Here is a 54,638-nt window from a genome sequence, read left to right on the forward strand (position 1 = left end):
GCCCCGCTGCGCAGCGCGGGCTCGACTGCCGCGTCGTAGATCTCGCCGAGCAGAGAAGAGAACCGATTTGCCTGGAGGATCGTCATCGGCCGGACGACGCAATCTGCGTGTTGCCTGCGCGCGCGCGAGAGAGCGAGAACCGGGAACTGGCGGAGGAGACGGGCCGGTCAATCGCCGCCTTCGACGATGGGAAAACATTGCAACAAAATGCTGGAATATCGAACATCGTCCTTGCGTAACGTCAACCGCAGGATGCGGCTTGGACGTTTTCGCCAAAGACTAGGATAAATGCGAACAGCGGGCGAACTGTGTGCGATGAGTCACGCGCCGGCGCGCACCGCAAGATTTTGTCGCGGCCGATCCTGCCGGCTCCGGCAATTACTTCCGATTCTCCTCGCAGAATTTCAGCGCCGCCAGCGCTTCGCCGGCCCGCGGGATCTGCATCTCGATGCTGTCGTCGTCATCGTCCTCAAAATCGACCGAGAGGCGCTTTGCCTTCGAGAGCCGGTCCATCATCGACTGATCGTATTCGAAGATGCCGCGCACGGTGGTCTTGTCCATGACCTCCCACTTCGCCTTCTTCATGATATCGGCGTCATCGGTGCCGACGTCGGCCCGGAGTATCTCGCCGACCTTGTCCCACTCCCAGCCGTCGTAAATCATCACCATCACGATGGCCTTCTCGGAATAGGTGATCACGATGACGTAGTCGCGATTCTCGTCTTCCTTGTCCTTGTAGCCGCGGCTCGCATTGCAATGCGCGTCCTGCGTACGCTTTTCGATGTTCCAGTCGCCGACCTTGGATTGTTGCGCCTGCACCGGCCTTGCGGTCAAAGCGACCGCGCTCAAGGCGCCGGCCAGCACCCCGGCGGCGAGAAGGAATCGTTTCATGTCAGCCTCCAGCCTGTTCCCGGGCCAAGATGACCACCTCTGCCGACGGCTCGCAAGGGGTTCAGGCGCCTGTGTAGAGTGCGGCCCGTGCCCTACTCCCGACGCGGCACGATCGCGATCGGGGTAAAGGTGTAAACTTCCTCGCCGTTCTGGTTGAACATCGTCCATTTCACCAGCGCGATGCCCTGCGGCTTGGATTTCGACGGCGTCAGGCTCATGACCTCGCCGACCAGATGCAGGCGGTCATCGGGGCGCACCGGGATGGTCCAGCGCAGCCCGTCGACGCCCGCTCCGATCAGCGGATGCAGGCCGAAGGGGCGGGTCTGGATCGCGAGGTTCATGGCAATCGCGGCGGTGTGCCATCCCGAGGCGGCGAGGCCCTTGAACAGGGTCTCCTTGGCGGCCTCGTGGTCGAGGTGCATCGGCTGCGGATCGAACTCAGCCGCGAAACGCTTGATGTCGGCCTCGGTGACGTGAAATTCAGGGGATTTGAACTGCATTCCGATGGTGAGATCGTCGAACCACTCGACCCGCGCCATGATTTCGCCTCGCAATGTGATGCGCCGCTTCCGCGGCTAACAGGATTGAGGAAGAGCGGGATGTAGCGGCTCCGAAACGCACAAACCAGCCAAGGGGGGCCCACGAAACCCGTTTCCCGATACGACGAAACACGCCTGAAACAGATAGTCGGTTATTTAATGGTCAAAATCATACAGGGACGGCCGCCATGCAATTCTTACTCGACCTGATCTGGGATTATTCCTGCTGTCAGCACCTCGTCGCCCTGCCGCCGCAGGAGGACGAGCTATGATCGAGCTGATCTCGGCCCTGCTCGCCCTTTGCAGCGCCGGCGTTTTTGCCGCGCACGCGCTGGATGCCTATCGCACGACGCATTACTGAGCGGTTCGCCTTCCCGGCGCTAGAACGGCCGGCGGTAAAAGTGCTCCGAATGCGTTGCCGGCGGAAACCTGTTGGCGAGCGCCAATGCGCCCCTCTCGTCCGTCTCGAGCGCGATCTTCTGTGCGAGCATCACGTCCCCGGGGACGAGGAAGCCCGACGGGATGAAGCACCACCCCATCGTCGCAATTCCGGCCTCGTCGATCTCATGGACATTGGCGGCCGTGCCATAATGGATGCGATAGGTCTTACCGGTATCGCAGCCGACGACATCGAAATACCGGTATTGCTCGAACTGAGCGCGCTGCGCCGGTGACAGCCATTCGGCCATAAGCCGGCGGCCGCGGGCATCCGGCGTGTTCTCGCCGAAGAAACGCCGATAGAGTTCGCGTAGGGCATGCAGACGCGCACGCGCCGGCCCGCGGAGCCAGACTGCCGCGATCATGAGCAGCTCAAATCAACCGCCGACCAGGCGGGGATAGAACAGCGTCTCCTGCACGGCCGGGTCGAACGATCGGATCCGGGTGACTTCGCCGGGTCCGGTTCGCAGCGCGGCCGTGAAGCCTGCTCCGGTCAGCTCCCGAAAGCGCCGTTCGGCTCGCGCCAACGCTTCGGCATTGCCAGGATCAAACTCGTGGCGCGTGTCGCCAGTCTGGTCCATCACGATCTGGGTCGCCATGTTGAGTCTCCTCATGCCCAGCCCCGAACTGATCAAAGCAAACGTCGTGCTGTCGGTTCCTGATGGCAACAACTTTCTCGTGCTGGCGCATCACGGCTTGCTGAGCTGCTCAACGCGCGGCGGCTGCTCCTCCTCCCTCGTCGATCTGCCGTCCCATCAGGGCGATCGCCTTCTGATAGACGCCGGCAGCATTCCAGGCCTCGATGGCGCCGAAATTCGCCTCACCCGGCTGGTAACCGGCTCCTGCGCGCCAGCCGTGCGCCTTGAGAAAATTTGCCGTCGAGTTCAGCGCATTGGCGGCAACTTCGAGATTGCCGGTGCCATAGGCCAGGATATTCTTGGGCATGAACTGGGTCTGGCCGACTTCGCCGTGCATCGAGCCGCGGGTTGCCCCGGACAGCGTGCCGCGATCGATCAGCTTCAGCGCCGAATAGAGCTGGTCGGTGAAGAATTCGGGACGGCGGCAGTCATAGGCGAGCGTCGCGATCGAGGAGAGCATGTTCTGGTTGCCGCGCTGGCTGCCGAAGCCGGTCTCCATGCCCCAAATCGCGATCAGCGGGCCCGGCGGGACGCCATAGCGCTGCTGGATCGAGGCGAACAAGGCGGCTTGCGATTGCTTGAGCTGGCGCCCCTTGGCAACGATGGTGGTGGCGCCGCGCTTGGCGAGGAACTGGTCGAGCGTCAGCGAGAAACTGCGCTGGCCGCGGTCGGCCGCGATGGTGGCACTGGCGTAATTGGTCTGCATCAAGGCCGAGAGCGCGGTCTGGCCGACACCCTTGCCTTGCGCCTCCGCGCTGAACTCGCGCTTCCAGGCCTCAAAACCCGCCGACGAACTGCCGCATTGCGCGGCCTCGGCCACAGGCGCCAGCGAGAGAAGCAGCGCGGTAGCACCGATCACCGCCTTTGCAACGGTCCTGCCCTTGATCATTCCTCGTTCCTCTCACTTACGCTGCGCGACCCGGCTCGCGCGGACGCATGATCCTACGTCGGCCCTGATCGTCAAGCCCTAGAAGGGGCAACCGGTGCCGGCAAGGCCCTTTGACACCCGGGTGACCGCCTACCCCTGGCCGTTGTGACCGAGCAGGAAATCCACGATGATGCTCTGGTGCTGCTCGTACATGTCCGTGCCGGTTCCTGTCACGCCGCCAAGCTCTCGGGCCGCCGCGATGAAGGGCGAAACTTCCGGCTTGGTGATCACGCAGCCGCAATAGGCCGACGGCGCAAGCCGCGTGACATCGACCGGCAGCGGGTCGCCGTCCGTCATCCCGGCCGGTGTCGCATTGGCGATGAAGTCGAAGCCCGCGGGATCCGCGGTGCCGACCCGCACAGACGCCTTGCCGAGCCCGTTGAGCCGGCCGATCAACGCGTCGCGGCGCTCAGTTGCGCTGTCATGAATTGCGAGTTCGCTCACGCCGGACTCGACCAGCGCAAGTGCAATCGCCGACCCCGCGCCGCCGGCACCGACGAGAAGTGCCCGCATCCCCTTCGGATCGATCCCCTTCGCCCGCGCCGCTCCGACGAAGCCGAGACCGTCCACCATGTCGCCGTGCCAAGAACCGTCGGCGCGCCGCCGCATCAGGTTTACGGTGTGCAGGAAATGTGCGCGCTCCGTCGCACTCGCGCAGGCCTGGTAGCAGGAAAATTTGTGCGGGATGGTCACGACGATGCCGTCGAGATTTTTCAGCCGCGTTGCCACGGAGAGGAAATCGGACAAATCCGCTGGTGCGACCTGAACCGGCACGAGAATGCCGTCGTGCTCCCCTGCGGCGAAGGCGGCGCTGACGCCTGCGGGCGAGCGCACCTGCGCAATGGGATCGCCGACAATGACATAGAGCCGCGTCGCGCCAGATGGTGCCGGGATCATGCCGTTCGAGCCGGAACCGTGGAGCGGTCCGCCTCTCCGGCAATTCCTTGGGTCAATTCCAACCCTGCCAAACTGCCCTCCTTGCGCCACTTGTCGAGTAGCCGCAAGAACGCCACCGGCCCGCGCCAATACTGGCTGTTTCTCGCGGCGATCGGATCGAACACGCCTTCATTGTTGTAATAACCGGGCGTGCACTCCGCGAGATAGGCCTGGCGGCCGAGCGCAGCTTTGACGACCTCGTCGACCCAGGCATTCTCGGCGTCCAGCGTCGGCTCCAGCGTCCGGGCTTTGCGCTTGCGCGCCTCGGCGATCACATAGGCGATGTGCTGCGACTGCTCGTCGATGATGTGCGGGAAGTTGGCGCTCTGGCCGGCCTGCACCGTGACGATCTGGAAGCAGTTCGGGAAGCCGCGGCTGTAGAAGCCGTGCAGCGTCTTGACGCCGTCGCGCCAGCGCGCGGACAGGCTCACACCGTCGCGTCCATACACTTCAAAGCCCATGCGGCGGGCGTAGTCGGTGCCGACCTCGAAGCCGCTGGCATAGACCAGGCAGTCGAGCTCATAGGCCTTGCCGTCGACCACGACGCCATTCTCGGTGATGCGCTCGACGCCCTGCCCCCTGGTGTCGACGAGATGCACGTTGGGACGATTGAAGGTGTCGAGATATTCGTCGTGGAAGCACGGCCGCTTGCAGAACGCCTTGTACCAGGGCTTTAACGCCGAAGCAGTCGCCTCGTCCTTGACGATCGCATCGACGCGTGCCCGGATCTCTTCCATCTTGCGATAGTCGGCCTGCTCGATGACCTTGAGCGCCTCCTCGATCGAGGTCACCGGCTGCTTCTGCCGGCGCGGCGCCAGCAATATCTCGCCGAGCAGGCCGGTCCAGCCGTCCTGCACCAGATCCTGTTCGAACGGCTCGCCGGAGATCACCGCGGTGAAATTGTCCATGCGCTCGCGCTGCCAGCCAGGCTTGAGCCCCTGCGCCCAGCTCTGCTCCGTCGGACGGTCGTCGCGCACCCCGATCGCAGACGGCGTACGCTGGAAGACGTAGAGCTCTTTGGCGGAGCGGCCGAGATGCGGCACGCATTGCACGGCGGTGGCGCCGGTGCCGATGATGCCGACGCGTCTGTCGCCAAGACCGGTCAGACCACCTTCGGCCGTGCCTCCGGTGTAGCCATAGTCCCAGCGGCTGGTGTGGAAGCTGTGTCCCCTGAAGCTTTCTATACCCGGAATGCCAGGCAGCTTCGGACGGCTCAGGGGGCCACCGGCAAGGATGACGAAGCGCGCGCGGATGCGATCACCGCGATCGGTCTCGACCAGCCAGCGCCCCTCCTGCTCCTGCCATTCCATGCGCGCGATGACAGTCTGAAACACCGCCCGCCCATAGAGACCGAAGTGACGGCCGATGCGGCGCGAATGTTCGTAGATCTCGGGAGCCCGCGCGTATTTGCGCACAGGCATGTAGCCGGTCTCTTCCAGCAGCGGCAGGTAGATGTAGCTCTCGGTATCGCAGGCCGCACCGGGGTAACGATTCCAGTACCAGGTGCCGCCGAAATCGGCGGCCTTTTCAACGATCCGGAAATCATCGATGCCGGCCGCGCGCAGTCGCGCGCCGCAAAGCAGGCCGCCGAAGCCACCGCCGACGATGAGCACCTCGGTCTCTTCGCTGACAGCCTCGCGCGCAAATCCGGAATCGGCCCAGGGATCGTCGAGATAGCGCCCGAACTCGCGGGTCACCTCGACATATTGCGCTTTGCCCTCGGTGCGCAGGCGGCGATCGCGCTCGTCGCGATAGCGCGCACGGAGTGCGGCAATGTCGATTGTAGATTCGCCGGCTGCACCGGTCTTGTGTCTTTCCGCTGACATCCATTTCCTCCCCGGCGGACACTGCTTCGCCGGCAGCTCGCATCACTTAGCCCTGAAAAAGTGACGCATGCAATCACGTCCCTCGCTTTTTGCGTGAACGTCGCGTGGCGTTCCGCTAACCTCGAGCGCACATCACACGTACGCCATGCAACGACATGGCGGTCCGGAGGAACGATGCAGGGATTGATGATGGACATGCCGCTTCTGATCAGCGGCCTGATCCAGTATGCCGCGGATTATCACGGCGAGGCCGAGGTCGTCGCGCGCGAGATCGAGGGCGACATCCATCGCTACACCTATGCGGACGCCCATCCGCGCATCAAGCGCATGGCGCTGGCCTTGAAGCGGCTCGGCATGAAGGCCGGCGACCGCGTCGGTACACTGGCGTGGAATACGCACCGTCACTTCGAGATGTTCTATGCCGCGCCGGGCATGGGCTACGTGCTGCACACCGTCAACCCGCGGCTGTTTCCCGAACAGCTCGTCTACATCGTCAACCACGCCGAGGACCGGGTTCTGTTCATCGACCGCGCCACGCTGCCGATCGTGGAAGCGATCGCGCCGCAGCTCAAATCGATCGAAGCCTATGTCGTGATGTCCTCGCGCGAGCGAATGCCGGAAACCAAGCTTGCCAACGTCCATTGCTACGAGGAGCTTCTGGGACGAGAGAACGACGCCGGCTTCGCCTGGCCGGAGTTCGACGAAAAATCGGCATCCACGATCTGTTACACCTCGGGCACGACGGGCAATCCGAAGGGCGTGATCTATTCGCACCGCGCCGCGATCCTGCAGACCATGACCTGCTCCAGTTTCGACTTCCTGCCGGGCCATGTCGAAGGCGTGCGCGAGGTGATGATGCCGATGGCGCCGCTGTTCCACGGCAACGGCTGGAACATGCCGTTCACCGCGCCCTATACCGGCTCGAAGCTGGTGCTGCCTGGTCGCAATTACGAGCCGGACAAGCTCTACGAGCTGCTCGAAGGCGAGAAGGTGACGCTGTCGGCGGGCGTGCCGAGCTTCTGGCTGATCCTGCTCGACTGGCTCGGACGCACCGGCAACAGATTCTCGACATTGCGCGCAACGCTGTCGTCAGGCTCGGCACCGCCGCGCGCCATGGTCGAGAAGCTCAAGCGCGACTACGACATCGACTACATTCAGGCCTGGGGGATGACCGAGGCCCTGGGCTGCTCGATGCCGGGCTTGCGGCCGGGCTCCGAGCATCTCGACGACAAGGAGAAGTTCGACCGCCGCCAGGTGTCCGGTCGCGCCTGCTTCGGCACCGCGCTGCGCATCGTCGATGACGGCGGTGTCGAGTTGCCGCGCGACGGCAAGAGCGTCGGCCATCTGCGCGCGCGGGGACCGTGGGTTGCCTCCGGCTACATGAAGCTCGACGAAGGCCTCGACCGCGACGGCTGGCTGATCACCGGCGACATGGCCGTGATCGATCCACAGGGCCACGTCACGCTGACCGACCGCTCCAAGGACGTGATCAAGTCCGGCGGCGAATGGATCTCATCGATCCAGCTCGAGGATGTCGCCTTGTCTCACCCCGATGTGTTGCAAGCCGCCGTGGTCGCGATCAACCACGAGAAATGGCAGGAGCGGCCTCTGCTCCTCGTCGTCCGCAAGAAGGGCGCGACCGTCGACGGCAAGGCTTTGCTCGATCACATGCGTCCGAAGATCGCGAGCTGGTGGATGCCTGACGCCGTCGAGTTCATGGACGAATTCCCGATGACCGGGACCGGCAAGGTCCTCAAATCGGCGCTGCGCGAAAAATTCAGGGAATACCGCGTCGCATGACCTGACGCGCGATCGTGCGCGGACCCTTTCCGTGCGTGATCGTCTTCATCTTTTGGTGAATTCGGGGGCGATATATCGAGATGTCGCTAGCCCCTTATCGAGGACACCATGGCGTTTACCGGATCGCCTACTTCCATGCGCAGTTCCGGCGCACCAATCCGCTGCCCTACAAGGAGGTCTACACCATCCTCGAAGGCATCAGCGGCCGCGGCCACTATGTTCGGACCTACATGGCCTGGGGCGTCAACAACAACGGCTGGTGGGGCGAAGGCGAGATCAAATTCTTCGTCGACGGCGACGGCGAATTCCCGACCATCTGCGGCACCGGCACCGAGGACTATTTTTGCGGCGCCTATAATTTCGATCGCTATGTCGCGCATTCCGGCCAGGGGCCCGCGCAGCAATCGCACTACCAGGAATTCACCACGCCCTATGCCGGCCTGCCGCAGGTGATCCGCCCCGACGGTGTCTACAAATCGCAGCAGCGGTTCGGTATGTACCGCTGGCACATCCCCGATCCCGTGCGCTTCCGCTCAGATCTGCGCGTGACGATCCAGACGCTGGGCTGGCTGCCCGGCATCAAGGAGGCAAAGTATCTTCCGTTGCAGGACGACATCGCCTCCGTCGCGTTCTGGTATCAGATGCTTCCGACCGCGCCGTTCCCGGAGCTGCCCGATCCGGACTATCTCGAAATCGGCTAGCCGCCCTTCCCTGCGCTCGCAGGAGCAGCGCCACCCGGACGTCATGTCAATCGTCCGGGTGGCGTTCGCGTTACGGCTCTTCAGCGCCGGCCTACCAGGAATACTGGAGACCGACTCGCCCAAGTGTCCGCACGTCGCTCCACGACTGCGCCGGGAGCGCCACGCCACTCTCCGTCGCCGTCCGGTTAGACGTCGACGTCAAGCTGCCGCGATCGAGACCGAACGCGATGCCCATGGTCAGTGACAGGTTTCCCTGGATCCTGATCATTCCAACGACACCGGCGGCATGCTGGCCGTCGAACACCGCCCAGTGCGTCGAGATCGCGTAGTTGGTCCCGGCGGGCAAGAACGGATTGACAAGCGAAGTTGCCATCGCCGTTCCCGTCGCTGCACGGGTTATCTGGCGTGCAAGATCGAACTGGCTCTGCACGGCCTGCTGCGCGTTCGTACAGGTGTCGGTCCCCGGTATGTAGAAAAAGCCGGCACCGTAGATTGAGCAGACCTTTTCGTACTCGACCGCAGCATGGCCCAGCGTCGGGATCGCCAGAACCAAGGCCGCGGCCGCGAGAATCGCGCGCAGGTGACGTCCGAAAGCGCATCGCGCCGCCTTCATTTGCTTCCACATGGTTGTCTCCCATCAATGACGGTGGCGCTGCTCAGTAACGAGCAACGATGGCATCGCCGTTGAAGCGGTAGTTCACGCCGAGCTTCAAAAGGTGAAGGTCGTGATCGACATTCTGGGTGCTGATCCGTGTCGTCAGTGCGATCGCAGCCGGACCGAAATACAGGTAGTTGTATTCCGCGCGCGCCGAGAGATTGTTCGTCAGCGCGTATTCAAGACCCATACCGCCGATCAAACCGGTTCGCTGGTGATTTATGTCGACCGGGAAAGGCGTGCCGGTAAAGGCCTGGTAGTCGACATTGGCCCACGCGACGCCGCCCTTGACGTAAGCCAGCAAGCCGTCGAATGCGTAGCCGACGCGGCCCGTGCCCGTCGCCAGCGCATGATACGCCACGGCAAGGCCGGAGGTGATGACCGCGGGATCGGCGGGGCGGCTACCCTTGATCGATGCCCAGGAGAGATCGAGCTCGGCGCCGACCACGAGGTTGTCGAACTGCCAGTTGGCGCCGACCTGCGCACCTGCGATCGCGCCGCGCGTGTCCATCGTGAAGCGGTCCTGCGCGAAAGCGAAGCTCGGATCGACAAGGCGGCTGCTACCCACGCCATAGCCGCCGTGAACACCAATGTAGAAGCCGTTCCAGAGCGGCACCGGAGCGACGACCGGAACCTTCACGGTCATATCGGCTGCCATTGCGGAGGTTGCGGTGAGCGAAATGGTTGCGAGAAGCGGCGTGACAGCAGCAGCGCAGGAGAGGAAACGGCGCGCCGATCGCAGGATGGAGATTGTCATGGGATGATCTTTCAAAATACTGGAATGAATTATCGGATGAGATTTCGGGTGCTTCACCAGGCGTACATGAAGCCCGCGCGGCCGAGGCCACGGACGTCACTCCACGATTGCGCGGGGATCGCCGTGCCGAATTCCGTCTGCGTCCGGTTCGAGCTGGACGTGAGGCTTCCCTTGTCCAGGCCAAGCGAGAAGCCGCCCGAGAACACGAAATTGCCCGAGACCCGCACCAGGCCGGAGAAGCCTGCGGCGTGCTGGCCGTCATAGGTCGCCCAGTGGGTCGAGACCGCGTAGTTCGTGCCGGTCGGAAGCCACGGCGCGACCAGCGATGCAGCCATCGCCGTGCCAGTCGACGCGCGGGTCTGCGCACGCGCGAGGTCGAACTGGTTCGTCACGGCCTGGTTGGCGTTCGTGCAGGTGTCGGTGCCCGGAATGTAGTAGAAGCCGGCGCCGTACAACGAGCAGATCTTGACGTACTCGACCGGAGCAGCGTGGCTCGGTGCGGCGACCATGGCGGTGAGGCCGGCGGCAGCGACGGCGGCAGTGATTGTCCGGGCGGCGCGGCGCACAACGAGCCGGCGGTTCATGGATATGGTTGACATGATGTTCTCCAAATTTCTGCTGAATGCTGTTTCGATGCGGGGGAATTAGCGCGTGAGGCCGCCGTCGCCGTTGAAGCGCACGTTGATGCCGGCCTTCACCACCTGGACGAAATGCTTGATTTCAGACGTCGTGTCCGGGCTCACCCAGTGGAGCGTTTCGGTCGGGAAAAAGATCGCGTTGTATTCGACCTTGGCGGAGACGTTGCGCAGGAAGGACACTTCCAGGCCGACGCCGCCGACCGCACCGAGCAGTTCCCGGTTGTAGTTGGTGAGCTCAGCCGTGAACCTCGACGAGAGCTCCATGCGGGCATAGGCGGCGCCGCCCTTCGCGTAGGCGAGCCATTGGCCCGATGCGTAGCCGACCCGCCCCGTCGCGGTCGCGAGCCCGGTGTAGCCGACGCCGTTGTTGGTGCTCGCCGTGATGAGGGGCGAGGTGCTGGTGTTGCCCTTCACGAAAGACCAGGAGCCGTCGATCTCGGCGCCGAGGACGTAGTTGCCCTGCTGCCAGTTGTAGCCGAACTGTCCGCCAGCGAGCGGCCCGTTGTAATAGGCAAAGAACGGATTGTTGGCGGGGCTGTTGTTGGGATCGCGAAACTCCGACTTGCCCCATCCCCAGCCGCCGTGGACGCCGGCATAGAAGCCGGTCCAGGAGACAATTGGTGCAGGCAGCGGACCGCCGGCAAGAGCAGGTGAAGTGAATGCCGCGCTCGCCGCTGCAATTGCGGCTGCGAGTCCACGTCGGCGAGTTACGAAACGTCCTGAATGTGGGGGCATGTCGATGTCCATTTCCTTATCTAGAGTTTAAGTTGATCCGTTTATATATATCTATTTTAAGTTGTGTTCCAGGTTGCAGCTTTAGGGTTAAGCTCCTGCTCGTTTTTGAACGCACGGGACCGGCGATCACGCTCGCTGCGGATCGACGGACAGACGTTCCTGGTTGCGGGAAGAGCCCGGGCGCAGCCTAGGACAATGCGCTCCGCGGCCTGTCGATTAGCGAACTAAGGGCGAGCGATCCGCAACGATGCGCTTCCGAAGTCCCCTTGCATTGTCATGATTTCAGCCCCCCGTTTTAATTGAGGCCGATCTTAGGCACAGCGCTTTGAATTGCCAGTATCGTGTGAGCAACAGTTGCGGTTTGTTGCTTGTTATTGTCCTGCTCGCTTCTCAATCGCTGCACGACGCAAGACGGCCTGTGAACGGCCGTTAACATCGCAACGCACCATGTCGGCCCTGACCCAAGTTACGGCTGGCCAGCTGATGAAGATGCAGCGCCGTGCCGCGCGATCGTCGGCGCGATTCGAATCCAGCCTGCCCCCCGAACGCAGGCGCTGATCTATCCACAGGAGGCCCAGATGCTCTACCCGATGTCGCCCAAAGTCGTCGAGCTCAAGCGCAAGCTCGAAAGCTTCATGGACCGGCACATCTATCCGAACGAGGAGCGCTTCTATCGGGAGGCGGAAGAACTTGGGCCGTGGAAGGTTTATCCGGTTGTCGAGGAGCTGAAGCCGCTGGCGCGCGCCGAAGGTCTCTGGAACCTGTTCCTGCCGGAATCCAGTCACGGCGCGGGCCTGACCAATCTCGAATATGCCCCGCTCTGCGAGGTCATGGGCCGCTCGCATCTCGCACCGGAAGTGTTCAACTGTTCGGCGCCCGACACCGGCAACATGGAGGTGCTGGAGCGCTACGGCACGGAGAAGGACAAGGAGCGCTGGCTGAAGCCGCTGCTCGCAGGCGAAATCCGCTCCTGCTTCGCCATGACCGAGCCTGCGGTCGCCTCATCCGATGCGACCAACATCGAGAGTTCGATCGTCCGCGACGGCGACCATTACGTCATCAACGGCCGCAAATGGTACACGACCAACGCGACCGACCCGCGCTGCAAGATCTGCATCTTCATGGGCAAGACCGATCCTGACAATGCAGACCGCCACAAGCAGCAATCCATGATCCTGGTGCCGATGGAGACATCAGGCGTCGAGATCAAGCGTGCCCTGCCCGTGTTCGGCTTCTACGGCGTGCCCGACCGTGCCTCCGAGGTCGTCTTCACCAATGTGCGGGTCCCAAAGGAAAACATGCTGCTCGGCGAGGGCCGCGGTTTCGAGATCGCGCAGGGACGCCTCGGACCCGGCCGCATCCACCATTGCATGCGGCTGATCGGGCTCTCCGAACGCACGCTGGAAAAGATGTGCCGCCGGGTGCGCAGTCGCGTCGCCTTCGGCAAGCCGGTTTCCGAGCAGACAGTGACGCAGGAGCGCATCGCAGAAGCCCGCATCATGATCGAGCAGGCCCGGCTGCTAACGCTCAACGCCGCCTATGCGATGGACATCGTCGGCAACAAGGTGGCGAAAGCCGAGATCGCGATGATCAAGGTCGCCGTGCCGAACATGGCCTGCCAGATCATCGACTGGGCGATCCAGGCGCACGGCGGCGGCGGCACGTCGAACGATTTTGGATTGACGCAGGCCTATGCGACCGCGCGCTTGCTGCGCCTCGCCGACGGCCCCGACGAGGTCCATCGCAATCAGATCGCACGGTTCGAACTGAAGAAATATTCGAACGCTTGAATCGAGCGATGGCAATCGCGCCTAGTTCAGCACCTCCACCGTCGCCGAGCGTCCCGCGACCAGCGACATATTCTCAGGCACCGGATCCAGCGCGATGCGTACCGGCACGCGCTGGGCGAGGCGGACCCAGCTGAAGGTCGGGTTGACGTTCGCAAGCAGGCTTGCCCCCTCGGCGCGGTCGCGGTCCTCGATGCCGGCGGCGATGCTCTCGACACGGCCTGGCAGCATGATCTTCTCGCCCATCAGCCGGACCTGGACCTTGTCGCCGATACGAATGCGCGCAAGTTTTGTCTCCTCGAAGTAGCCTTCCACATGCAGCGTGTCGGTGTCGACGAGTGCCATCACGCCTTTCCCGGCCGTCACGTAAGCGCCGGGACGCAAATCCATGTTGGTGATCACGCCATTCACGGAGGCGTGGACTTCGCTGCGATCGAGGTTGAGCTGGGCGACCGCGCGGTCGGCGACGGCCGCATCGAACGCCGCCTTGGCCTGGAGCTGGGTGGCCAGCACCTGCTCCTGCTTCTGCTGCGACACGGCGTCGGTCGTCAGCGCGTTGTAGCGCTTCAGATCGGCATTGGCCTGGTCGAGCGTCGCCTGATGACCAGCCACCGACGCATCGGCTTGCCGCAACGCCAGCGCAAAACGTTCACGGTCGATCCGGAACAACACGTCGCCGCGATGAACCTTCTGGTTGTCCTTCACCAGCACTTCGGTCACGAAACCCGACACATCGGGCGCGACCTGCACCACATCAGCGCGCACGCGGCCGTCGCGGGTCCACGGCTGCTCCATATAATAGACCCAGAGCTCACGGCCGACAGCGAGCGCCGCGACGATGGCAAGCGCGGTGAGTGCAAGGCGACCGAGCCAGGCAAAATTCCCCTTCATGGCAAAAACTCCGAGAGATAGACGACGACGCCGAGAAGGCAGACGAAGATCGCGAAATCGAACAGCGCGCGGTGCCAGACCAGCCGATAAAGGTCGAAGCGCTGCATGAGCCGGCGAAGCACGGCGCTCAATGCATAGGCGACGATGATCCACAACAGCAGCGCCGGCACGAGCACGCCGTAAATGTCGATCTGATATCTCATGCCGCAACACTCTCGCCTGCGCGCGGCCGATAGGCCGGTGCGTCCGGAAACAGGCCGCGGCGGATGCCGACGAGGCCGATCAGGGCATCCTCGCGCGCTGTTTCGTTGGGATCCTTCAACGCCCGGGCCAGCGCCCGATCGACGCTGGTCAGGAGTTCGACCGGCATTCCATCGCCCGCATATTTGCGGCAGGCGATGGCGAGCTGGTCGAGCATGTCGTCGATGACGGAAATGGTCGATGCCGCGAGGCCATAGCGAGCGCGTCGCAGGTCGATGATGTTGATTCCGATGCGAAGCTGGACCAGGCTGTCGGCATCGCGGCGATCGCTCTCCGAGAGATAAGCGATGCGTTGCACCAACAACCCGAGCCGGTGCAGCATGAGGCCGGCAAACTCCGCCCGGTCGCGCTTGCCGCGGCGCTCGGCAGCGACCGCGAGCGTCGTCCAGTTCGAAAGCACCAGGCGATTGGCGATCCACTCGGCCCCCACCCCACGTGCGATGCGCGTCACGAGTTCGGCGATGGCTACGCCGACGAAGAAGGCGACCGCCGAATTGGCGTAAGACGCGAAATCCGCGCTGTAGGTCGATTGCAGCGCCAGCAGCGTCGCCGTGTTGGCCGCGAGCGCCATGCCTGTGCCGGCTGTCGCCGGCCGCGCAATCAGGAAGCCGTAGAGCAAGAAGGTCGGCGCGAGCGCGGCGACGAGCACCTCGATGTGCGAAATCGCAGGCACCAGCGCGAACAAATAGACCGCGACGACCACAATGGCGACCAGCGACCACAGGCCAAAGCTGCGAATGAAGCGTGCGGGTTCGTCCTGCGCGGCGAAGAAAGAACACGCGACCGCTGCCATCATCGGCGCGGACGCACCGTCGGGCCAGCCGGTCCCGATCCAGAACGCGCAGCAGATCAGGATGGCCGTGGCTGCACCGGCCGCCGACCACAAAGCAAGACCGCGGTCGCGATGGCGCACGGGTGCGGCGCCGGCCTCGGAATGAAAGGCCAGATCGAGGGTTGTAACATTACTGCCTACGGCAATCGCCTCCGTCAACGCACGGCAGTCGCGTGATAGGTCGACCAGGTCGCGCAGCCGCGACAGCAGGCTCGTGGTAATGATCCTCTCCCAGGACGCCCTGTCATCGAGCACCGCCTGCCGCTCCGCGATCAAGGCACGGATCCGCTCGGCGGGTTGCCGTGCGCTGACATCATTGACGATCCATTGCGCCAGATCCTCCAGCAGCCGCTTCAGCTCCGGCTGCCGGCGCAGTGCCTCCTCACCTAACGCGGCCACCCGATCCTCGAGCGAGGCGATCACCGGCAACAGCATCAGCATGCGCAAGCGGATTTCACCGAGGCCACTCACCGCATTGCGATCGGTCAGCCGGTCATAGGCAAGGTGGGTGGAGAGCGTGTCGATCTCGACGATGTCGGTTGCGAGCTTGAGGCGCCTGGGGCGGCGGGATTCGCTGGTGCCCTCGCGCAACAGCACGGTCTGGCTGAGACGGCGCGCATCAGACAGCCAGAGATCGACACGGCTCGCAACCGCAGGTGCAACGCTGCGGGGGAAGATGATGGTGGAGACGAGGCTGGCGCAGATGATGCCGAGCGAAATCTCTTCGACCCGAGATACCGCCGTGTCAAAGATGGCGCCGGGCTCGGACACAGCGGGAAAGCCGATCAGCGCGACAGTGTAGCCGGCCAGCATGAAGACATAGCTGCGCGGCGTGCCGTCGAGCAGCGAGAGATAAAGGCAGAGCCCGACCCAGAGCGCGATCGCAAGGCACAGGAGCTCGGGCGCATTGATCAGGTTCGGCACCAACGCCACCGTCATGATCGCGCCGACCAGCGTGCCCATCACCCGGAAGAATGCCTTCGAGCTGGTCGCCCCCGCCAGCGGCTGCGAGGTGATGTAGACGGTGGCCATCGCCCAATAGGGCCGCGGCAAGTCCATCGCCAGCGCGATGACGAGCGCCAGGATTGACGCGGCAAACGTCTTCAACGCGAAAATGAGATCCGCGTGGCGGACCAGGAACGGCTCGTCTGCGCGCATGACTATTTCGCCTCTGGAAACGTCTTTGGAAGTGCCTTGGCTTCCTGCAGGCGACTGGCCCGCTGCTCGATGCGCTGAAGAGTCTCGAAGGTTATCGCAAGTTCCTCGGGCCCGACATCCCTGAGGAGGCTGGCCCGAACGCGCCGCAGAATCCGGTTGGTCTCTTCGACCTTGGCATCGCCCGCCTTGGTCAGATGTAGCGTTTTGGCACGGCGGTCGGTCGGGTCTTCCCGTCGCTCAACCAGGCCCTCGGCCTGGAGCAGGTCGATCAGCCGGACCAGCGACGGCCCCTCGATACCGAGCTCGTCGGCGAGCACACCCTGCCGGACGTTCGCGCCCTGGCGCGACAACACCAGCAGCGGGATAGCCGTCGCATAGGACAGGCCGTGATCGGACAACGCCTGATCAGACTCGCGCCGCCAGATCCGGCCAAGGCGCGTGACGAGCCGGCCGATTTCGGCGTGGATATGAGCCTGCGAAGGAGCCATGCAAATTAGATAGGACACGAACTATTAGTCTGCAACTATATAGCCGCGCATGTTCCAACAGATCACGCAAAAGCGAACGAGGACAGCGCAGACGGGACCGGATTCCGCGACGGACGGAACTGCCGGCATTCGCTACGCCTGGCGCATGCTCGGCCTGCTCATCGTACGCTGACGGCGGAATTGTCGTGCAGCACGGCGATCAGCCGTCAGGGCATGATCATGGGCCTCAATCAGTCGCTGATGTCAGGCGCCAATATCAGCGCCCCACTAATTAGCGGCGCGCTGATCGGCCATCGGCTCTTCGTCTCGTGGGCGTTGGCAATGGCTGCGATCGCGGCAATCGGCGTGGCGCTGGCCGGCCAACTCCTCGACACGCCGCGGACGCGCTAGCGCCCTCGCCTCAGTTCACCGCATACACATCAGGATCAAAACTGGAGCTCGGTTTCTTGAAGGAGCTGCGCAGGGCCGGTGACATCGGGACGTTGTAGTTGAGGCCGCTCGGCGGCGTCGGCGATTGCAGCCACTTCTTGTAGAGGACCTCGATCTCCGGGCTCGCGTACAGCTCCGCAGTCGCGCGGTCGGCGAGCGCCTTGAACGGCGCGTCCTCCCGCCGCAGCATGATCCCGTAAGGCTCCGGCTTCGAGAACGTCTCCTCGCTGATCATGAACAGCTGCGGCTCCTTCGAGCGCGCGATCGCGACTGCGAGCTGCACGTCGTCGAGCGCGTAGGCCTGCGCGCGGTCGGTTTCCAGCAACAGGAAGGCCTCGGCCTGATCCTTGGCCGGCATCACGTTGATGCCGAGATTGCGCTCGGTGTTGACCTTGGCGAGCTGCGTCAAATTGACCGAGCCGGCCACTGCCGTTACCGCCTTGCCCTTGAGATCGTCGATGGTGTTGATCTTCGCGGCTTTCTTGGCCGCAAATCGCGTTGCGCTGAGGAAGTGCGTATTGGTGAAGGCGACCTGCTTCTGCCGATCGGCGTTGTTGGTGGTGGCCGAGCAATGCAGATCGAGCGTGCCGTTGACCATCAGCGGAATCCGGTTCGACGACGTCACGGCGAGAGTGTCGACCGCGATATCGGGCATGCCGAGCTGCTTCTTCACGGCGTCGACGATCTTCAGGCAGATGTCCATGGCGAAGCCGACCGGCTTCTGGTTTCCGTCCAGATAGCTGAACGGGACCGAGGCCTCCTGATAACCCAGCGTGATCTTCCTGGTCTCCTTGACCTTCTGGAGCGTACCCGTGAGGTCTTCGGCTGAGGCGGCAGTCGCAAGGCATGTGAGGGCCAGGACAACGGTGGGTAAACGCATCGGGGGCTCCTAAAGAAACTTGCGCGTCCATGCCGGGCGCAGCAATCGCAAGGTTGATAGCGCAGGCGCGCGCCAGCCGCCAGCGGCCGTTTGTCTCCGTGAAATCGGGTCGGCTCGAGCGCCGGGACGGCTCTTACGCGTCGATGCCGCGCTGGATCAGGATGCGCTCGGCGCTGTCGTTCCAGACGTCCATCTTGGTGATCTTGCCGTTCCGCACCACGAAGCGGTCGACGTAGCGGTTGCCCTCGAACGGGGTCCCATCTTTCCATTCGCCGTAGAGCGTTCCGATGCTGTAGACCACGGTCTCGCCGGCGCCGGGGCAGACGTCGAACCGGTCCATCTTCTTCTTGACCCACCGGTAGCGCTTGGCGTTGAAGGAGGTCGGGCCGCGCGGATGATCGAACTCGCGCCCGCCGGTAAAGGTGATCACCGTGCCCGGCGCCATGTAGGCCGCCGCGGCATCCGGATCGGGGATCATGGATGCGGTGAGATAGGCTTCCACGATCGCGGCATCGGACAACGGATCGGCTTCAGCTCTTGCGGCAACGGACATGGCTCATTCTCCGGGGTTTGCGCAATATTAACCCCGCTCCCGGGGAACACGTGCATATATTTTGAACATTTCCCTCGCTACACTGCCGACAATCTGGAGCCGCCGATCCTAGCCGATTGCTCTAAGTTCCTTCCGCAAGAGTCATGACCACGCAATCCGCCTTTGACCTGATTTTTCGCAACGCAGTGTTGCGCGGTGCCGCCAGCCCAATGGATATCGGCGTCACGCGCGGCCGCATCACCGCCATCGAACCGACACTCGCCTGCGAGGCCATCGAGGTCAATGTCGGCGGGCGCCTCGCCCTGCCCGGCTTCGTCGACAGCCACATCCATCTCGACAAGGCGTGCCTGCTCGGCCGCTGCGATCATAATCACGGCAGCGTCTCGGAAGCGATCCGCGCCGTTGCCGGGATGAAGAAGGACCTTACGGTCGAGGACGTTTATGCACGCGGCGCCAGGGTGCTGGAACGCGCCATCGTGCACGGCACGACGCGCATGCGAACCCATGTCGAGATCGATCCGCGCATCGGCTTGCGCGGCTTCGAGGCGGTCAAGTCGCTCAAGCGCGACTATGCCTGGGCAATCGACCTGTCGCTCTGTGTGTTTCCGCAGGAAGGCCTCACCAACGATCCCGGCAGCGAAGGGCTGCTGATCCAGGCGCTCCGCGACGGCGGTGAGGTGATCGGTGGCTGCCCCTACACGGACACCGACCCGAACGCGCATCTCGCACGCATCTTCGATCTTGCCGAAGAGTTCGACGTCGACGTCGATCTCCATCTCGATTTCGATCTCGATCCCTCCTGGTGGCATCTCGACGAGGTCTGCCGGCAGACCGAGCGGCGCAACTACAGGGGGCGCGTGGCGATCGGCCATGCGACGAAACTCTCCGCACTGCCACCGGAGCGGCTAAAGGCCGCCACAGCGAAACTGGCGCAAGCCGGCGTTGCCGTCACCGTGCTGCCGGCAACCGATCTCTATCTGATGGGGCGCGAAACGACCCACAACGCGCCGCGCGGGCTGACGCTCGCCCACAAGCTCGCCCGCGAAGGTGTGCTGTGCTCAGTCGCAACCAACAACGTGCTCAATCCCTTCACGCCGTTCGGCGACGCCTCACTGCTGCGAATGGCGAATTTCTACGCCAATGTCGCGCATGCCTCGGTCAACGACTTCGACACCTGCCTCGATCTCGTGACCGAGCTGCCGGCGCGGCTGATGAACCTTGGGGATTACGGCATCAAGGTCGGAAACCCCGCCGATCTTGTCGTGCTCGATACGCAAGACAGCCGCTTCGCCATCGCGGAGTTGCCGGATATCGTAATGGGCTTCAAGGACGGCCGGCAAACGTTTGCGCGGCAGCGGCCCACAGTGTTCCGCCCCGGTTCCTGATCCGCTCTCAATGCATATCTGCATTGAAGCGTGGCTAATCGACCACAACTTCCGTTCGATGTTACCGCCGATCGTTCCAAAATTCCGAATCCGGTAGATTCCCGGATAGCAGATTCTTGCTGATTCTCGATAGCTGCCCGCATTGCAAATCCCGCGGCGCCGGTCATTGCAGGACCTGCACTGATGTCTGCATTCAACGGGGAAGCATCGACATGTTCAGCGCATTCAGCAGTATCGACACTCACACCATTCGAACGAGAACGCCCAGCGAGGCTGCGGTGAAGCGGCTCGACGGCATCGGGCATGTCCTGTCGGACCTCGATCTGGCCGGCGTCCGGACCCAGGATGACCTGACGCGCACGCTCCTCACGCTCGATATCGCCGACAAGTGCATTCGGTCGATCCGCGCAGAATTCCGCACTGAAGTCGCGACCGATCGGCTGGCCCGCAAGGCCGAAGACCTGATGGCGCTGATCGAACGCGCCCGCGACGAGTTCACCGGCTGTCGCACGGCAAAATCCTGAGCAGCAACCGCTTTATTTTTCGCGATTGATCTTCGCCAGGATTTTGTCCGCTTCGGTGCGCCAGTCGGCGCTGCGGGCGAATTCCTTCGTTCCCTTAGGTCCGAACACCCCTTCGTCGACGAGATCGGCGACCCAGCCCTGACGCTCGGCGGTGCCCTGCGCGGACCACGGCGTCAGCCCCGCCTCGCGCACGGTCTCTGCGACCTCGCGCACTTCCTCGGCGCGGCGGCGGCCATGCTCGATCACGCGCTGGAAGAAATAAGCACCCTGCTTTTCCCAATTGATCGTGGGGAAGGTTTCCGCCAGTGAAGCCAGCACCGCATCCTCGACGCCATAGGCGCGTGCGGTGGTGAAGCTTTCGATCACCATGGCCTCAAGGCCCTTGATCATGATGCTGCGGCACATCTTGACCGCCGAGGAAACACCGAGCTTGTCGCTCGCAACCTTGGCCGCAAGACCGATCGCGTTCAAAAGCGGCTCCAGCTCCCTGGCGCCGGGACCGCCGAGCAGCAGCGGCACCTTGATGCGATATGGCGGCACCGAGGTCATCACGGCACCCTCGACATACCGCCCGTCCGCGCCGTCGATCAGCGCCGCGGCACGCTGCTTGGCGCCGGGCGACGCCGAATTGAAATCCAGAAACCAGGTGCCCTGATTGATCGCGGCGGCGCAGGCTTGCGCCACGGGCACGGCCTGGCTCGCCGTGACGGCAGAGATAAGGAAATCGGATTTCGCGGTCAGCTCGGTGTGAGAAGCGGCCAGCCCGACACCGAATTTCGCCGCATGCTCTTTCAGGGACGCGCCCTGCTCGCCCCCGAGCTTGACGTCATAGGCTGAGACCTTGATGCCCTGCTGGCGCAGATCCTCGGCCAAAATCCTGCCGACCTCGCCATAGCCGACCAGCCCGATCTGCCAGAGCCTGGGATCACCCGCCATCAGTTCAGTCCTCGCGTCGTCTCGTCGAAGAGATCCTCGATTGCATATCGGCGCGGGATCAGCGACTGCTGGAACGCGTAGTCGACGATCAGCTCCAGCGGCTTTCTGTTCGCCTCGAACCCGAATGGCACGAGATCAGGTGTTGCCGCCGTGCCGATCTGTTCCTTGTTCTGCTTGAGGAGATCATAGACGCCCGCGACCACATCAGGGCGCGATTTCGCGAGCTGCTCGGTCACGACCACGAGATGGTTGACCGGCACGACGCCGCGACGCGCGTACCATTTGGCGGCTTCCGCGGCCGGATCGGGGAACAGCGTCTTCAGCTTGGGATCATTCGAGGCCTCGCCGAGGACGGCGTCGAGCTCACCGTCGAGCAGCATCTGCAGGATCTTCTTGTCCTTCGGTGCGCGCTCGGTGGTGTCGACATATTCGGCGACGTGCGAATCCTCGAAGGTCACCCAGCGGATGTTGTCGAGATTGACGCCGCAATCGTTGGCGAGGATGCCCCTGATCCAGGCGCCGGTCGTGGTCGTGAACGAGCGGATGCCGACGCGCTTGCCTTCGAGATCGGACGGGCCGAGCGTTCCATGCGCAGGATTATAGAGCGCGTAGGAATGCTGGAAGCGGCCGAGCATGGTAGCCGGCAGCAGCACCAGCGGCTTGCCATGCGCTTTCGCCATCAGATAGGTGACGATTGCCATCTCGCAGACGTCGAAGGCCTGCTCGCGCACCATCGGCTTGAATGCGGTGTTGGTCGGCGTGTACTCGATGAAATCGAGATCGAAGCGGTCGGAGCGGAGCTCGCCGCTCTTCACCGCCTGGACATGAGGGTGACTGCCGAGCACGGCCTTCAGCTTGAGACGATCCATCCGCCCGCTCCGCTTCTGTTCGCTTTAGACGTCCTCGGGATTGTCGACATAGACGAGGCCGGCCTTCGCCAAGGCCTCGCGCATGCTGTACATGTCGAGCCCGAGTTCGCCCGAGCCGAGCCGCTTGCGCTTGCCGCCCTCGTCCGCATTGCGCTTCTTCGCCTTCTCGGCGACCTCGGCAGCATAGCGCTTCGGCACCACGACGACGCCGTCGTCATCGGCCACGATGATGTCGCCGGGATCGACGTTGACGCCGGCGCAGACTACGGGGACGTTGACCGAGCCGAGCGTCGCTTTCACCGTCCCCTTGGCCGAAACCGCGCGCGACCACACCGGAAAATTCATCTCGAGCAGCGCTTTGACGTCGCGGCAACCGGCATCGATGATCAGCCCCTGCACGCCGCGTGCCTGAAGCGAAGTCGCGAGCAACTCGCCGAACATGCCGTCGGTGTTGTCTGTGGTGCAGCCGACGACGAGGATGTCGCCCGTTTTGCACTGCTCGACCGCGACATGGATCATCCAATTGTCGCCGGGCTGCGCCAGCACGGTGACCGCGGGACCGGCAATCGAAGCGCCCGGCCAGACCGGCCGCAAGTACGGCTTCATCAGGCCGATGCGGCCATAGGCCTCGTGCACGGTCGAAACGCCGTATTCGGCCATGCCGGCGGGATCGGCACGCTTGATGTTGCGAACGACGACCGGCTTCATGCCAGCACCTCTGCAACCGTCGGGAACAGGCGCTGATAGGCCTCGCCATAGGTCATCGGCACGCCGGTGTTGCGGCTGCCCTGGATGCCGCGGTTAAGCGCGACGCGCTCGTAATAGCCCCAGAGATGTTTTTGCGCAGCGAGGATCTGGAATGCCTCGTACTTCTCCTTCCAGACCTCGTCGATCTTGAGGAGCAGATCCGGTTTGTAATTGCACTGCTCCGGCTGGTGCGGCTCGAACAGGAACACCGGCGGCGCGGAGTATTGGTACTGCGCGCCGGGCTTGTGGCCCATGGCCTGCGCGACCACGCGGGTTTCCTGCGCAAAATGCGCCGCGTTCGGATGGTCAAAATTATAGGGGTCTTCCAGCGCGTGCGTCAGCACAAAACTGGGATTGAGTTCGCGGTAGATGTCGACCATGCGGTCGAAATGCGCTTCGTTGAGCTTCAGCGGATAGTCGCCGCAATCGAAGAACTCGATCTCTGCGCCGAGCAGCTTTGCGGCCCGCTCCGCCTCATCCTTGCGGCCCGCCTTGACCGACTCCAGCGTCGCGCCTTTTTCCTTCCAGGCGAACTGGCTCTCACCGCGCTCGCCAAAGGACATGCAGACGATCTTCATGCGAAAGCCCTTCTTCGCATGCAGCGCGATGGCGCCACCGGCGCGCCAGACGAAATCGCCCGGATGGGCGGTGATCACGAGACCTGTTTTCATGGGACAAACTCCCCTCTTTTGTTCGTAAGCGTCATCAGTTCATCAAGCAGCGGCGGCGGGTTCCTCACCGTCGAGCACGCGCTTCAGGCGTTCGCCATCGAGCGCGCCTTCCCATTTGGCAATCGCGATGGTCGCGACTGCGTTCCCAATCAAATTGGTCGGCGTCAGCCCCTGCGACATCAGGCGATGGATGCCGAGCACCAGCGCGACGCTCGTCACGGGAATGCTGCCGGTAGCCGACAGGGTCGCCGCCAGCACGACAAAGGCGGCGCCCGCGATTCCCGCCGCGCCCTTGGAGGTCACGAGCAGGATCAAGAGCAGCTCGATCTGCTCGGCGAGCCCGAGCGGCGTGTTGGTCGCCTGCGCCAGGAACATCGAGGCGGCGGCGAGATAGAGGCAGGTGCCGTCGAGATTGAAGGAATAGCCGGTCGGGATCACGAGCCCGACCACGCTCTTCTCGCAGCCGGCCGTCTCAAGCTTGGTCAGCATCCGCGGCAGCACCGTCTCGGATGATGTCGTGGCGATGCAGATCAGCAACTCTTCCCAGATGTAGCGGATCAGCTTGAGGAGCGAGAAGCCGCAGAGACGCGCAACCGGGCCGAGCGCCACGATGATGAAGATCACGCAGGTGAGATAAAAGCCGCCCAGCAGCTTGCCGAGGGATGCCAGCGAGCCGACGCCGAACTTGCCGACCGTAAAGGCAATGGCGCCGAACGCGCCGATCGGGGCCGCCCACATTACGAAACCGACGACGGCGAACACCATCCTGGCAGCGATGTCGATCAGATTGACCAGCGCCGCGGCCCGCTCGCCGAGCTGCACCAGCGCAAAGCCTGATAGCACCGAGATGAACAGAACCTGGAGGATGTTGCCCTCGGCAAAGGCGCCGATGAAGGTCGCCGGCACGATGTTGATCAGGAACGGCACGAAGCCGATCACGGCGGTCTGCTTGACATAGGGCTCGATCGCGCTTGCATTGATGCTGGCGGGATCGATGTTCATGCCGACGCCGGGCTTGAGCAGGTTGACCGCCACGAGGCCGATGATCAGCGCGATCGTGGTCATGACCTCGAAATAGACGATCGCCTTGACGGCGACGCGCCCGACACGGGCCATGTCGGCCATATGCGCGATGCCATGGACGACGGTGCAGAAGATGATCGGCGCGATCAGCATGCGGATCGCCTTGATGAAGGCGTCGCCAAGCGGCTGCATCTTGGCGCCCGCCTCGGGATTGACGATCCCAAGCGCAACGCCGGCCGCCATGGCGATGAGCACTTGGATCCAGAGCTCCTTCCACCAGGCGCGGCCGCGCGGCTTGTCGATCGCTAGCGCCGTCATTGGTCGAACTCGAACAGGCGCGCCGGATTGTCGACGAGGATCTTCTGCTGATACTCCGGCTCCGGCGCGAACAGCGGGATCAAATCGACGAGATCGCCGTCATTCGGCATCGCCTTGACATTGGGATGTGGCCAATCGGTGCCCCAGATGACACGGTCGGGCGCCGTCTCGACGATTTTTCGCGCGAACGGCACGGCGTCGGTGAACGGCGGACCGCTGGAAGACACCCGCTCCGAGCCGCAGATCTTGACCCAGCACTTCTCGTCGCGCTGCATCAGCTCGATCAGGATCTTGAACGGCAGCTGATCGAGCCCTTCGGATGCCTTCACCCGTCCCATATGGTCGATGGTGTAGCTCAGCGGCAGCTTGGCGAGCATGTCGGCATATTCGGGCAGGTCGATCGCGTCGAAATGCAGGTCGATGTGCCAGCCGAGCGGCGCGACCATCGCGATGACCCGATTGAACACGCTCTTGTCGGGAACGCCGCCGAGATGGCGGACGAAATTGAAGCGGCAGCCGCGGAAGCCGCCCTCGTGCAGCACGTGAAGCCCGCGCTCGGTGATGGTGTCGTCGATATTGGCGACCGCGCGATAGGCGCCGTTACTCTGCGCGATGGCATCGAGCGCCACCGTGTTGTCGGTGCCGTGCACACTGGCATTGACGATGACGGCACGCTCAACGCCGAGCTGAGCATGCAGCGCGCGGAAATCCTCGATCGGCGCATCCGGCGGCGTGTAGGAGCGGTCCGGCGCGTAAGGGTACTTCGCGCCGGGACCGAAGATGTGGCAATGTGCGTCGCAAGACAGCTTCGGCAGCTTGAACTTCGGCGTGCGCGTGTTCGGGTCGGGCGGCGGAATGGTCGGCGTGTACATCATTGCCATCAGATAAACCGCCGAACGAGACCGCGTCTTCAAGTCTTGCTGCTGACGACCGGTCGTCGCCGTGCCGGCGCGGCCTGATCGAGCGCCGGCGCCTGGAACGCGGCCACCGTGGCCTGCACCAATTGCTCGATGGCGCTGGCGGCATCGTTGCCGTCGGCCTCGCCGCGCGACAGGCGCGAGACGCGATCCGGCGTCACCAGCGAGTAATAGAGCGCCCCGAGCAGGAAGTGACTGCGCCAGACGATGTCGGTGCGCGGAACGTGCGGCAGGCTGTCATGGATCGCATCGATGAAGGCGTGGCTGGTGTCGTCGAAAGTCTGCGCGATGATTTTGCGCGTGACCTCGTTGCCCTCCGCAGACATCACCGCGCGAAGCCGCGTGAACCGCGCCCCGCCCCCGGCGAGATCGCTGCCCGAGGTGAAGGCCGGCGCGACATAGGCCCGCACCACCGCTTCCAGCCGATCCTGGAGATCGCGCACGCGCCTGGCGGCTGCGAGCAGCTCGGAACGGCGCAAATTCATCGGCCCGCAATGGCGCCGGTAGATCTCCAGCAGCAGGCCGTCCTTGGTCTTGAAATGATAGGTGACGCTGCCGGGATTGGCGCCGGCGGCCTGTGCGATATCGCGCACCGATACGGCATTGAAGCCGTTGGTGGCGAACAGCTCCTCGGCCGCGGCGAGGATCGCCTCGCGCATGTTCGGCTTCCGGGCCGTTTCCTTGCTGGTGGGCTTGCGTACCATGTGATTTGTACTATCGTACAAAAGATCAGGTCTCGTCAACAAGAACCATGGGCGGCGTCCGGACGGCTCGAAAGAGCGACGGTCAGCGCGCGAAGGCCCGCAATGGAGTGCTGGAAAATGCTGGGTTTGAACAAGAAGATCGGCGGCTTGATGCTGGGTGCCGGTCTGCTGCTGGCGGGCGGCGCCGCGCAGGCGGCTGACAATTATCCGAGCAAGCCGGTTCACATCCTCGTCCCTTACGCGGCCGGCGGCGCGGTCGACGTGCTCGCGCGCACGCTGAGCCAGGCGCTGGCGAAGACCTGGGGCCAACAGCCTGTGGTCGACAATCGCCCCGGCGCCGGCGGCATCGTCGCCTCGCAGGCACTGACGCAGGCCGCGCCTGACGGCTACACGCTGATCCTGGTCGCGAGTGGCCATCCGCTCAACCAGTTCATCTATCCGAGCGTGCCTTACGACACGTTCAAGGACTTCACCGCGATCACCGAGGTCGCCTCCTCGCCGCTCGCGATCGTCGTCGCCAAGGACAGCCCCTACAAGACGCTCGGTGATCTCCTCGCTGCAGCGAAGAAGGAGCCGGACAAGCTCTCCTACGGCATGTCCGGCAACGGCACCTCGGCGCATCTCGCCGGTGAGCTGTTGAAACACATGTCCGGCACCAAGATCGTTGCGATCCCCTACAAGGGCGGCGCGCCCGCGCTGACCGCAGTGATCGCCGGCGACATCCCGCTCAGTATCAATCCGCTTGCGGAAGCCATCGCCCAGCTCGAAGGCGGCCCGGTGCGCGCGCTCGCGGTGACCTCGGCGGAACGCTCCAAGGCGCTCCCCAATGTTCCGACTGTCGCCGAGTCCGGCGTATCCGGTTACGATGTCTCGGTCTGGTGGGGCGTTCTTGGCCCGGCAAAAATGCCGCCGGAGATCGTGGCGAAGCTCGAGACCGATCTGAAGGCGGCGCTGCAGGATGCGAACGTGCTGTCGACGCTCGGCAAGATCGGCGCTGCCCCGGTCGGCTCCTCGTCCAAGGATTTCGACGCCTACATGCACGCCGAGGCAACCAAATGGGAGCCGGTGCTGAAGGCCGCCGACATTCGCGCGCAGTGAGGCGGGCTCATCATATGAGGACCTCGTCCGGACACCTTGCCCGCTCAGCCTTGCTCGCGGTTACTATCATCAGCCTGCTCGGCGCGCCTGCGCACGCCGACGGTGAAGCAAAACTACTGGCGCCAACCGGAACGTTGCGCGTCGGCATCTATCCAGGCAGCCCGACCTCGATGGTAACAGACGCGGCCGGCACGTCGCACGGCCTCGCCTACGATCTCGGCGGCAAGCTGGCAAAACGGCTCGGCGTTCCTATCGACTATGTCAGGTTCCAGCGCGTTGCCGACATCGTCACCGCGATCCATGACGGCCAGGTCGACTTCACCGTGACCAATGCCACGCCGGCCCGCGCCAACGAGGTCAGCTTCAGCCAGCCCGTGCTGGCGATCGAGCTCGGTTTCTTGGTGCCGGCGAACTCGCCGATCGGCACGATCGAGGATATCGACAAGACAGGCGTGAAGATCGGCGTCACCAAAGGCTCGACCTCCGAGCGCACGCTGCCGGCGAAATTCAAGAACGCGACCATCGTTGCCGTTGAAAGCGTCAAGGTTGCCATCGCCATGTTCGGCCGCGGCGAGATCGATCTCTACGCCACCAACAAGCCGACGCTGTTCGAGTTGTCCGACCAGATGCCGGGCGCGAAAATCCTCGACGGCAATCGGGGCGCCGAGCATATGGCCATCGCGATCCCCAAAGGACGCGAGGAGGCGCTGCCTCTGCTCAACCGCTTCGTGACGGACGAGCAGTCGTCCGGCGCGCTCGACACGATCCAGCAACAGGCAGGCTTGCGCGGCGCCACGAAGGCGACGCGCCAATAGCTCAATGCAATGCAGCATCCCTTAGCGCGTGTTCGCGCGCGAAGTCGGGTTAAGGTGCAATCGCCACCGAACTGCGCTATTTCTAGGCAATCATGACTCGACGTACCGGCAGCGCTGATCTTCCTCTTCACAACGGACGGGTTCCGCCGTGGCTTGCGAGCCGCATGGCCTCACTGGGCGCGATCGTGACTCAGGCGATCGTGCATCATTATGGCCGTGACGCATTCCTCCAGCGGCTCTCGCATCCGTTCTGGTTCCAGTCGTTTGGTGCCGTGATGGGAATGGACTGGCACTCCTCCGGCATCACGACCTCGGTGATCGGCGCATTGAAGCGCGGACTCGGACCGCTTCAGGACGACCTCGGCATCTATGTCTGCGGCGGTCGCGGCCAGCATTCGCGCAAGACGCCGGACGAGCTGTTGCAGCTCGGCGACCGCGTCGGCTTCGACGGCGCGAAACTCACGCGTGCGAGTCGCCTCGTGGCGAAGGTTGACAGCGCCGCGGTCCAGGACGGATTCGATCTTTATCTGCACGGCTTCTTCGTCACCGCCGATGCCAAATGGACCGTGGTGCAGCAGGGCATGAACGGCGACAAGCGGCAGGCCCGTCGCTATCACTGGCATTCCGAGGCGTTGAAGAGTTTTGTCGACACGCCGCACAGCGCAATCGATGGGCCGCTGCAAGGCGAGATCGTTAATCTCACTGACCATCGCGCCGATGTCTCGCGCACTGCGCAGCTCGAACTCCTGAGCGATCTCGGCCCGGATCGTATCGTCTGCGAATTTGAGCGACTCACCGGGACTGGGTCCGAGCCCGCGCAGGCGATGCTGCCGCACCTGATCATGCCAGCCCACCACGACGTGCGGCCGAAGGACGTGTTCGCGCGCCGCCTGCACGGCACACTCGCAGCCGCCGCCGAGCGCGGCCCGGTCGATTTTCCGGAGCTGCTGCTGACGCCCGGCGTCGGTGCGCGTACCGTGCGCTCGCTGGCGATGGTGGCCGAGGTGGTGCACGGCGCGCCTTACCGCTTCAACGACCCTGCGCGCTTCTCGCTCGCCCATGGCGGCAAGGACCGGCATCCCTACCCTGTCCCGATCAAGGTCTACGACGAGACCATTCGCGTGCTGAAAGGTGCGATCCAGAACGCAAAGCTCGGACGCGAGGAAGAGATGCAGGCGATCAAGCGCCTCGACGACCAAGCGCGGCGGCTGGAGCGCACCGCACGCGGGCCATCGGTCGAAGCCTATATCGCCGGAGAGCGCGCGGCCTCGCCCGATCTCGACGGCCGTTCCGTGTTCGGCTGGGAACGCGACCTGGCATCGACAAAAAAACGGACCGGTTGAAAAACCGGTCCGCAAGTTGCTCGGGAGGAATGTCTCGCTTAGGGCTCCTCGCCCTCTTTATCCTCATCCTCGCCCGCGAGCCGGTTGGCCGAGTGATCCTGATATTGGTCGGTCTGGATGGATTTGCCGTCCATGCCGCGAATGTCCGAGTGCTGTGCCTTGTCGCGGTTGGACAGCACCATGTTGTCGCCGATCTTGTCCTTCGGGACTTCGGTGAAGGCACCCGTGCCGTCGCCCTTGCCATGCATGCCCGATCTGAAATGCGTCTTGCTGCCATGCCCACCTGGCATCGGTCTCTCCTCTTGCGTCTTGCGTTGATCGACCCTGAGGCTCAGTGCTTCTCTTGTGCCGGTGTCGGTTTCGGTGGCTTGTGGCCGCTCTGGCCGGCATCGTTGTGCTTGTTGTGGTCGCTCTCCTGGTTGAGACCACCCCGGCTCACCGGGAACTCGCTCTGTCGCGCTTGCCGATTGACGTGATGGACGGCGTTATTTTCGGGGTTCTGGCCGATCGCCTTGTCGAGCTCACGCTGATCTGGAACGTCCGGCTTCCGTTCGAGGATGCGCAGCTGCTGCTCATGCGTCTTGTTGCCTTGCATAGTACCTCCAGTCGTCAGCGACGAGGCCGATGGGAACCGCCGCGCGCGACGTTCTTGTCGATGCCGCCGACCGCGTTGACGTCGTTTTCGAGATCACCCTGGATCGTGTTCTCGCCTATGATCTCCTCGAAATCCTCAGGCGACGCGCCAGCCATGGTCACACCCTTGGATGCGCCGATCAGGGGATTTTCGTGCACGTCTTTCTCGCTCCGGGTGTAGAGCTTGGGTTGCTTGTTGCTCATCGTCGGCTTCCTGCATTCGTGATGTCGTAACAACAGGGGCCGCCGCTCGCCGTTCCTGTCGAATGCATGACATCGCGTTACGATCCGGCAAGGAAATCGGCAGGGAACGCCAGATTCAGATCGCACCGCGCGGACAGAGGGCGGAACCGAGACCAGCTTGTCCTTATAGATGGAACGGGGACGAAAAGCCTATCGTCGTTCCGGCGAGCGCGGCCCAGCTTTGCGCTGCCGCTGATTGGAGTAGGCGTCCCAATTGCTCCAGCTGCCGTTGCTGAGGCTCTGCAGGTCGGTGGTGAGCGGACGGCGCGTGCGCTTGTCGTGATCGGCGACCGCGCGCTCGGATTGCGCGATCTTGCGCTTGAGTTCCCCAATCGCCTTCTGAGTCTGGCCGCTCCGCTTCGAGGCTGCGATCTCGCCCATCGTGAAACGCGCGGTCTCGAGCGCCTTCAGCTCGGCGCGATTCTTCTTCAATTGAACCCGGTGCCAGGCAATGTTGCTGTCGCTGTCCGCAACCATGTGGGAACTCCGCTGATTCGTTCCCACAGTGTATCGCGTGCCGAATCGGCGCCGCAACGGGCTCCCGACGGCGGAACTACGGCCTTATTGCGAGACAATCCCGGGCCTAGCGCTCGGCGAAGGCCTTTTCGATCACAAATTGGGCCGGCTCGCCGTGATTGCCCTCGACAAGGCCCCGCTCGCCAAGGAGCGCGCGGGTATCCGCCACCAGCGCCGGGCTGCCGCAGATCATGACGCGGTCGTGGGCGGCTTCCAGTGCCGGCAGGCCAATATCGGCGAACAGCTTGCCTGACGTGATGAGGTCGGTGATGCGGCCGCGGTTGCGGAAGGGATCGCGGGTCACGGTCGGATAGTAAATCAGCTGAGCGCGGATGTACTCGCCGATCAGATCGTCATTCGGCAGCGTCTTGGTGATCATCTCGCCATAGGCGAGCTCCTTGACGTGCCGGCAGCCGTGCAGCAGCACGACTTTCTCGAACCGCTCGTAGGTCTCGGGGTCCTTGACCACGCTCAGGAACGGCGCAAGCCCCGTGCCGGTGCCGATCAAATAGAGGTTTCGTCCCTCCTCCAGATTGTCGATCACGAGCGTGCCGGTGGCCTTGCGGCTGACGATGATCTCGTCGCCTTCCTTCAGATGCTGAAGCCGCGAGGTGAGCGGGCCGTCCGCCACCTTGATCGAGAAGAACTCCAGCGTGTCCTCGTAATTGGCGCTAGCGACGCTGTAGGCCCGCAGCAGCGGCTTCTCGCCGATCTTGAGCCCTATCATGGTGAACTCGCCATTGCGGAAGCGGAAGGTCGGGCTGCGCGTGGTCTTGAAAGAGAACAGCGTGTCGGTCCAGTGGTGGACGCTCAAAACGCTTTCCTGATTGAAATTGCTCATCTCACCCTTCCGTGGCGCTTCCGTGCGGTTCCGAGGCGGTCAGCTATGCGTCGTTTGTACACGATCATTTGTATACTAATGAATAATCCGGCTTGATCCCACGGTCAAGGCTGCCCAAGATCGGGAGCGTTGCAGTTAAGGATAAGGACCCATTCCATGGCGCATGACGCACCCCAGGCCACCGGACCCTCGAAGCTCGTGATCCGAAATATCGGCCTGATCCTGTCCGGCGCGCTGGAAAAGCCGATCCTGGACGGCGACACCATCTTCGCCGAGAACGGCAGGATCACAGCGATCGGCCGCTTCAAAGACCTCAACACCGAAGGCGCCACCACCATCGTCGAGGCCAACGGCACCACGGTGGCGCCGGGACTGATCGACAGCCATGTCCACCCGGTTGCAGGCGACTGGACGCCTCGCCAGAACCAGATCGGCTGGATCGACAGCAATTTGCATGGCGGCGTCACCACGATGATTTCCGCCGGCGAAGTGCATATGCCCGGCCGGCCGCGCGACGTCGTCGGCCTGAAGGCGATGGCAATCTTCGCCCAGCGCGCATTCTGGAATCTGCGGCCAGGCGGCGTGAAGGTTCATGCCGGCGCGCCCGTGATCGAATGCGAGATGGTCGAGGAGGACTTCAAGGAATTGGCCGCAGCCGGCGTCAAGCTGCTCGGCGAAGTGGGCCTGGGCGGCGTCAAGGACGGCCCTACAGCGCGAAAAATGGTCGGCTGGGCCCGCAAATACGGCATCCAGAGCACGATCCACACCGGCGGCCCCTCGATCCCCGGCTCCGGCCTGATTGACAAGGACGTGGTGCTGGAGGCCGACACCGACGTGGTCGGCCATATCAATGGCGGTCACACGGCCCTTCCCGACGACCAGATCCGTTGCATCTGCGAGGGCTGCAAGCGCGGCCTCGAACTGGTGCACAACGGCAACGAGCGCTCGGCGCTGTTCACGCTGCGCATTGCGCGCGAGATGAACGATTTGCACCGCGTCATCCTCGGCACCGACGCGCCGGCCGGCTCCGGCGTGCAGCCGCTTGGCATTCTGCGCATGGTCTCGATGCTGTCCTCGCTCGGCGATTTGCCGGCCGAGCTCGCCTTTTGTCTCGCCACCGGCAACACCGCGCGGATGCGCGAGCTCGATTGCGGCCTCATCGAAGTGGGCCGTTCCGCCGACTTCGTGATCATGGACAAGGCGCAGCACTCGGCCGGCAAGAACATTCTGGACAGCATCCAGCTCGGCGACCTCCCCGGCGTCGGCATGACCATCATCGACGGCATCGTGCGCACCCAGCGCAGCCGCAACACCCCGCCGGCGGGGAAAGTGCCGGAGGTGGTCGGGAAGTAATGTCGATCGACCTCGGGAAATTGCGTCAAAGCGTATCTGACGAAATCAACAATTACGTCTACCCCTACTCGAGCGTAGAGATCGACAATCCAAAGAGCCCTAAGTGGATTGCCGACCAGCTTCGTCAGATCCGCATTGGTTAATCCCTATTGGACCACCGTCGGCAACGAACGCTGCGTCATCGTCGCCGACGACTGACGCAACTATTGCTTGGCATACAGCTCCAAGCTCAACGAATACTTTCTCCTCCTACGCAAGAATGGTTCGCTGATCGATATCAATGTCTACGGCGATGCCGTTGGTTGCTTTATGGCGCGTTAGTGCCGTAGGTCGGCAACGCGGAGCGTACCCACCATTAAACGCTTGAAATCTGCAGACGTGGTGGGCACGACGCAAGCGCGCCTTTGCCCACGAGACCGAATTCACCGCAGCCTGTTCAACAGCGACATCAGCATCTCGCGCTCCTTGGCGTCGAGCGGCGCCAGCGTCTCCCGCGTGATCGCGAGCGCGCTCGGCGCTACTTTCTCCGCAAGTTGCTGCCCGGCGCGCGTCAGGCTGACCAGCAGCCGCCGCCCGTCTTCAGGATCCTGGCTCGTCTCGGTCAATCCGCGCGCCGTCAAACGATCGATCACGCCCTTGATGGTCGCGACGTCCATCGCCGTCAGCCGTCCGAGCTGGTTCTGCGAACATGGTCCGGTCTCTACGAGCTTCGACAGCGCGGCCCATTGCGTCGGCGTGATATTGGTGCCGATCTCGCGAGAGAAGATCGCGCTGTGGCGCTGCCAGACCTGGCGCAGAATGAAGCCGACCTGCTCGTCGAGCACGTAAGAGGGCTTTGCCGGTTTGACGCCCTTCTTCACCGCGACACTTCTCGCCATCAGCTCCCCTTGCCCCTCACAACGACAGATGCGCGTCGCGGATGTCCGGACGCGCGTCGAGCTCGGCCATGGTGCCGCCGAAACAGATGCGGCCGCGCTCAATGATATAGGCGCGATCGGAGATCAACCGCGCGAAATGCAGATTTTGCTCGGAGACGACGATACTGACGCCTTCCTTCTTCATGGTCAGGATGGCCTCGACCATCTGCTCCACGATCTTCGGCGACAGGCCCTCCGAGGGCTCGTCGAGCAGCACCAGCGACGGATTGCCCATCAGCGTGCGTGCGATGGTGAGCATCTGCTGCTCGCCGCCGCTCATGCGGCCGCCCGGGCGATTTTTCATCTCGCCCAGATTTGGGAACAGCGAAAACAACTTGTCGCGGGTCCAGTGCGGCGCGTTCGGACGCTTGGGCTGGCGGCCGACTTCGAGATTCTCTTCCACCGTCAAATCAGTGAAGATGCGCCGCTCCTCGGGAACGTAGCCAAGCCCATCCCGCACGATCTCATGCGTAGGACGTGCAGAGACATCTCTGCCTTCGAACATGATGCGTCCGCTACGTTGCGCGACGAGGCCGACGACCGAGCGGAACGTCGTCGACTTGCCGGCCCCGTTGCGCCCGAGCAGCGCCACCACCTCGCCCTCGCCGACCTCGAAGCCGATGTCGAACAGGATATGGGCCGGGCCGTAATGACTGTTGAGGTCCTGCACCGTGAGCTTCATGCCGATGCTCCCTCGCGATGCCCGGCATCATAAAGCAGGCCCTCGCCGAGATAGACCGCTTGCACCTGCGGATTGCCGCGCACCTCGGCCGGCGAGCCCTCGGCGATCAGCGTGCCGCGATTGAGCACGATGATGCGGTCGGCGTGCTCGAACACCACGTCCATGTCGTGTTCGGTGAAGAGCACGCCGATAGCTTTCTCCCGCGCGATCTGCGCGGTCAGCCGCATCAGATCGACGCGCTCTCGCGGCGCCATGCCGGCCGTCGGCTCGTCCATCAGCAGCAGCTTCGGCTGGTTGGCCAGCGCCACCGCAAGCTCGAGCCGCTTGAGGTCGCCATAGGCGAGCTCGCCGCAAGGGCGGTCCGCATAACCGCCCATGCCGACCAGCTCGAGCAGGCGGCCGGCTTCGCCGCGGTCGTAGCTCGGGGCCGATCCCCAGAGATTGAACAGTTGTTTTCCGTGCGAGATCAGTGCGACCTGCACGTTCTCGCGCACCGTCATGGTCGCGAAGGTCGCGGTGATCTGGAAGGTACGGCCGACGCCCATCCGCCAGATCTCGCGCGGCTTCCTGCCGGTGGTGTCCTCGCCAAGCAGGCGTACGTGACCAGTATCAGGCCTGTTCTGGCCGTTGAGCATGTCGAAGCAGGTGCTCTTGCCCGCGCCGTTCGGTCCGATCAGCGCCAAAATTTCGCCGGCGCGCAGCGAGAACGAGACGCCGCGCACGGCGTGGACGCCGCCATAGGATTTGGTGAGACCTTCGACCGCGAGAAGTGGGGGGGCGACACTCATTCGGCGGACTCGATCGGCTTGGCCAGCAAGGGTGATCCCGGTGGCGATGTCTTCCCGCGGCGCTGCGCCAGCATCTCCAGCATGCCGACGATGCCCTTGGGAAAGACGACGACGATCAGAACGATGAAGCCGCCGAGCACGAGTTTTGACAGGTCGGTCTGGCTGATCAGCCAGATGTTCAAAGCCTTGTAGACGATGGCGCCGATCACCCCACCCGACACCGTCTCGACGCCGCCCAGCAGCACCATGACCAGCGCATCGACCGAGAGCGAGATGCCGAGATTGTCCGGGAAGACACTGCCCTTCAGGTAGGCGAACAACGCGCCGCCGATTCCGGCAGTCGTGCCCGCGATCACGAACGCCGTCCACTGCATCCGCTTGACGTTGACGCCGACGGCCTCGCTGCGCAGCGCCGAATCGCGTGTCGCCCTGAGGGCATAGCCGAACGGCGAGAACACCATGGCCCGTAGCGCGATCGTCACGAGCGCTGCAACGCCGAGCGACAACCAATAGAAGTTCGATGGGCTGGCCGCCCATTTTTCCGGCCAGACGCCCAGAATGCCGTTGTCGCCGCCTGTTACGCTCACCCACTGGAATGCGATCGACCACACGATCTGTGCGAAGGCGAGCGTGAGCATCGCGAAATAGACGCCGGACAGCTGCACCGCGAAGAAGCCGAACACGGCGGCGCCCATGCAGCCCAGCAGTGGCCCGAGCAACAAGCACACGATCATCGGCAGCCCCGCCATCTTGGCGAGGAAGGCGACGCCGTAGGCTCCGAGGCCGAAATAGGCGGCGTGGCCAAAGGACGCGAGCCCGCCGACCGACATCAGGAAATGCAGGCTGACGGCGAAGATCACGAAGATCGCGATCTCGGAGCCGACGGTGAGCGCGTAGTTGCCAGCGAACAACGGCAGCGTTGCCGCCACGATGAGCGCTGCGAGCGCGGCCAGCCGCTCATTCGACGTCAGCGGCCGCCAGGGATTGACGGTGAGACCCGGCGTCTTGCGCGCGGGGGCCTCCGGTTTGCCAAACAGGCCCCAAGGCCGCACGATCAGCACCGCCGCCATTACCAGGAAGACCAGAATGATGGAGATTTTTGGAAAGATCAGGATGCCGAAGGCGTTGAGTTCCGACACCAGCACCGCCGCGACGAAGGCGCCGATGATGCTGCCGAGACCGCCGATCACGACCACGACGAAGACCTCGACGATGATGCGCAAATCCATCGCGTGATGCACGGCATCGCGCGGGATCTGGAGCGCACCACCCACCGCAGCGAGGAAAACGCCGACTGCAAACACGCTCGTGAACAGCCATTTCTGATTGACGCCGAGCGCTGCGACCATGTCGCGGTCCTGCGTCGCCGCGCGTACCAGCACGCCCCAGCGTGTGCGCTGGAACAAAAGCCAGAGAATGCCGAGCACCACCGGGCTGAGCACGATCAGGAACAGATCATAGCTCGGGATGTGCTGGCCGAAGAAATCAATCGCCCCCCTGAAGCCGGGCGCGCGGCGGCCGACGAGATCATCGGGGCCCCAGATCAGCACGACGAGGTCCTCGACCATCAAGGTCAGGCCGAAGGTCGCGAGCAGCTGGAACAGTTCGGGTGCGTGATAGATGCGCCGGAGCAGCACCATCTCGACAATGACACCGATCACTGCCACGGCAAGCGCCGCCATGACGATCCCGCCCCAGAAGCCGAACGTCCCCGACAGGCGCTCGGTGAGCGTGAATGCGATATAGGCGCCGATCATGTAGAAGGCGCCGTGCGCGAAATTCACGATCCGCGTCACGCCAAAGATGATCGACAGGCCTGACGCCACCAGGAACAGCGACGCTGCGCTGGCGAGACCGGTCAGAAACTGTACGACATAAAAGGCCATCGGCGGTCCGGGTAAGCTAAGTCGCGATATTGGGCTTCATCCTTCGAGACGGCGCTACGCGCCGCCTCAGGATGAGGTCCGGGACCCTCATGGTGAGGAGCGCGGCTGCGCCGCGCGTCTCGAACCACGAGGCCCCGATCTCTCCTTGCATCAATCCTTCGGACGCAGCTTCTCGACTTCGGCGTCGCTGGGCAGATAGTCCCCGCCCTTCTTGTAAACGGAGTCCACCATCACGCCCTTGCCATCCTTCAGCGCGGTCTTGCCGAGATAGGCACCGAGCGTCGACTGATGGTCGATCTTGCGGAAGGTGATCTCGCCGAACGGCGACGGCATCGACAGCCCTTCCGCGGCAGCGATCAGCTTCTCCGGATCGGTCGAACCGGCCTTCGCCAGGATCGCCGCTGCCGACTTGATGGTCTGGTAACCGACGATCGAGCCGAGGCGCGGATAGTCGTTGTACTTGGCCTGATAGGCCTTAAGGAACGCGTCGTGCTCGGGCGTCTTGATCGAGTACCAGGGATAGCCCGTGACGATCCAGCCCTCGGGCGTCTCCTCCTTGAGCGGATCGAGATACTCGGGCTCGCCGGTGAGGAACGAGACGACCTCGCGTCCCTTGAAAAGGCCGCGGGTGTTACCTTCGCGCACGAGCTTCACGAGATCGGCGCCGAAGGTGACGTTGAGGATCGCCTCCGGATTGGCCGCGGCAACCGCCTGCACCACCGGACCCGCGTCGATCTTGCCCTGCGGCGGCCACTGCTCGTCGACCCATTGGATGTCCGGCCGCTTCTCCGACATCAGCTTCTTGAACACCGCGACCGCGGACTGGCCGTATTCATAGTTCGGCGCGATCGTCGCCCAGCGCTTGGCCGGCAGCTTGCTGGCCGCTTCCACCAACATCGCCGCCTGCATGTAATTGGAAGGGCGCAGTCGGAAAGTGTATTTGTTGCCCTTCGACCAGGTGACGGCGTCCGTCAGCGGCTCGGCCGCCAGGAAAAACACCTTCTTTTGGTTGGCGAAGTCGCTGACTGCGAGACCGATGTTCGAGAGGAACGTACCTGTCAGCATCGCCACGCCCTCGCTCGACACCAACTCGTTGGCCGCGGTCTGCGCATCCGCCGGCTTGCCGCCGTCATCCTTGGAGATGACGACCAGCTTCTTGCCGTTGATACCGCCGGCCGCGTTGATCTCTTCGACCGCGAGCTGCCAACCCTTGCGATAAGGCTCGGTGAACGCCGGCAGCAACGAATAACTGTTGATCTCGCCGATCTTGATGTCCTGCGCCAGGGCCGAATGAGCCATGCCGCCCGCCAGAAGCGCGAAGGCCGCGCCGATAAAAGTGTTTCCTGCTCGCATCCCAACCTCCAGTTTTGAACTCTCTACGTCGTCGGCATGATCTTGTCGGAGAACCTGTGCCCGCTTCTCCGGATCATGTTCTATTTCAAACCGTCTTCGCCCTTGATCTCCGCAACCGTCAGCCCGCCGACGCGCGGCAGCGGACGGCCGCTGTCGGTGACGGCGACCGCGACCATGATCTCGTTGGCGCGCGGCGCGTCGTTGATCTGTACTTCCATCCCGTCGAAATGACTGCGCACGAAGGCGGCGTCCTTGTGCCCGAGCGGAATGTCCAGCGTCGTGCCGGGACCGCTGCGCTTCTTCGACGACGGGATCAGCGCAGCGCCCTTGCTCAGCACCTTGCGCACCGGCGCGCCCATCTTCGGGTGAAGGATCGCGGCTGCATGCTCCAGCTCGCCGTTCTCGCCGACGGCCGCGGCCTTGCCGTAGCTCTGCGCCTTGGAACCGTCGATGCCGAGCGCAGCCACCGCGCGCTTCGACAGCAGTTCGCCAAGCTCCTCGCCGATCGCGATCAGCGGCGAAAGGTCCTCGACGTATTTTCCGGCAAAGGGATTTTCGATCACGGCGATTGCCGCCGCACGCCGCGTCGGCGGCGAGACCTGACGGCCCATTTCCATCTGCGTCTCTTCGACGACGGTGACGATCTTGCGGATGATCGCGCTCATAATTGTTTCCCCAAGTCGCTTCCCCGTTCAGGCATGAACCGCGTTCTCCAGCTCAAGCGGGCGCGATCGTTGCCGTTCAATATCTTTCGTTCCGATGACAAGCATATCACCACAGAGCTGCAATACGGCACCCTCGATCAGTCCACGATCGAACAATTTCCGTGCACATTCTGCGCCAAATTCGAGCGCCGTTGCGATTTCAGCCCGCGACAGTTCACCGACATCGCGGGTGACGAGACGCGCGCCGAGATCGCTGTCGGGCTGAAGCTCGCTCGCAGGCTTTCGGATGATGGCGGGATGCCCCGGCAGGTCTACCGCGTTGGCGATGAACGTCGCCGCCGCATCGGCCTGCGACGCCGTTCCCGCCAACACAGTCACCGCATCGGCGATGCCGAGCGAAAAACTGCGACCGTGGCGACCGCTGGTGGCGATGCCGCGCACGAGGTCATCCGCATCGACCCTCATGGCCCGCATCACGCCGTCGCGATCCGGCCGATCCATCAGGCCGACCGAGAAATACTCGCCTTTGCCGAGATGAAGCGCGATATCGCCGCCATTATTAACGTAAGCTTGATCAAGCGACGCCGCGCCGAGCATTGCGCCGAGAACCTCCTCCGCCACGCTACCGGCTACCGCCGCCATTGGTGTAATGAAGTCATCAACGGCATAAGGCGCGACCGCGGCGTGCATGCGGCGCGCCACAACGCCCTTCAGTGATGTCCGCTTCGGCTCAGCGGCCGCCCGCAGCTCAGGCAGTTCCGCGCAGAGCTCGTCGAGCAACCCGGTGAACCGGCGCGCCGCCGCCTCATAGGCTGCACGCACTTCGCTCGGCTCTCCCCTTGCCTCGACGATCAGATCAATCGGTCCATCCTGCAAATGCAGCCGCCGGCCATCAGACAGCAACGCGATTTGCGGGAGCCTTGTCATACGCGAGGCCCCGGAATCGGGTTCTGCCGGGGCAATTGGCGGACATCGTCGCCGCCCTGCACTTCGGAGAGCGGCTTGACATAATCCATGTGCCCGCCGAGCGCGGCATAATCGGACAGCTTCATCGTGAATTCGATCGGCGCGACCAGCGCGGGTGTGGGCACGTAGCCGAATGCCCCCGCCGGCATCTGCGCCACGTCGACCATGTAGGTGATGCCGCCTCCGGGCCAGACATAAACAGGCGCGCCGCCACTGGTGACGCGCGTCAGCGCGTCCTTCACCGAACGCGTCAGCCGCACCGGATTGTCGGTGACCCCCGCCCGCAGCGAGCCGCCGGCGCCCGCCATGAACAGCACCGTGCATAACGCCGGCTCGCAATTCTCCTGGATGCGCTCGACCGAAAACTTGAGGTCATCAGGCATCTCGGTCTCGACCGGCTTCAGGGCCTCGTCGAGCACGTAATAAGACGAATGCTCGCCGGTCGTGGAGACCATCAGCATCGAGAGACCGGCCTTGGCTTCCTTGGCATCGAACGGCCCGAGGATCGCGAGCGGGTCGGAGATATTGGTGCCGCCCCAACCTGTGCCGGGATCGGCGACCTGGAAATAGCGGCCGGGCGTCGAGCGACGCCCCTTCATCTTGATGCCGGTGTCGGCGATATCGAGCAGCTTGCCGGCCTGGTGCTCGCTGAGCACGCCGGTGATGTGGTCATCGACCACGACGACCTCGTCGACCTTGCCGAGCCACTGCTTTGCGAACATGCCGATCGTCGCGGAGCCGCAGCCGACGCGCATGCGCTCTTCTTTCATGCCGTTGACGATCGGCGGCTGGCCGGCCTGCACTACCACGCTCGCGCCGCCGTCGATGGTGAGCTCGACCGCCTTGCAATTGGCGAGGTCCATCAGCGTGTCGCAGGTGACGCGGCCTTCCTTTTTGGAGCCGCCGGTCAGGTGATGCACGCCGCCGAGCGACAGCATCTGCGAGCCATATTCGCTGGTGGTGACATGGCCGACTGCCTCGCCTTGTGCACGGACGGCCGCGGTCTCCGGGCCGAGATAGCGGTCGGTGTCGATCTTCACTTTGATGCCGCAATAGGAGAAGATGCCCTCGGTGACCACGGTCACCATGTCGACGCCCTCGACTTCGGCGGAGACGATGAACGGCGCCGGCTTGTAGTCAGGATAGGTCGTGCCCGCGCCGATCGCGGTGACGAAGGTCGAGGGCTCGTGGACAATCCTGCCGTCCCAGTCCTCGGTGCGGCTGAACGGGACGAGCTTGCCGCCATGCGAGACGGTGCGCTCCAGGATCACATGCGGATCGACGCGGACGAGCTTGCCGTCGTGATTGGCGTAGCGGTCGCAGGCGCCCGCCGCACCCGGCTTGATGTAGCACATCACCGGACAGGCATCGCAGCGGATCTTGTCGATGGCAGCGCTCGTCGTTTCCATGTGCAAGCCAGCGGAGGTCGCGGTTATCATTTGTATACGAACGATGTTGCGCGCGCTCCGGAAGGCTGTCAAGCGGCGGTGCGGCGCAAAAGATGCGCATGCCGCATAAAACCTCATTTGCCTCTCCGCACTGTCCACAAAGAAGGCATTCGCGCTGCACTGCGGCATGCGCGGCTTGCACGTTTGTGTACAAACGGTATCGTCGCAACGTAGATTTTTCGCGAAGCTTTGGCCGCAGGCTTGGGAACGAGGATGACGCAGACACCGATCCGCCTCACCGTGAACGGCAGGATCCACGAGATCACTGCGGCGCGCCAGACGCCGCTGCTCTATGTGCTGCGCAACGACCTCGCGCTCAACGGTCCGAAATATGGATGCGGCCTCGGTGAATGCGGCACCTGCACTGTCCTGATCGACGGCGCCGCCGCGCGCTCCTGCGTCATTCCGATCAGTGGCTGCGCCGGCCGCGACATCGTGACGCTCGAAGGGCTCGGCAGCCGCGACAAACCCGATGTCGTGCAGCAGGCCTTCATCGACGAACAGGCGTCGCAATGCGGCTACTGCCTCAACGGCATGATCATGACCACCAAGGCGCTGCTTGCGATCAACCCCCAGCCCACCGAGCAGGAGGCGCTGGCGGCGCTGCGCTACAATCTCTGCCGCTGCGGCACGCATATCGAAATCCTGCGCGCCGTGATGCGTGCGTCTGGACAGCTCGCCGAGGCCGGTGGTTGATGGCGTCCCCTGCCTCGAACGGAGCAGAGCGGCCATTGGGTTCGCTCGTCGTCGTCCGCACGGTGGACGAATGCACATCCGAGACCTTTCTCCGCATCACCGCGGACGGGTCGGTCACGGCCTATAATGGCCATGTCGATCTCGGCACCGGCATCCGTACTGCGCTCGGCCAGATCGCCGCCGAGGAGCTCGATGTCTCCTTTGCGCGCGTCGTCGTCGTGCTCGGCGATACCGCGATCGTGCCGAACCAGGGCCCGACGATCGCGAGCGAGACCATCCAGATCACCGCCGTTCCCCTGCGCAAGGCCGCGGCGCAAGCGCGACATTTCCTGATCGCACGTGCGGCCGAATGGCTGGAGCTGCCGGCTTCCGACCTCAAGATCGAAGACGGTCTCTTGCGCGGGCACAATCGCAGCGTCAGCTACGGCGAACTGATCGGCAGCGAGACGATCCGCCTCGAGCTTGCCGATGACGTCGCCGTGAAGCGTGTCGGCGATTACGCCATCGTCGGCCAGTCGATGCCGCGGGTCGACCTGCCGGCCAAGGCCACGGGCGAGCTGACCTTCGTGCATGACATCCGAGTATCAGGCATGCTGCACGGCCGCGTGGTGCGGCCGCCCTATGCCGGCGTCGACGCCGGCCCGTTCGTCGGCACTAGTCTGATTTTGGTCGATGAATCCTCGGTGCGCGACATTCCCGGTCTTGTTGCAGTCGTGCGCATCGGCGATTTCGTCGGCGTGGTCGCCGAGCGCGAGGAGAATGCGATCCGGGCGGCGGAGCAACTTGCGGTGAGCTGGAAGCCCACGCCTGATCTGACCGATCTCGCCGACATTGAGACGGCTCTGCGCGCCAACCCGTCGACGCCGCGCACGCTGATCGACAAGGGCGACGTCGATGCGGCGATATCAGATGCCGCCACGCCGATGCAGCGCACTTACGTCTGGCCTTATCAGATGCATGCCTCGATCGGCCCGTCCTGCGCGGTGGCGGATTTTCAAGACGGCAACATCCGGGTGTGGTCGGGCACGCAGAACCCGCACGTGCTGCGCGGCGACCTGGCGCTCTTGATCGAGCGGCCGGACAGCGAGATCGAGGTCATCAGGTTAGAGGCAGCCGGCTGCTACGGCCGTAACTGCGCCGACGATGTCACCGCGGACGCGCTGTTGCTCTCGCGCGCGGTCGGCCGGCCCGTGCGCGTGCAGCTCACGCGCGAGCAGGAACACGCCTGGGAGCCCAAGGGCACCGCGCAACTCATCGACGTCAATGGCGGATTGGACGCAGACGGCAACGTCGCTGCTTACGATCTCGCCACGCGTTATCCTTCGAATGCCGCACCGACGCTGGCGCTGTTGCTGACGGGGCGGATATCGCCGAAGCCGGACGTCCTCCAGATGGGCGACCGCACCGCGATCCCGCCTTACGATTACGACCACATGCGCGTCGTCGCTCACGACATGGCGCCGATCGTGCGTGCGTCCTGGTTCCGCGGCGTCTCGGCGCTGCCGAACACCTTCGCGCATGAATCCTACATCGACGAGGCTGCGACGGAGGCCGGTGTCGATCCGATCGAATACCGCCTGCGCTATCTCAAAGACCGGCGCGCCGTCGATCTCGTCAATGCGGTCGCCGAGCGCGCGGGCTGGACGCCACGGCCGGTTCGCGAGGAGAAGAATGGCGACATCGTCCACGGGCGCGGCTTTGCCTATGCACTCTATGTCCACAGCAAATTTCCCGGCTATGGCGCGGCGTGGTCGGCCTGGGTCGCCGACGTTGCCGTGAACAAGACCACCGGCGACGTCAGCGTGACGCGCGTCTTCGCCGGGCAGGACTCCGGCCTGATGATCAACCCCGACGGCGTACGCCACCAGATCCACGGCAACGTCATCCAGTCCACCAGCCGCGCGCTGATGGAGCAGGTCTCGTTCGAGCGCGGCACAGTGGCAGCGCGCGAATGGGGCGCCTATCCGATCATCGCCTTCGCCGACATGCCGAAGATCGACGTATTGTTGCTGCCGCGGCCGGACCAGCCGCCGCTTGGCGTCGGCGAGTCCGCCTCGGTGCCGAGCGCCGCGGCGATCGCGAACGCGATCTTCGACGCAACGGGCGTGCGCTTTCGCGAGCCGCCCTTCACGCCCGAGCGCATCCTTAAGGGGCTGCACGGCGATGCATCGACGATGCCGCAGGCCCTGCCCGCGCCTGCTACACCGCAGCGGTCTCGCATCTGGCAAAATCCGTTCGCCAAACGCGCCGGCCTCTTCGCGGCGGTTGCGGCCGTCTGCACCGCGGCAATCGGCATCGGTGCCGCTCTTTTGCCTGGCCGCGCCATCGCGCCGATCGCTCGACCCGATGCATCTGTCTATTCCGCGGCGACCATCGCGCGCGGCCAGCAGCTTGCGGCGCTCGGCAATTGCGCGGAGTGCCACACCACGATCGGCGGCGCGCTCAACACCGGCGGCCGTGCTCTGGAGACGCCGTTCGGCACGATCTACGCGACCAACATCACGCCAGACGCCGAGACCGGCATCGGCGCCTGGTCCTATCCTGCTTTCGAGCGCGCGATGCGCGACGGGCTGCATCGCGACGGCCGGCAGCTCTATCCCGCCTTCCCCTACACGCACTTTTCGAAGACCAGCGATTCCGACATGCAGGCGCTTTACGCCTACCTGATGGCGCAGCCTGCGGTGCGCGCGACGCAGCGTGCGAATACGCTCGCCTTCCCGTTCAATCTCCGCCCCCTGCTTGCCGGATGGAATGCGCTGTTCCACCAGACGCGCGAGTTCAAGCCCGATGCGGCCAAGTCCGAGGTTTGGAATCGCGGCGCTTATCTCGTCGAGGGTCTCGGCCATTGCAGCGCCTGCCATTCAACGCGCAACGCGCTCGGCGCCGAGCAGCGTGAGGCCTATCTCGCCGGTGGTTTTGCCGAGGGCTGGGAGGCGCCGCCGCTGACGTCGCTCTCGCACGCGCCAATCCCATGGAGCGAGGACGAGCTTTACGCCTACCTTGGCACCGGCCAGTCCCGCTATCACGGCGTCGCGGCCGGCCCGATGGCGCCGATCGTCAGGGATCTCGCGGTCCTGCCCGACCAGGACATCCGCGCCATGGCCGTCTATCTCAATTCGTTCAATGACACTGCGATCGAGGGACAAACGCAGGACGCACTCGCCAGCAGGCTCGAAGCTTCGACGCGAGTCACGGTCGCTTCTTCCGCGGGCGCCCGGCTCTATCAGGGCGCCTGCGCCGTCTGCCACGAGGTCGGCGGCCTGCCGCTGTTCGGCGCCCGCCCCTCGCTCGCGCTCAACAGCAATTTGCACAGCGAGACATCGGACAATCTCGTGCAAATCATCCTGCACGGCATCGCCGAGCCGGTGTCGAGCGATCTCGGCTACATGCCGGCATTCAAGAACAGCATGAGCGATGCGCAGGTCGAGGAACTCGTCACCTTCCTGCGCAAGCAGTTCGCACCGGACAGGCCGGCATGGACCGGCGTCCGCGAGACAGTCTCGCGCCTCCGGCCCTCGGCACATTAAGCGTGCTTCTTCACGTCCACCGGCGGTGTGCCATGGGTGTGGAAGGACTCGATCGTCTTCAGGCCCCAGGCCTGCCCCTTCTTGCGCTCCTCTTCCGTCCACACGATCGGCTTCCAGTCGGGCGCGAGGATGAGGCGCGCGCCGGCATTGGCGACTTCGACACGGTTGCCGCCGGGCTCGTAGACATAGAGGAAGAAGGTCTGCTGGATCGCGTGCTTGTGCGGGCCGGTTTCGATGTGGATGCCATTCTCCAGGAAGATATCGGCGGCGCGCAAAACCTCTTCGCGGCTGTCGAGCGCGTAGGTGAAGTGGTGGAAGCGGCCGCGGGTGCCGGAATGGTCGAGCGAATAGGCGAAATCGTAGCTCTTGTTCGACATCGTCAGCCACATCGCCGCTTCGCGGCCGTCGTTCAGCACGATCTGCTCGGTGAGGCGGCAGCCGAGATAATTCTCGAAGAATTCGCGGTTCGCCTTGATATCAGTGGCGAGGCAGTTGAGATGGTCGAGGCGGCGGACGTTGACGCCGCGCCCTGGAAAGCGCTGCGCCTGGTTCTTCAGTGCGGGCTTCAACTCGGGCGGCGCCTGATACCATTCGGTCTCGTAATAGAGCTCGACGATGTGGCCGTCGGGATCGCGGCAGCGGAAGGTCGGCCCCTGCCCCATGTCGCCGTCGATCCAGCCGATATCGAAGCCGGAGCCTTTCAGCGCGGCGACGCGGCGCTCCAGCGCCTGCTGGCTGCGCGCACGCAGCGCCATGTGCTCCATGCCTGATGTGTTCGACGCCGTGAGCTTGAGCGAATAGCGCTCGTAATCGTCCCAGCCGCGTAAATAGACCGACTCGCCCTTTTGTCCGCTGACGGTCATGCCCATCACGTCGACGAAGAACTTCAGGCTTTCGTCCGGCTTGGGCGTCAGCAGCTCCATGTGGCCGAGATGAGCAAGATCGAAGATCGGTTCGGGCTGCATGGTTTCCTCCAAGGCGTGGCTTGCGATCCGCCGGACCGGATCCGGCGATCTGCGCAGGTGGCAATCCGCTCACGCGCCGGTGGGCAGCACTGAGGCCGCCGGTTCATTTGTACTAATGTACAAATTATTAGGTCCCGTCAACAAACTCGTCTTATCGAAACCTACCCCGATACTACTCGATCGGTCGCAGTCCCATCGCCGATTCTGCGCCAACCTCTACGGCCTAGTCGCGCAAGGTTTGGAGCATTCACGCGCGGCGATTTGCCGTCCGATCGCGGTTTATCTTGACGACGCACGCTATCCCAAGCGGTATGGTGGGGAACCCGAGCAGCAGCCAAGCGCTCGGTGCGCCGGGAGTCGGGGGAAGCTCGATGGCCAAGCAATCCGGGAGCACGGGTTCGGCCGGCAGTTCGACGCCGGGGGGATCGATCGCCACCATTCGCGCATTCGGCATCGAAGACACCGACATCAAAAATCCCGAACTCCTCCCACGCCTCGCGCAGGAGTGGACCTATCTCCTGCGGGTTCGCTCGCGCTGGGCTTCCGATTCCGACTTGCGCAAATCCATCGGCAAACGTGCCGCCAAGGACCTCGCCCGCGTGGGGGTATCGTCCAAACGGTTGCAGGACCTGGCGCATGTAGACCGTATCGAGGTCGAACTATACGACTGGGATCGTCAAGATAAAGAGGCTTGCGCGATCCACGAAGCCGCCTGCGAAATTCCCTGGGAATACCTGCTCAGCGCCGGCACGCGCACAGAGGGCCGTTATCACGGCACCTTGATCTCGCGGCTCTTCAGCAGCGGTTTTGCGAAGGTCAAGCCTCACCCCCCGAACAGCGTCCTTTTCGTCGAGAGCGCGCCCGGACGCTTCGGTGACAAGTACGACTTCAAGGACGAGGAACAGCGTATCGATGCCGCGGTCGGTGCATCCAACAGACCGGACGACGACCCATACCGCATGATTCTGCGAACACCCCAGAAAACTGAACTCACCGAGAAAGTCCGCAGTGCGAACTGGGAAGCGATCCACGTCACCGGGGTCGATACTCACCATGCCGGGTGGATCATCGATGATTTCTATCCGAACATGAAGAAGACCAACGAGGCGCTCTTCAACACGATCATCGACAAGGCCGGACGGCTGCCTGATGGGATGATCCTTCGCCAGGCCCACGAAAGCGAGCTTCCCGTTCTGTACGAAGAGCTTGCCGAGACCCTTGTGAACCCAACCACCCCACCCCGGATCGTGACGCTCAATCTTTACTATTCCGGTGCGCGTATCGCGCGCGAGTTGGTCAGGAAGGGAGCCCATGTCGCCCTCGGTTTTCTCGACGAGATCGATGACGATGTCGCGGAGCTGTTCTTTCAAACATTCTATTGGAACTGGTGCCACGGAACGGATCAACTGATCCTGTCGATTCCGGATGCGTTCCTGATGTCGTGGAAGGCGATGCCGTTGGACGTGCATGGCACGTCGATCGTGATCTGGATGGGACGCAGTATTTTCGCGCCGGGCACCGAATCCATCCCGAAGCCGACATTGAAATCCAGTCCGGCTAAGAGATCTAGTCCGGCCAAGAAAAAGGCATCTTCCCGAAAGAAGAGGGCAGCCTCATGATTCCGATCAAGGTGGACCTGGGGGTCGCTCCGGAAATCAACTACTCCCTGCTGCACAACAACAGGACCTTGCTCGATAAGTTGACGCTGACCCGGCTTATTCAGCATCCTGTCGATGCGATCACGATTCAAGTCGAGCTCTGCGTCGGCGCCGAGAACTATCCTTACCGCCTTACGATCCCGGTCATGACAGAGTTGCAGCTGCCGCTGTCCTCCAAAGTGATCGTTCCCCTCACCGCCGGCCTGACGCGCTCGCTGCATGAGCGGGTGCAGTCGGCGGTGTACGTGAAAGTGACTTGCGCAGGAGAGACGGCGTTCGAGGAAACCAGACGTGTCACGCTGATCCCCGTTGACGAATGGATCGATGACACCAAGAACAACCCGTGGCTGCCCTCCTTCGTGCTGCCCAGAGATCCCGCAATTCTTGCGATCATCCGCGCCTCGCGACGCTACCTGATCGGCATTCTCGACGATCCCGGAGCCGGCTTCGACGGCTATCAGCAGGACGAGGATGGCGTCGTCGACCGCCAGGTTCAAGCCATCTGGACCGCGCTCGTGAACGAGTATCGCTTCCAATACATCAACCCTCCTCCTGCCTATTCCGAGCAGAGTCAGCGGCTGCGCACGCCGAGCGAGATCGTCGCGTCCAACACCGGCACCTGCATCGACCTCGCGCTGCTGCTCGCATCGTGCCTCGAATATGTCGGCATTTTCCCAGTCGTAGTGCTGCTCAGCGGACATGCCTTCGTCGGCTATTGGCGATCGGAAGAGGCGCATGACGACTTCGTGGGCGTGATCAAGATACCGGCAACGGTGCCGAGCGTCGGGGACGCGGCCACCAGGGACGCGGGACTGCCCTACGTCGATCCCTACGGCTGGAGGCTCACCAAGATGAGTTACGCCGAGATTATGGCCTATGTGACGTCGGGCGACCTCGTGATGCTGGAAGCCACCTACCTGACCGGGGCCTACAGCTTCAAGGACGCGCAAACCGAAGGACGGGCCAATCTGCGTAGCCAAAAGGAATTCGACAGCATGCTCGACATCCAGCACGCACGAAGCCTGAGCGTCACCCCGCTTCCGATCATCGATGAATGACGGCATCGCACATGTCACAGTTTGTTGCGGAAGACCCCGGACGTTTCCTGTCGCAGATCAAGGCGGTCGCGGACAACGACGACCTGTTCGTGCCTCTCTATGTCGATCACGACGACAGGATGGACTCTGTCGCCGGCCTGCGCCGACGCAGACGGCGCGCGTCCAACACACCCGACGACAACATCCTTGCGGCTTCGCTGGTCGAGGAAAACGGTGTCCTGCGCTGGTATGACGGCGTTCCGGCACGCGCGGAAGCGCCACAGCGCCGTCGACGCGCACGGCGAGCCGGAGGGCCGCCGCCACTTCCCGATCAGACAGTGATCCTGACCAAGGAGTTTCCAAGGCTCCAGCCGAACAGGGCCGCCGCAGCCATCGGCGCTATCGACATGCGCCTCAACACCGCAATCGATGTTTCGCTGCGCTCACACATACGCCAGCTGCGGGGCGGCCCGTCCAACTTCGTCATCGACGCCGCCGATGCCCACGGCCCCTTCAAGGGGCGCACCTTGCTGCTGGTCCACGGCACCTTCTCGAGCGCCGTCAACATGATCGGCGAGTTCCAGGCCACTGCCGACGGCCAGGCGTTTCTTGGCGCCGCCCTGAACGGGCCGAACAAGTACGATCAGGTTCTCGTCTTCGAGCACGCGACCCTTGCCGTCAGCCCGGTTCTGAATGCGCTCGAGCTTGGACGCGCATTCGTCGATGCAATTGGACAAATCGACGTCATCGCCCATAGCCGCGGCGGCTTGATCGTGCGGTGGTGGCTGGAGGCGTTCGGCCGCTCGCTCGCCGCCACGACACGCGTCGTCTTTGCGGGCTCGCCGCTCCACGGCACCTCGCTCGCCGCGCCCGACAAGCTCCAGCATGCGCTGAGCCTGCTTTCCAATATCGGCACCTTTGCCGAGAAAACGTTACAGCTCGCCGGTGGGGCCAATCCGTTCCTGTGGGTTGCCGGCAAGCTGGTCGAGGTGGTGATGACCGTCACCGGCACGCTTGCCCACACGCCGCTCCTTGACGGGCTGGTTGCGCTGGTTCCAGGGCTGTTCGGACAATCCATGATCGAAAACAATTACGAGCTTAATCTGCTGCGGCTCGGTCCCTGCACGACGCAGCCCGCCTACTTCGTCGTGCAGTCGAATTTCGAGACGACGGATCCCGGCTGGCAGTTCTGGAAAAATTTCAGGGCACTGCGGATCGGCGACCTGGCCGCCGACGAAATCTTTCCCGACAAGAACGATCTCGTGGTCGATACAGTCTCGATGTCGGACCTGGGAGCGACGGGCTTCCCGCTCGCCATCCAGGGCGTCGAGGATTTCGGCAACTCGCCCGACGTTTGGCACTGCAATTATTTTCGCCAGACCAAAACCATCGGCTTCATCCGGCGCAGCTTGGCCTAATCCCCCGGAATCGACGGCTTTGTCGCATGCTCGCGGAACAGCGCGCGCAATTGCCGTCGCAGCGGCACCAGCGGCTTCGACGCGGCACCTGTACGCGCAGAAAGGTCGATGTCAGATCATATGGTAAATCATTCCTTAACCCACCCGCACCCCAACCGGCCTGGAAAAGCGGCATTTCCCGGCCGTTTCCGCCCATAAGTATGCATTAGGAACAAACCTCACGGCCGAATTGTCGCGGATTTAAGGAAGCGCGCGCGGTTGCCGTTTAACCGTTTGTCCAGCGACGGCCGCGCATAGTCCGGGCAAAGCACTTGCTCTTGCCAGGTTCATTCATTGTGACATCCTTTGGACGCGTGATTTCGGTTCGCGGATCGCTCGCGCGGGTCGGGCTGCTGGCTGAAAGCCGGATGCCGGACTCGGAAGTTCGGGCCACCGTCGGCCGTTTCGTCAGCATCCGCTGCGCCAGCTCGGTCATCGTCGCGATGATCACCGAGGTGTCCTGCGAGAACCTCTCGAGCACCGACAATTTGATCGCAATCGCCTCGGTGGACCTGCTGGGCGAAATCCTCAATGCCGCCGGCAAGGCCAAATTCCAGCGCGGCGTCACCAACTATCCGACCATCGGCGATTCCGTCGACCTGATTACGAGCCAGGAGCTGCGCACGATCTACGCGCCGACCGGCTCCGACCAGATCAATGTCGGCTTCCTTCAGCAGGATAGCTCCGTCGTCGCCTATGTCGACATCGAGGAAATGCTCTCCAAGCACTTCGCGGTCCTGGGATCGACCGGCGTCGGCAAATCGACCGGCGTGTCGCTGCTGCTCAACGAGATCCTCAAGGCACGCCCGAACCTGCGTATCTTCCTGCTCGACGTGCACAACGAATATGGACGCTGCTTCGGCGACCGCGCGCTGGTGCTCAACCCGCGCAATCTGAAACTGCCGTTCTGGCTGTTCAATTTCGAGGAAATCGTCGATGTGCTGTTCGGTGGCCGCGCCGGCGTGCCCGAGGAGCTCGACGTCCTCGCCGAGGTCATTCCGCTCGCCAAGGGCGTCTACACCCAGTACCAGAACGCCGACCGCATCGGCCTGAAGCGCATCGATCCCAAGCAGATCGGCTACACCGTCGACACGCCGGTGCCCTATCGCCTGGTCGATCTGATGTCGCTGATCGACGAGCGGATGGGCAAGCTCGAAAACCGCTCCTCGCGTATCATCTATCACAAGCTGATCTCCCGCATCGAGGCGGTCCGCAACGACCCGCGCTACGCCTTCATGTTCGACAACGCCAATGTCGGCGGTGACACCATGGCCGAGGTGATCAGCCATCTGTTCCGCCTGCCGGCCAACGGCAAGCCGATGACGGTGATGCAACTCGCCGGCTTCCCGGCCGAAGTCATCGACTCCGTCGTCTCGGTGCTGTGCAGGATGGCCTTCGACTTCGGCCTGTGGAGCGACGGCGTTTCGCCGATGCTGTTCGTCTGCGAAGAGGCCCACCGCTACGCCTCCGCCGATCGCAATGTCGGCTTCGGGCCGACCCGCAAGGCGGTGTCGCGCATCGCCAAGGAAGGCCGCAAATACGGCGTCTATCTCGGCCTCATCACCCAGCGTCCCGCCGAACTCGACGCCACCATCATCTCCCAGTGCAACACGCTGTTCACGATGCGTCTTGCCAACGAACGCGACCAGGCGCTGCTGCGCGCCGCGGTGTCGGATGCGGCCGCGAACCTGCTCTCGTTCGTGCCCTCGCTCGGCACCCGCGAAGTGCTGGCGTTCGGCGAAGGTGTCGCACTGCCGACACGGCTGCGCTTCAAGGAGGTGCCGCCGCATCAGTTGCCGCGCGGCGAAGCCACCATCAGCAGCGTGCCGTCCGTCACCTCCGGTCACGACATGCATTTCGTTGGCGCCGTGCTCGAGCGCTGGCGTGGCGCCACCTCGCAGCGCGACGTGCCGAACGACCCGGTGTTCTCGGCGCCGCCAGCCAAGACGCTCTCCAACGTCGAGGCGCCGATGCTGCAACCGTCGATGGGGCTGGACCCGGACCGCTTCTCGCTGCTGAAGAAGCCGCTGCGGTAAGGCAACGCTGGGTCCCCAACCTCGCAAGGGCGATAGCCCTTGGCCAAGTTGAGCACGACGCCCGCATCGACTATGGTTGCCGGCCCCAAGCCGGAATCCATACCAATGACAAAGTCCGCCGCGCAACGCTTCCCCGCTCCCGCCCTCGACGCGCTCCCCGACGATATCCGCACGCGCCTCCTCGCCGTGCAGGAGAAGAGCGGCTTCGTGCCGAACGTGTTTTTGACGCTGGCCTACCGCCCGGACGAGTTCCGCGCCTTCTTCGCCTATCATGACGCGCTGATGGAGAAGGACGGCGGACTTACCAAGGCCGAGCGCGAGATGATCGTGGTCGCGACCTCGGCCGCCAATCAGTGCCAGTATTGTGTGATCGCGCATGGCGCGATCCTGCGCATCCGCGCCAAGAACCCGCTTATTGCCGACCAGATCGCTACCAACTACCGCAAGGCCGACATCACGCCGCGGCAGAAGGCGATGCTCGACTTCGCGATGAAGGTCTCGGCCGACGCGCAACGTACCTCCGAGGAGGATTTCGCAGCACTTGCCCCGCATGGCTTAAGCGACGACGACATCTGGGACATCGCCGCGATCTCCGCTTTCTTCGCACTGTCAAACCGGCTGGCGAACGTCACAGGCATGCGCCCGAACGACGAATTTTATCTGATGGGACGCTTACCGAAGAAATGACCGAACTCGACTGGCCCGAAATCCTTGCCCGTCTCGGCGCCGCGACTGTCGCCACCGGAGCGATCGGGCTCGACCGCGATCTGCACGGCAAGCCGATCGGACTGAAAACGCTCGGCATCGTCGGGCTCTCCACCGCGACCATCGTGCTGCTGGCGGTGCAGTTCGCCGAGCCG

General features: G+C 63.5%; 57 protein-coding genes (2 of these 57 running past the window's edge). 18 read left to right on the forward strand and 39 right to left on the reverse strand.

The features are described from left to right. The 8 genes from ABIB06_RS09245 to ABIB06_RS09280 all read right to left on the reverse strand — a co-directional run. A protein-coding gene (locus ABIB06_RS09245) for a helix-turn-helix transcriptional regulator (RefSeq protein WP_354046684.1) crosses the window boundary here: on the reverse strand, positions 1–86 show its 5' portion. Its footprint begins 1,072 nt before the window's first position; 86 of the gene's 1,158 nt are visible here — the first part of the coding sequence; the start codon lies at positions 84–86; its stop codon lies beyond the left edge, outside the window. Positions 87–378: 292 nt separating this feature from the next. Beyond that, on the reverse strand, positions 379–891 hold the full coding sequence (locus ABIB06_RS09250) for a hypothetical protein (protein WP_247345677.1): 513 nt from the start codon (positions 889–891) through the stop codon (positions 379–381). 92 nt (positions 892–983) lie between these two features. After that, positions 984–1,430, reverse strand: a complete 447-nt coding sequence (locus ABIB06_RS09255) for a MaoC family dehydratase (RefSeq protein WP_247345672.1) — start codon at positions 1,428–1,430, stop codon at positions 984–986. Positions 1,431–1,810: 380 nt separating this feature from the next. Further along, entirely contained in the window at positions 1,811–2,233 is a 423-nt protein-coding gene (locus ABIB06_RS09260) for a hypothetical protein (RefSeq protein ID WP_247345670.1), read from the reverse strand. A gap of 12 nt (positions 2,234–2,245) precedes the next feature. Further along, positions 2,246–2,467, reverse strand: coding sequence for a hypothetical protein (locus ABIB06_RS09265; RefSeq protein ID WP_247345667.1), 222 nt, complete (start codon positions 2,465–2,467; stop codon positions 2,246–2,248). A 109-nt stretch (positions 2,468–2,576) separates the two neighbouring features. After that, the gene (locus ABIB06_RS09270) at positions 2,577–3,395 is read right to left on the reverse strand and encodes a lytic murein transglycosylase (RefSeq protein WP_247345664.1); all 819 of its coding nucleotides are present in this window, start codon (positions 3,393–3,395) and stop codon (positions 2,577–2,579) included. Positions 3,396–3,524: 129 nt separating this feature from the next. Further along, on the reverse strand, positions 3,525–4,331 hold the full coding sequence (locus ABIB06_RS09275; RefSeq protein WP_354046681.1) for a shikimate dehydrogenase family protein: 807 nt from the start codon (positions 4,329–4,331) through the stop codon (positions 3,525–3,527). Continuing rightward, positions 4,328–6,196, reverse strand: coding sequence for a flavin-containing monooxygenase (locus ABIB06_RS09280; RefSeq protein WP_354046679.1), 1,869 nt, complete (start codon positions 6,194–6,196; stop codon positions 4,328–4,330). Before ABIB06_RS09280 ends, ABIB06_RS09275 begins: the two co-directional genes overlap by 4 nt. A 174-nt stretch (positions 6,197–6,370) precedes the next feature. Between ABIB06_RS09280 and ABIB06_RS09285 the strand changes: the two genes are divergently transcribed. Both ABIB06_RS09285 and ABIB06_RS09290 read left to right on the forward strand, forming a co-directional pair. Continuing rightward, a complete protein-coding gene (locus tag ABIB06_RS09285; protein WP_354046677.1) occupies positions 6,371–7,996 on the forward strand; it encodes a long-chain fatty acid--CoA ligase in 1,626 nt (541 codons plus the stop codon). 80 nt (positions 7,997–8,076) lie between these two features. Then, positions 8,077–8,697, forward strand: coding sequence for a glycoside hydrolase family 172 protein (locus ABIB06_RS09290; RefSeq protein WP_354046675.1), 621 nt, complete (start codon positions 8,077–8,079; stop codon positions 8,695–8,697). 91 nt (positions 8,698–8,788) lie between these two features. Here the strand turns inward: ABIB06_RS09290 and ABIB06_RS09295 are convergent, their stop codons facing one another. From ABIB06_RS09295 to ABIB06_RS09310, 4 genes are read right to left on the reverse strand one after another with little or no spacing between them, the layout of a single operon-like run. Beyond that, a complete protein-coding gene (locus ABIB06_RS09295) occupies positions 8,789–9,322 on the reverse strand; it encodes a porin (RefSeq protein ID WP_354046673.1) in 534 nt (177 codons plus the stop codon). A gap of 31 nt (positions 9,323–9,353) precedes the next feature. Continuing rightward, positions 9,354–10,109: an outer membrane protein gene (locus tag ABIB06_RS09300; RefSeq protein WP_354046671.1), complete on the reverse strand. Its 756-nt coding sequence runs from the start codon at positions 10,107–10,109 to the stop codon at positions 9,354–9,356. A gap of 53 nt (positions 10,110–10,162) precedes the next feature. Next, positions 10,163–10,708 (reverse strand): porin, encoded by a 546-nt coding sequence (locus ABIB06_RS09305; protein WP_354046669.1) that lies wholly within the window; start codon positions 10,706–10,708, stop codon positions 10,163–10,165. A gap of 45 nt (positions 10,709–10,753) precedes the next feature. Continuing rightward, on the reverse strand, positions 10,754–11,482 hold the full coding sequence (locus ABIB06_RS09310) for an outer membrane protein (RefSeq protein ID WP_354046667.1): 729 nt from the start codon (positions 11,480–11,482) through the stop codon (positions 10,754–10,756). Between the two features lie 578 nt (positions 11,483–12,060). Between ABIB06_RS09310 and ABIB06_RS09315 the strand changes: the two genes are divergently transcribed. Next, positions 12,061–13,272 carry an acyl-CoA dehydrogenase family protein gene (locus ABIB06_RS09315; RefSeq protein WP_354046665.1) on the forward strand — a complete coding sequence of 404 codons (1,212 nt, stop codon included), beginning with the start codon at positions 12,061–12,063 and terminating at the stop codon, positions 13,270–13,272. 21 nt (positions 13,273–13,293) lie between these two features. Here the strand turns inward: ABIB06_RS09315 and ABIB06_RS09320 are convergent, their stop codons facing one another. From ABIB06_RS09320 to ABIB06_RS09335, 4 genes are read right to left on the reverse strand one after another with little or no spacing between them, the layout of a single operon-like run. Continuing rightward, positions 13,294–14,160 (reverse strand): efflux RND transporter periplasmic adaptor subunit, encoded by an 867-nt coding sequence (locus ABIB06_RS09320; RefSeq protein ID WP_247345653.1) that lies wholly within the window; start codon positions 14,158–14,160, stop codon positions 13,294–13,296. Further along, the gene (locus tag ABIB06_RS09325) at positions 14,157–14,363 is read right to left on the reverse strand and encodes a DUF1656 domain-containing protein (RefSeq protein ID WP_247345648.1); all 207 of its coding nucleotides are present in this window, start codon (positions 14,361–14,363) and stop codon (positions 14,157–14,159) included. The genes ABIB06_RS09320 and ABIB06_RS09325 overlap by 4 nt, the downstream gene beginning before the upstream one ends. Further along, a complete protein-coding gene (locus tag ABIB06_RS09330; RefSeq protein WP_354046663.1) occupies positions 14,360–16,411 on the reverse strand; it encodes an FUSC family protein in 2,052 nt (683 codons plus the stop codon). Before ABIB06_RS09330 ends, ABIB06_RS09325 begins: the two co-directional genes overlap by 4 nt. A gap of 2 nt (positions 16,412–16,413) precedes the next feature. After that, positions 16,414–16,899 (reverse strand): MarR family winged helix-turn-helix transcriptional regulator, encoded by a 486-nt coding sequence (locus tag ABIB06_RS09335; RefSeq protein ID WP_247345643.1) that lies wholly within the window; start codon positions 16,897–16,899, stop codon positions 16,414–16,416. Positions 16,900–17,112: 213 nt separating this feature from the next. Here ABIB06_RS09335 and ABIB06_RS09340 point away from each other — a divergent pair, with 213 nt between their 5' ends. After that, a complete protein-coding gene (locus ABIB06_RS09340; protein WP_354046661.1) occupies positions 17,113–17,289 on the forward strand; it encodes a hypothetical protein in 177 nt (58 codons plus the stop codon). 10 nt (positions 17,290–17,299) lie between these two features. Here the strand turns inward: ABIB06_RS09340 and ABIB06_RS09345 are convergent, their stop codons facing one another. Then, positions 17,300–18,208: an amino acid ABC transporter substrate-binding protein gene (locus ABIB06_RS09345; protein ID WP_354046659.1), complete on the reverse strand. Its 909-nt coding sequence runs from the start codon at positions 18,206–18,208 to the stop codon at positions 17,300–17,302. A 133-nt stretch (positions 18,209–18,341) separates the two neighbouring features. Continuing rightward, positions 18,342–18,761, reverse strand: coding sequence for a nuclear transport factor 2 family protein (locus ABIB06_RS09350; protein WP_354046658.1), 420 nt, complete (start codon positions 18,759–18,761; stop codon positions 18,342–18,344). A 143-nt stretch (positions 18,762–18,904) separates the two neighbouring features. Here ABIB06_RS09350 and ABIB06_RS09355 point away from each other — a divergent pair, with 143 nt between their 5' ends. Together ABIB06_RS09355 and ABIB06_RS09360 are read left to right on the forward strand one after the other, a co-directional pair. Beyond that, positions 18,905–20,146, forward strand: coding sequence for an amidohydrolase family protein (locus ABIB06_RS09355; protein ID WP_354046656.1), 1,242 nt, complete (start codon positions 18,905–18,907; stop codon positions 20,144–20,146). A 212-nt stretch (positions 20,147–20,358) separates the two neighbouring features. Further along, entirely contained in the window at positions 20,359–20,670 is a 312-nt protein-coding gene (locus ABIB06_RS09360; RefSeq protein WP_354046975.1) for a hypothetical protein, read from the forward strand. A 12-nt stretch (positions 20,671–20,682) separates the two neighbouring features. Here the strand turns inward: ABIB06_RS09360 and ABIB06_RS09365 are convergent, their stop codons facing one another. From ABIB06_RS09365 to ABIB06_RS09395, 7 genes are read right to left on the reverse strand one after another with little or no spacing between them, the layout of a single operon-like run. Continuing rightward, positions 20,683–21,606: a DUF1932 domain-containing protein gene (locus ABIB06_RS09365; protein WP_354046654.1), complete on the reverse strand. Its 924-nt coding sequence runs from the start codon at positions 21,604–21,606 to the stop codon at positions 20,683–20,685. Further along, positions 21,606–22,475, reverse strand: coding sequence for a substrate-binding domain-containing protein (locus tag ABIB06_RS09370; RefSeq protein ID WP_354046652.1), 870 nt, complete (start codon positions 22,473–22,475; stop codon positions 21,606–21,608). The genes ABIB06_RS09365 and ABIB06_RS09370 overlap by 1 nt, the downstream gene beginning before the upstream one ends. A 24-nt stretch (positions 22,476–22,499) precedes the next feature. After that, positions 22,500–23,183, reverse strand: coding sequence for a 4-carboxy-4-hydroxy-2-oxoadipate aldolase/oxaloacetate decarboxylase (locus tag ABIB06_RS09375; RefSeq protein ID WP_354046650.1), 684 nt, complete (start codon positions 23,181–23,183; stop codon positions 22,500–22,502). Continuing rightward, positions 23,180–23,893, reverse strand: a complete 714-nt coding sequence (locus ABIB06_RS09380; RefSeq protein ID WP_247345618.1) for a PIG-L deacetylase family protein — start codon at positions 23,891–23,893, stop codon at positions 23,180–23,182. The genes ABIB06_RS09375 and ABIB06_RS09380 overlap by 4 nt, the downstream gene beginning before the upstream one ends. 42 nt (positions 23,894–23,935) lie before the next feature. Next, positions 23,936–25,234, reverse strand: a complete 1,299-nt coding sequence (gene dctA / locus ABIB06_RS09385; RefSeq protein ID WP_354046648.1) for a C4-dicarboxylate transporter DctA — start codon at positions 25,232–25,234, stop codon at positions 23,936–23,938. Further along, positions 25,231–26,115 carry an amidohydrolase family protein gene (locus ABIB06_RS09390; protein WP_354046646.1) on the reverse strand — a complete coding sequence of 295 codons (885 nt, stop codon included), beginning with the start codon at positions 26,113–26,115 and terminating at the stop codon, positions 25,231–25,233. The genes dctA and ABIB06_RS09390 overlap by 4 nt, the downstream gene beginning before the upstream one ends. A 29-nt stretch (positions 26,116–26,144) precedes the next feature. After that, a complete protein-coding gene (locus tag ABIB06_RS09395; protein WP_247446755.1) occupies positions 26,145–26,855 on the reverse strand; it encodes a TetR/AcrR family transcriptional regulator in 711 nt (236 codons plus the stop codon). 117 nt (positions 26,856–26,972) lie between these two features. On the opposite strand from ABIB06_RS09395, the gene ABIB06_RS09400 reads away from it, so the two are divergent. The 3 genes from ABIB06_RS09400 to ABIB06_RS09410 all read left to right on the forward strand — a co-directional run bounded on the left by ABIB06_RS09400 (position 26,973) and on the right by ABIB06_RS09410 (position 30,111). Continuing rightward, the gene (locus ABIB06_RS09400; protein WP_247345610.1) at positions 26,973–27,953 is read left to right on the forward strand and encodes a tripartite tricarboxylate transporter substrate binding protein; all 981 of its coding nucleotides are present in this window, start codon (positions 26,973–26,975) and stop codon (positions 27,951–27,953) included. 14 nt (positions 27,954–27,967) lie between these two features. Next, a complete protein-coding gene (locus ABIB06_RS09405; RefSeq protein ID WP_354046643.1) occupies positions 27,968–28,768 on the forward strand; it encodes an ABC transporter substrate-binding protein in 801 nt (266 codons plus the stop codon). A gap of 92 nt (positions 28,769–28,860) precedes the next feature. Further along, positions 28,861–30,111, forward strand: a complete 1,251-nt coding sequence (locus ABIB06_RS09410; RefSeq protein ID WP_354046641.1) for a DUF763 domain-containing protein — start codon at positions 28,861–28,863, stop codon at positions 30,109–30,111. A gap of 38 nt (positions 30,112–30,149) precedes the next feature. Here the strand turns inward: ABIB06_RS09410 and ABIB06_RS09415 are convergent, their stop codons facing one another. The 5 genes from ABIB06_RS09415 to ABIB06_RS09435 all read right to left on the reverse strand — a co-directional run bounded on the left by ABIB06_RS09415 (position 30,150) and on the right by ABIB06_RS09435 (position 32,344). Then, the gene (locus ABIB06_RS09415; protein WP_354069727.1) at positions 30,150–30,401 is read right to left on the reverse strand and encodes a hypothetical protein; all 252 of its coding nucleotides are present in this window, start codon (positions 30,399–30,401) and stop codon (positions 30,150–30,152) included. Between the two features lie 41 nt (positions 30,402–30,442). Further along, the gene (locus tag ABIB06_RS09420; protein ID WP_247345596.1) at positions 30,443–30,706 is read right to left on the reverse strand and encodes a hypothetical protein; all 264 of its coding nucleotides are present in this window, start codon (positions 30,704–30,706) and stop codon (positions 30,443–30,445) included. A gap of 14 nt (positions 30,707–30,720) precedes the next feature. Then, positions 30,721–30,948 carry a hypothetical protein gene (locus ABIB06_RS09425; protein WP_354046637.1) on the reverse strand — a complete coding sequence of 76 codons (228 nt, stop codon included), beginning with the start codon at positions 30,946–30,948 and terminating at the stop codon, positions 30,721–30,723. 189 nt (positions 30,949–31,137) lie between these two features. Beyond that, positions 31,138–31,464 carry a hypothetical protein gene (locus tag ABIB06_RS09430; RefSeq protein WP_247345589.1) on the reverse strand — a complete coding sequence of 109 codons (327 nt, stop codon included), beginning with the start codon at positions 31,462–31,464 and terminating at the stop codon, positions 31,138–31,140. A 106-nt stretch (positions 31,465–31,570) separates the two neighbouring features. Then, positions 31,571–32,344 (reverse strand): ferredoxin--NADP reductase, encoded by a 774-nt coding sequence (locus tag ABIB06_RS09435; protein WP_354046635.1) that lies wholly within the window; start codon positions 32,342–32,344, stop codon positions 31,571–31,573. A gap of 156 nt (positions 32,345–32,500) precedes the next feature. Between ABIB06_RS09435 and ABIB06_RS09440 the strand changes: the two genes are divergently transcribed. Then, the gene (locus ABIB06_RS09440; RefSeq protein WP_354046633.1) at positions 32,501–33,697 is read left to right on the forward strand and encodes an amidohydrolase family protein; all 1,197 of its coding nucleotides are present in this window, start codon (positions 32,501–32,503) and stop codon (positions 33,695–33,697) included. A 422-nt stretch (positions 33,698–34,119) separates the two neighbouring features. On the opposite strand, the gene ABIB06_RS09445 is transcribed toward ABIB06_RS09440, so the two are convergent. The 8 genes from ABIB06_RS09445 to ABIB06_RS09480 all read right to left on the reverse strand — a co-directional run bounded on the left by ABIB06_RS09445 (position 34,120) and on the right by ABIB06_RS09480 (position 42,363). Next, positions 34,120–34,575: a MarR family winged helix-turn-helix transcriptional regulator gene (locus tag ABIB06_RS09445; protein ID WP_247345576.1), complete on the reverse strand. Its 456-nt coding sequence runs from the start codon at positions 34,573–34,575 to the stop codon at positions 34,120–34,122. Positions 34,576–34,591: 16 nt separating this feature from the next. Further along, entirely contained in the window at positions 34,592–35,296 is a 705-nt protein-coding gene (locus ABIB06_RS09450) for an ABC transporter ATP-binding protein (protein WP_354046631.1), read from the reverse strand. Next, a complete protein-coding gene (locus ABIB06_RS09455; RefSeq protein WP_354046629.1) occupies positions 35,293–36,084 on the reverse strand; it encodes an ABC transporter ATP-binding protein in 792 nt (263 codons plus the stop codon). The genes ABIB06_RS09450 and ABIB06_RS09455 overlap by 4 nt, the downstream gene beginning before the upstream one ends. Then, a complete protein-coding gene (locus tag ABIB06_RS09460; protein WP_354046627.1) occupies positions 36,081–37,970 on the reverse strand; it encodes an ABC transporter permease in 1,890 nt (629 codons plus the stop codon). The genes ABIB06_RS09455 and ABIB06_RS09460 overlap by 4 nt, the downstream gene beginning before the upstream one ends. Before the next feature lie 150 nt (positions 37,971–38,120). Next, on the reverse strand, positions 38,121–39,323 hold the full coding sequence (locus tag ABIB06_RS09465; RefSeq protein ID WP_354046625.1) for an ABC transporter substrate-binding protein: 1,203 nt from the start codon (positions 39,321–39,323) through the stop codon (positions 38,121–38,123). An 80-nt stretch (positions 39,324–39,403) separates the two neighbouring features. After that, on the reverse strand, positions 39,404–39,988 hold the full coding sequence (locus tag ABIB06_RS09470; protein ID WP_247345560.1) for an amino acid synthesis family protein: 585 nt from the start codon (positions 39,986–39,988) through the stop codon (positions 39,404–39,406). A gap of 27 nt (positions 39,989–40,015) precedes the next feature. Beyond that, positions 40,016–40,915: a UPF0280 family protein gene (locus tag ABIB06_RS09475; RefSeq protein ID WP_354046623.1), complete on the reverse strand. Its 900-nt coding sequence runs from the start codon at positions 40,913–40,915 to the stop codon at positions 40,016–40,018. After that, complete coding sequence (locus ABIB06_RS09480) at positions 40,912–42,363, reverse strand: 6-hydroxynicotinate reductase (protein ID WP_354046621.1); 1,452 nt, start codon at positions 42,361–42,363, stop codon at positions 40,912–40,914. Before ABIB06_RS09480 ends, ABIB06_RS09475 begins: the two co-directional genes overlap by 4 nt. 252 nt (positions 42,364–42,615) lie before the next feature. Here ABIB06_RS09480 and ABIB06_RS09485 point away from each other — a divergent pair, with 252 nt between their 5' ends. After that, positions 42,616–43,098, forward strand: a complete 483-nt coding sequence (locus ABIB06_RS09485) for a (2Fe-2S)-binding protein (RefSeq protein ID WP_354069724.1) — start codon at positions 42,616–42,618, stop codon at positions 43,096–43,098. Next, the gene (locus ABIB06_RS09490; protein ID WP_354069722.1) at positions 43,098–46,625 is read left to right on the forward strand and encodes a molybdopterin cofactor-binding domain-containing protein; all 3,528 of its coding nucleotides are present in this window, start codon (positions 43,098–43,100) and stop codon (positions 46,623–46,625) included. The genes ABIB06_RS09485 and ABIB06_RS09490 overlap by 1 nt, the downstream gene beginning before the upstream one ends. Here the strand turns inward: ABIB06_RS09490 and ABIB06_RS09495 are convergent. After that, positions 46,622–47,590, reverse strand: coding sequence for a catechol 2,3-dioxygenase (locus ABIB06_RS09495; protein ID WP_354046615.1), 969 nt, complete (start codon positions 47,588–47,590; stop codon positions 46,622–46,624). The two genes, ABIB06_RS09490 and ABIB06_RS09495, sit on opposite strands and share 4 nt — an antisense overlap. Positions 47,591–47,961: 371 nt before the next feature. Here ABIB06_RS09495 and ABIB06_RS09500 point away from each other — a divergent pair, with 371 nt between their 5' ends. From ABIB06_RS09500 to ABIB06_RS09525, 6 genes are all read left to right on the forward strand, one after another. Further along, on the forward strand, positions 47,962–49,209 hold the full coding sequence (locus tag ABIB06_RS09500) for a hypothetical protein (RefSeq protein WP_354046613.1): 1,248 nt from the start codon (positions 47,962–47,964) through the stop codon (positions 49,207–49,209). Then, on the forward strand, positions 49,206–50,306 hold the full coding sequence (locus ABIB06_RS09505; protein ID WP_354069720.1) for a transglutaminase-like domain-containing protein: 1,101 nt from the start codon (positions 49,206–49,208) through the stop codon (positions 50,304–50,306). The genes ABIB06_RS09500 and ABIB06_RS09505 overlap by 4 nt, the downstream gene beginning before the upstream one ends. Before the next feature lie 11 nt (positions 50,307–50,317). Then, entirely contained in the window at positions 50,318–51,703 is a 1,386-nt protein-coding gene (locus ABIB06_RS09510; RefSeq protein ID WP_354046609.1) for an esterase/lipase family protein, read from the forward strand. A 335-nt stretch (positions 51,704–52,038) separates the two neighbouring features. After that, the gene (locus ABIB06_RS09515; RefSeq protein ID WP_247345535.1) at positions 52,039–53,778 is read left to right on the forward strand and encodes an ATP-binding protein; all 1,740 of its coding nucleotides are present in this window, start codon (positions 52,039–52,041) and stop codon (positions 53,776–53,778) included. Positions 53,779–53,883: 105 nt separating this feature from the next. Further along, positions 53,884–54,465, forward strand: a complete 582-nt coding sequence (locus ABIB06_RS09520) for a peroxidase-related enzyme (protein WP_354046607.1) — start codon at positions 53,884–53,886, stop codon at positions 54,463–54,465. Further along, positions 54,462–54,638 carry the 5' end (the start) of an MgtC/SapB family protein gene (locus ABIB06_RS09525; RefSeq protein WP_354046605.1) on the forward strand. 306 nt of this gene lie beyond the right edge of the window, so 177 of the gene's 483 nt are visible here — the first part of the coding sequence; the start codon lies at positions 54,462–54,464; its stop codon lies off the right edge, out of view. Before ABIB06_RS09520 ends, ABIB06_RS09525 begins: the two co-directional genes overlap by 4 nt.

It is taken from the genome of Bradyrhizobium sp. LB8.2 (assembly GCF_040548035.1).
Taxonomy (GTDB): Bacteria; Pseudomonadota; Alphaproteobacteria; order Rhizobiales; family Xanthobacteraceae; genus Bradyrhizobium.

Excerpts from the sequence above, each read along its gene's own strand:
- ABIB06_RS09420 (WP_247345596.1), bottom strand. The coding sequence starts at position 30,706 with ATGCAAGGCAACAAGACGCATGAGCAGCAGCTGCGCATCCTCGAACGG.
- ABIB06_RS09325 (WP_247345648.1), bottom strand. The coding sequence starts at position 14,363 with ATGAGATATCAGATCGACATTTACGGCGTGCTCGTGCCGGCGCTGCTG.
- ABIB06_RS09415 (WP_354069727.1), bottom strand. The coding sequence starts at position 30,401 with ATGCCAGGTGGGCATGGCAGCAAGACGCATTTCAGATCGGGCATGCAT.
- ABIB06_RS09275 (WP_354046681.1), bottom strand. The coding sequence starts at position 4,331 with ATGATCCCGGCACCATCTGGCGCGACGCGGCTCTATGTCATTGTCGGC.
- ABIB06_RS09455 (WP_354046629.1), bottom strand. The coding sequence starts at position 36,084 with ATGAGTGTCGCCCCCCCACTTCTCGCGGTCGAAGGTCTCACCAAATCC.
- ABIB06_RS09445 (WP_247345576.1), bottom strand. The coding sequence starts at position 34,575 with ATGGCGAGAAGTGTCGCGGTGAAGAAGGGCGTCAAACCGGCAAAGCCC.
- ABIB06_RS09320 (WP_247345653.1), bottom strand. The coding sequence starts at position 14,160 with ATGAAGGGGAATTTTGCCTGGCTCGGTCGCCTTGCACTCACCGCGCTT.
- ABIB06_RS09395 (WP_247446755.1), bottom strand. The coding sequence starts at position 26,855 with ATGGTACGCAAGCCCACCAGCAAGGAAACGGCCCGGAAGCCGAACATG.
- ABIB06_RS09430 (WP_247345589.1), bottom strand. The coding sequence starts at position 31,464 with ATGGTTGCGGACAGCGACAGCAACATTGCCTGGCACCGGGTTCAATTG.
- ABIB06_RS09265 (WP_247345667.1), bottom strand. The coding sequence starts at position 2,467 with ATGGCGACCCAGATCGTGATGGACCAGACTGGCGACACGCGCCACGAG.
- ABIB06_RS09280 (WP_354046679.1), bottom strand. The coding sequence starts at position 6,196 with ATGTCAGCGGAAAGACACAAGACCGGTGCAGCCGGCGAATCTACAATC.
- ABIB06_RS09435 (WP_354046635.1), bottom strand. The coding sequence starts at position 32,344 with ATGAGCAATTTCAATCAGGAAAGCGTTTTGAGCGTCCACCACTGGACC.
- ABIB06_RS09380 (WP_247345618.1), bottom strand. The coding sequence starts at position 23,893 with ATGAAAACAGGTCTCGTGATCACCGCCCATCCGGGCGATTTCGTCTGG.
- ABIB06_RS09465 (WP_354046625.1), bottom strand. The coding sequence starts at position 39,323 with ATGCGAGCAGGAAACACTTTTATCGGCGCGGCCTTCGCGCTTCTGGCG.
- ABIB06_RS09370 (WP_354046652.1), bottom strand. The coding sequence starts at position 22,475 with ATGGATCGTCTCAAGCTGAAGGCCGTGCTCGGCAGTCACCCTCATGTC.
- ABIB06_RS09490 (WP_354069722.1), top strand. The coding sequence starts at position 43,098 with ATGGCGTCCCCTGCCTCGAACGGAGCAGAGCGGCCATTGGGTTCGCTC.
- ABIB06_RS09510 (WP_354046609.1), top strand. The coding sequence starts at position 50,318 with ATGTCACAGTTTGTTGCGGAAGACCCCGGACGTTTCCTGTCGCAGATC.
- ABIB06_RS09260 (WP_247345670.1), bottom strand. The coding sequence starts at position 2,233 with ATGATCGCGGCAGTCTGGCTCCGCGGGCCGGCGCGTGCGCGTCTGCAT.
- ABIB06_RS09310 (WP_354046667.1), bottom strand. The coding sequence starts at position 11,482 with ATGCCCCCACATTCAGGACGTTTCGTAACTCGCCGACGTGGACTCGCA.
- ABIB06_RS09440 (WP_354046633.1), top strand. The coding sequence starts at position 32,501 with ATGGCGCATGACGCACCCCAGGCCACCGGACCCTCGAAGCTCGTGATC.
- ABIB06_RS09345 (WP_354046659.1), bottom strand. The coding sequence starts at position 18,208 with ATGCGTTTACCCACCGTTGTCCTGGCCCTCACATGCCTTGCGACTGCC.
- ABIB06_RS09360 (WP_354046975.1), top strand. The coding sequence starts at position 20,359 with ATGTTCAGCGCATTCAGCAGTATCGACACTCACACCATTCGAACGAGA.
- dctA (WP_354046648.1), bottom strand. The coding sequence starts at position 25,234 with ATGACGGCGCTAGCGATCGACAAGCCGCGCGGCCGCGCCTGGTGGAAG.
- ABIB06_RS09475 (WP_354046623.1), bottom strand. The coding sequence starts at position 40,915 with ATGACAAGGCTCCCGCAAATCGCGTTGCTGTCTGATGGCCGGCGGCTG.
- ABIB06_RS09425 (WP_354046637.1), bottom strand. The coding sequence starts at position 30,948 with ATGAGCAACAAGCAACCCAAGCTCTACACCCGGAGCGAGAAAGACGTG.
- ABIB06_RS09375 (WP_354046650.1), bottom strand. The coding sequence starts at position 23,183 with ATGAAGCCGGTCGTCGTTCGCAACATCAAGCGTGCCGATCCCGCCGGC.
- ABIB06_RS09300 (WP_354046671.1), bottom strand. The coding sequence starts at position 10,109 with ATGACAATCTCCATCCTGCGATCGGCGCGCCGTTTCCTCTCCTGCGCT.
- ABIB06_RS09255 (WP_247345672.1), bottom strand. The coding sequence starts at position 1,430 with ATGGCGCGGGTCGAGTGGTTCGACGATCTCACCATCGGAATGCAGTTC.
- ABIB06_RS09410 (WP_354046641.1), top strand. The coding sequence starts at position 28,861 with ATGACTCGACGTACCGGCAGCGCTGATCTTCCTCTTCACAACGGACGG.
- ABIB06_RS09480 (WP_354046621.1), bottom strand. The coding sequence starts at position 42,363 with ATGGAAACGACGAGCGCTGCCATCGACAAGATCCGCTGCGATGCCTGT.
- ABIB06_RS09495 (WP_354046615.1), bottom strand. The coding sequence starts at position 47,590 with ATGCAGCCCGAACCGATCTTCGATCTTGCTCATCTCGGCCACATGGAG.
- ABIB06_RS09315 (WP_354046665.1), top strand. The coding sequence starts at position 12,061 with ATGCTCTACCCGATGTCGCCCAAAGTCGTCGAGCTCAAGCGCAAGCTC.
- ABIB06_RS09400 (WP_247345610.1), top strand. The coding sequence starts at position 26,973 with ATGCTGGGTTTGAACAAGAAGATCGGCGGCTTGATGCTGGGTGCCGGT.
- ABIB06_RS09270 (WP_247345664.1), bottom strand. The coding sequence starts at position 3,395 with ATGATCAAGGGCAGGACCGTTGCAAAGGCGGTGATCGGTGCTACCGCG.
- ABIB06_RS09520 (WP_354046607.1), top strand. The coding sequence starts at position 53,884 with ATGACAAAGTCCGCCGCGCAACGCTTCCCCGCTCCCGCCCTCGACGCG.
- ABIB06_RS09295 (WP_354046673.1), bottom strand. The coding sequence starts at position 9,322 with ATGTGGAAGCAAATGAAGGCGGCGCGATGCGCTTTCGGACGTCACCTG.
- ABIB06_RS09330 (WP_354046663.1), bottom strand. The coding sequence starts at position 16,411 with ATGCGCGCAGACGAGCCGTTCCTGGTCCGCCACGCGGATCTCATTTTC.
- ABIB06_RS09485 (WP_354069724.1), top strand. The coding sequence starts at position 42,616 with ATGACGCAGACACCGATCCGCCTCACCGTGAACGGCAGGATCCACGAG.
- ABIB06_RS09250 (WP_247345677.1), bottom strand. The coding sequence starts at position 891 with ATGAAACGATTCCTTCTCGCCGCCGGGGTGCTGGCCGGCGCCTTGAGC.
- ABIB06_RS09390 (WP_354046646.1), bottom strand. The coding sequence starts at position 26,115 with ATGGCAATGATGTACACGCCGACCATTCCGCCGCCCGACCCGAACACG.
- ABIB06_RS09470 (WP_247345560.1), bottom strand. The coding sequence starts at position 39,988 with ATGAGCGCGATCATCCGCAAGATCGTCACCGTCGTCGAAGAGACGCAG.
- ABIB06_RS09365 (WP_354046654.1), bottom strand. The coding sequence starts at position 21,606 with ATGGCGGGTGATCCCAGGCTCTGGCAGATCGGGCTGGTCGGCTATGGC.
- ABIB06_RS09285 (WP_354046677.1), top strand. The coding sequence starts at position 6,371 with ATGCAGGGATTGATGATGGACATGCCGCTTCTGATCAGCGGCCTGATC.
- ABIB06_RS09450 (WP_354046631.1), bottom strand. The coding sequence starts at position 35,296 with ATGAAGCTCACGGTGCAGGACCTCAACAGTCATTACGGCCCGGCCCAT.
- ABIB06_RS09340 (WP_354046661.1), top strand. The coding sequence starts at position 17,113 with ATGATCATGGGCCTCAATCAGTCGCTGATGTCAGGCGCCAATATCAGC.
- ABIB06_RS09305 (WP_354046669.1), bottom strand. The coding sequence starts at position 10,708 with ATGTCAACCATATCCATGAACCGCCGGCTCGTTGTGCGCCGCGCCGCC.
- ABIB06_RS09335 (WP_247345643.1), bottom strand. The coding sequence starts at position 16,899 with ATGGCTCCTTCGCAGGCTCATATCCACGCCGAAATCGGCCGGCTCGTC.
- ABIB06_RS09405 (WP_354046643.1), top strand. The coding sequence starts at position 27,968 with ATGAGGACCTCGTCCGGACACCTTGCCCGCTCAGCCTTGCTCGCGGTT.
- ABIB06_RS09460 (WP_354046627.1), bottom strand. The coding sequence starts at position 37,970 with ATGGCCTTTTATGTCGTACAGTTTCTGACCGGTCTCGCCAGCGCAGCG.
- ABIB06_RS09500 (WP_354046613.1), top strand. The coding sequence starts at position 47,962 with ATGGCCAAGCAATCCGGGAGCACGGGTTCGGCCGGCAGTTCGACGCCG.
- ABIB06_RS09355 (WP_354046656.1), top strand. The coding sequence starts at position 18,905 with ATGACCACGCAATCCGCCTTTGACCTGATTTTTCGCAACGCAGTGTTG.
- ABIB06_RS09505 (WP_354069720.1), top strand. The coding sequence starts at position 49,206 with ATGATTCCGATCAAGGTGGACCTGGGGGTCGCTCCGGAAATCAACTAC.
- ABIB06_RS09290 (WP_354046675.1), top strand. The coding sequence starts at position 8,077 with ATGTCGCTAGCCCCTTATCGAGGACACCATGGCGTTTACCGGATCGCC.
- ABIB06_RS09350 (WP_354046658.1), bottom strand. The coding sequence starts at position 18,761 with ATGTCCGTTGCCGCAAGAGCTGAAGCCGATCCGTTGTCCGATGCCGCG.